The following is a 57,671-nucleotide window of genomic DNA, read 5'->3' on the forward strand; positions in this document are numbered from 1 at the left end:
GCCAATTTAAAAACAATTTGAACAGTATTTTTGGGGTGTCGCCAAGCGGTAAGGCTCTGGTTTCTGATACCAGCATTCCGGGGTTCGAATCCCTGCACCCCAGCCAAATTGAACAATAAAGCCCGCTTCTGCGGGCTTTATTGTTTTCTGCGTTCAGTCGTTAAGAGCGCCTGACGACGCTCCCAAAAATCTTATAATCCCAAAGCGTACTTCAGTACCTTACGTTTCAGCGCTCCGGCATTCTCCGCCGCGATCAATCCCAGATTACGTGCAAAACGTAACGGCGAAAGCTTATTACTGAATGCAAAGTAGAACAGATCCATTCCCCCCTGCATCAGCAAGTTATCCTTATAACGCTGGCGATGATAACGCTGGAGTACCGCACCCGATGACCACAGCTGTGCTTCACTGCGCGCCTCAACCAGCGTTGAGATCAATGCATCCACATCACGGTACCCCAAGTTTACGCCCTGCCCCGCGAGGGGATTAATGGTATGCGCCGCGTCGCCCACTAGCGCCAGCCCCGGCATCACATAGCGCGTAGCATGACGTCGCACCAGAGGAAACGATGCGGCTTGCTTCACATGAAAGCGTCCGACACGCGCTGGAAAATGTGCATGGATCTCTTTCTCCAACTGCGGCAGCGGCAAATTCTGCAGCTGGCGAATACGCGCTGGAGCGTCATACCACACCAACGAAGCGTGACGTTCGAATAAGGGCAAGAAGGCACGAGGACCTTCTGGGGTGAATTGTTGCCAGGTTGAATCGCCAGCATCATGCTCACATTCCACGCTAATCAGCATACAAGACTGCGCATAATTCCAGCCACGGACGCCAATGCCAGCCAGTTGGCGTACGCGCGAGTTGGCACCATCGGCACCCACGACAAGGCGTGCATCCAGCTGGGTACCATTATCCAGTTGTACATGCCAGCCACCGCTATGTTGCTGAAGGTTCTGCAAGCTGGCGGGACAGATCAGTGTAATGCCCTCTTCCTGCATTTTCTCCCACAGTGCGCGCTGTAACACACTGTTCTCCACCATATACCCCAACTCAGGCAAGCCCAGTGAAGCGGCATCGAACGTCACGTGCGCGCTCTGCCACTCCCAGGTTTCCAGCTTGCGGTAGGGGGCACAGCGCATCGCCTCAACACGTGACCAAACATTCAATTGTCGAAGTAGCGCCACTGACGAGGCGCCGATGGCTGAAATACGCACATCAGGCGGGCTCGCAGCATCAAAACGGGCGGGTTCAGCGCGTTCTATCACCGCCACGCGAAACTGCTGCTGTGCCAGCCCACAGGCCAATGCGGCACCGACCATGCCACCGCCCACTATCACCACATCAAAATGTGAATCCTGCATTGACTCTAATCCTTCTGCTTGCCGTAATGCCTCACAGCATCACGCTGATAGATAAAGTTTACCGGAAATTGGCCGTACAATCTCAAGGCCTGCTGCTCTGGTCACAACAGCAGCAAAGCATTACACTACGCGCCCTGCACTTCGCTCTGATCAATGGCTAGTTCGATGACCAAAAAACTGCATATCAAAACCTGGGGCTGTCAGATGAATGAGTATGATTCATCTAAGATGGCCGACCTGCTGAACAGCACACACGGTTATACCCTGACCGATGAAGCCGAAGAGGCAGATGTCCTGCTGCTCAATACCTGCTCCATTCGTGAGAAGGCGCAGGAGAAGGTTTTCGCCCTGTTAGGACGCTGGAAGAAGCTGAAGGCGGATAATCCTGACGTGATCATTGGTGTCGGCGGTTGTGTTGCTTCACAAGAAGGTGAACGCCTGCGCGAACGTGCGAATTGTGTTGATATCGTGTTTGGTCCACAAACCCTGCATCGTCTGCCTGAGATGCTCAATCAAGTGCGTGGCACCAAAAGCCCAGTGATTGATATCAGTTTCCCAGAAATCGAAAAGTTTGACCGCTTACCGGAACCGCGCGCTGAAGGCCCAACCGCCTTCGTGTCCATTATGGAAGGCTGCAACAAGTATTGTACTTTCTGTGTTGTGCCTTATACGCGCGGTGAGGAAGTGAGCCGTCCTTGCGACGATATTCTGCTGGAAATCGCGCAGCTTGCCGCGCAGGGCGTGCGAGAAGTGAATTTACTGGGTCAAAACGTCAACGCCTATCGCGGCACGACCTTTGATGACCAGATCTGCAGCTTCGCGGAACTATTGCGTCTGGTGGCAGCCATTGATGGCATTGACCGCATTCGCTTTACCACCAGCCATCCGATTGAATTCACCGATGACATTATCGATGTCTATCGCGATACGCCAGAACTGGCGAGCTTCCTGCATTTACCAGTGCAGAGCGGTGCCGATCGTATCCTGACGCTGATGAAACGCGCGCACACCGCACTGGAATACAAAGCGATTGTCCGCAAGTTGCAGAAAGCGCGTCCTGATATTCAGATGAGCTCAGATTTTATCATCGGTTTCCCTGGTGAAACACAACAGGACTTCGAGCAAACCATGAAGTTAGTGGGTGAGGTCAATTTTGACGTCAGCTTTAGCTTTATCTACTCAGCACGTCCAGGTACCCCTGCCGCTGATTTGCCTGACGATGTGTCGGAAGAAGAGAAAAAGCAGCGTCTGTATATCCTGCAGGATCGCCTCAATCAGCAGGCAATGGCATGGAGCCGCCGTATGCTCGGCACCACGCAACGTGTGCTGGTGGAAGGCATATCGCGTAAGAATGTCATGGAGTTAATGGGACGTACTGATAATAACCGTGTGGTTAATTTCGAAGCTCCTGTCGAAATGATCGGTAAATTTGTTGATGTTGAAATCGTCGATATTCATGCTAACTCACTGCGCGGTAAGCTGGTGCGTACCGAAGATGAAATGGCCCTGCGCTTGAATCAAAGTCCAGCAGCCGTCATTGCCCGCACACGTCGTGAAAATGACATCGGCGTCGGTATTCACCAGCCTTGATCTCACGATTTTTGAGCGACAGTGCACACCGCGCTGTCGCGATTTTCAGTCGGTTACGCTTGCATTCCTTAAGCGGCGCCCAAATATCTCCTTTGCAACTTGCACCTGGGCGTGACCCCATAAATAATTCCGTAATGATGCTCATGTCGTTAATCAGAGCATCTGATACCCTTTTCAACTGGCCCTGAGCGACCCAAAGGATTCATTTGAATATCGAAACTCGTGAAATCGCCCTTGAACCGGCAGATAACCGTCGGCTGTTGAGCCTGTGCGGTCCGTTTGATGACAATGTGAAGCAACTTGAACGACGTCTGGGTATCGAAATCAACCGTCGTGACAACCAATTTAAACTGGTGGGCCGATCGCTGAGTGTGAACGCTGCGGTTAACATCCTGCGTGACTTGTATGTGGATACCGCGCCAGTCCGTGGTTTGATCCCTGACATAGAGCCGGACCAAATCCATCTGGCGATCAAAGAGAGCCGCGTGCTGGAGCAAACCGCGGAGAGCGTGCCGGAGTTTGGTAAAGCCATAAACATCAAAACCAAACGCGGTGTAATTAAACCGCGTACGCCTAATCAGGCTCAGTATGTGGCGAACATTCTCGACCATGACATTACCTTTGGCGTGGGCCCAGCCGGTACCGGTAAGACCTATCTGGCCGTTGCCGCAGCAGTAGATGCACTGGAGCGGCAGGAGATTCGTCGCATTCTGTTGACGCGTCCGGCCGTTGAGGCCGGTGAAAAACTCGGCTTCCTGCCGGGTGATCTCAGCCAGAAAGTCGATCCTTACTTGCGTCCACTTTATGATGCCCTGTTCGAGATGCTGGGTTTTGAACGCGTAGAAAAGCTGATGGAGCGCAATGTGATTGAGGTGGCACCGTTGGCATACATGCGCGGTCGTACCCTCAATGACGCCTTTGTGATCCTTGATGAGAGCCAGAACACCACCATCGAACAGATGAAGATGTTCCTGACGCGAATCGGCTTCAATTCAAAAGCGGTGATTACCGGTGACGTGACGCAGATTGACCTGCCACGCAGCACCAAGTCAGGCCTGCGCCACGCCATCGAGGTGTTAGCGGAAGTCGATGAAATTAGCTTTAACTTTTTCCACAGCGAAGACGTGGTGCGTCATCCGGTTGTCGCACGCATCGTGAATGCTTATGAAGCGTGGGAAGAAGCTGACCAAAAACGCCGAGACAAACTGGCTGAAGACCGCAAGCGTGAAGCGCTGGCAGCTCAGCTAGCGACCCAACCCAGCCCGCAGGAGCCTTCATGAGCGCGGTGATTTTAGATTTACAGTTGGCCTGTGCCGATGAAAATGGCCTGCCAGCCGAAACCGCCTTTCAACGCTGGTTGGAAGCGGCAGTCACGCCTTTCCAGCCTGAAAGTGAAGTGACCATTCGTTTGGTCGATGAAGCGGAAAGTCATGAGCTTAATCTGACTTATCGTGGCAAAGACAAACCTACAAACGTGCTCTCTTTCCCTTTTGAAGCACCACCGGGAATTGAATTACCGCTGCTGGGCGATCTGATTATCTGTCGTCAGGTGGTTGAGCAAGAAGCGGAAGAACAAGGCAAAACCGTTGAAGCCCATTGGGCGCATATGGTGGTACACGGCACGCTGCATCTGCTGGGTTACGATCATATTGAAGACGATGAAGCCGAAGAAATGGAGGCGCTGGAGACCGAGATAATGCTTGCTCTTGGATATCCTGACCCGTACATTTCGGAGAAAGAAGACGCCTGAAACTCCGTTTCAGGTTATTGCGCTGCTGGCGAGGATGCCAGCAGTTCCTTTCCCTCATTAGAGAGAACGAAATAAAAACGCCATGAGCGACGACCATTCTCAAAACAGCGACGCACCCAGTAGTAAAAAGGGGTTTTTCTCCCTGTTAATCAACCAACTGTTTCACGGTGAACCTAAAAACCGTGACGAACTGCTGGGGCTAATCCGCGATTCTGAGCAGAAAGAGCTGATCGACCAAGACACCCGCGACATGCTTGAAGGGGTGTTAGATATCGCCGAACAGCGTGTGCGTGACATCATGATCCCGCGCTCCCAAATGATTACCCTCAAACGTAATCAAAGCCTTGAAGAGTGTCTGGCGGTCATCATTGATTCTGCCCACTCACGTTTTCCTGTGATTAGTGAAGACAAAGATCACGTCGAAGGCATTTTAATGGCCAAAGACTTGCTGCCGTTTATGAGCAGCGCGTCTGAGCCGTTCAGCATCGAAAAAGTGCTGCGTACTGCGGTAGTGGTACCCGAAAGTAAGCGTGTCGACCGCATGCTGAAAGAGTTTCGTTCCCAGCGATATCATATGGCCATTGTCATTGATGAGTTCGGCGGCGTTTCTGGGCTGGTTACCATCGAAGACATTCTCGAATTGATTGTCGGCGAAATTGAAGATGAATATGACGATGAAGAAGATCGTGATATCCGTCAGCTCAATCGCCACACCTATACCGTGCGTGCGCTGGCCCCCATCGAAGATTTTAATGAGATTTTTGGTACCAGCTTCAGCGATGACGAAGTAGACACCATCGGCGGTCTGGTGATGCAGGCGTTCGGCCACCTTCCCGCACGCGGTGAAAGCATTGACATTGATGGTTACCAATTCAAAGTCGTTATGGCTGACAGCCGCCGTATCATCCAGGTGCATGTGAAAATTCCGGAAGATTCTCCACAACCGCAACTGGAAGACGAATAATTCTATGGCTCTAGCTTCACTTTACTCGCAGCAGCGGGTTCGCTTGCTGCTGGCGTTAATTACGGGTGCCGTTGGCACCCTTTCATTTTCTCCCTACGATTTCTGGCCTGCGGCATTAATTTCACTGGTCGGCCTGCAACTGCTATTGCTGGATCGTCGTAGCCCTCAGGCTGCAGCGATAGGTTTCGTTTGGGGCTTTGGTCTCTTCGGCAGCGGTATTAACTGGGTTTACGTCAGCATCGCCACCTTTGGCGGCATGCCTGGCCCGGTGAACGTTTTCCTCGTCATTCTGCTCGCGGCGTACCTCGCTATCTACCCGATGCTGTTCGCGGCGGTACTGAATCGCCTGTGGCCACGCGCCACCTTGTGGCGTCTGGCGTTAGCGGCTCCCGCGTTGTGGCAGATCAGCGAATTCCTGCGCGGCTGGATCCTCACCGGGTTCCCGTGGTTGCAGTTCGGTTATAGCCAGATTGATGGCCCACTGAAAGGCATTGCCCCCCTGGCTGGTGTCGAAACCATCACCTTCCTGCTAATGGTGATTGCGGGTTTAGGGGTACATGCGCTTTATCACCGCAGCGCAAAAAGCCTGGTCGCCGCCGCAGCCCTGCTATTACTGCCGTGGCCACTGCGCATGGTGCAGTGGTATCAACCCCTGCCAGAACGCAGCGTTGATGTGGCAATGGTGCAAGGCAATATCCCGCAGTCAATGAAGTGGGACCCGCAAGAGTTACTGAATACGCTGCGTGTTTATACCTCTTACAGCCAACCTTACATGGGTAAAGCGCCCATTATTATCTGGCCGGAGTCTGCGATTACCGATCTGGAAAGTCGTCAGCAACCGTTCCTGAAGGCGCTGGATGAAGAATTACGTGCACGTGGCAGTTCACTGATAACCGGTATTGTCGATTCGCGTGTCGAAGGTGACAACCGCTATCACGATTACAACTCGGTGATTGTGTTGGGCGGTGAACAGCCTTACAGCTATCAAAGCCAGAACCGTTACCAGAAAAACCATCTGGTCCCCTTTGGCGAATTTGTGCCGTTGGAAGACTTGCTGCGTCCACTGGCGCCGTTCTTCGACCTGCCGATGTCATCGTTCAGTCGAGGCGCCTATGTGCAGCCGCAGTTGAAAGTGTCGGGCTATAACCTGACCAGCGCCATCTGCTATGAAATCGTCTTGGGTGAACAGGTGCGGGCAAACTTCCATTCGGATACCAACTTCCTGCTGACAGTCTCCAATGATGCCTGGTTTGGTCATTCCATTGGTCCCTGGCAGCACTTCCAGATGGCACGTATGCGTGCTCTGGAGTTGGGCCGACCGTTACTGCGATCCACCAACAACGGTGTCACTGCAGTAGTCAATGCCGATGGTGAAGTGGAAAAAGAGATCCCACAATTTACACGTGAAGTACTGGAAGCCAAAGTGACCCCCACAACGGGTGAGACACCTTACGCGAAAGCAGGTATCTGGCCGGTGTGGATCCTGACGCTAATCGGTATCGTGCTGGCGATAATTCGTCGTCGTAACTGACACCTTGCTCACACTCTGACAGGCGAAGTGCTCACTTCGCCTTTTTTTGCGCTGTTTTTCGCTCCCATCGGCTACGCTTTACCAGATTCTCTGCTGGCTTTTTTCCACTTTTCCTCGTGCTGGCACGATCATTGCTATTTATTTCAGTGGTTTTATTAACATCAGCGTTCTGTCAGCGTAATGCCATCTTTATGCACTACTATCTGGCACTGATTCGCACCTTCATAGCGCAAAGGCATTTCTTTGCCTCTTATTGGTGCGGAGCGGCTCGCAAAAAAGGAACTTTTTTGTTTCATTGCGTTAACAATTCGCTATGTTAATCACTATCCTGCGCGCAGTTGCGCTAAGGGATAATAAGAAAAGCAGCAGGAAATACACACAACATCACAATCTGCGCAGTTTATGTTCTGCGCGACATTCATTCGAAGGAGTAGGAACATGCAGACACGCAAAGTGGCATTATCTCTTCTGCTGTTGGGAGCAGCAGCGGGAGCGGCCCAGGCGGAAGATCTCACCGGCACCCTGAAAAAAATTAATGATAACGGCGTTATCGTCGTTGGGCATCGTGAGTCATCAGTTCCCTTTTCTTACTACGACAACCAACAAAAAGTGGTTGGCTATTCTCAGGACTATTCCAACGCGATCGTAGCGGCTATCAAAGCCAAGCTGAATAAGCCGGATCTGCAGGTCAAAATGCTGCCGATCACTTCACAAAACCGTATCCCGCTGTTGCAGAACGGCACCTACGATTTTGAGTGTGGTTCTACCACCAACAACCTGGAACGCCAGAAGCAGGCCGCTTTCTCTGATACCGTGTTTATTATCGGCACCCGTTTGCTGGTTAAAAAAGGCGGCGACATCAAAGATTTCGCAGACCTGAAAGGTAAAACTGTTGTTGTCACTTCAGGGACCACTTCTGAAGTACTGCTGCACAAGCTTAACGATGAGAAGAAAATGGACATGCGCATCATCAGCGCTAAAGACCATGGCGATTCTTTCCGTACGCTGGAAACCGGTCGTGCTGTGGCCTTTATGATGGATGACGCGCTGCTGGCGGGCGAACGTGCTAAAGCGAAGCAACCTGACAACTGGGAAATCATCGGCACGCCACAATCGAAAGAAGCTTACGGTTGCATGCTGCGTAACGAAGATCCTCAGTTCAAGCAGCTAATGGATGAAACCATTGCTAAAGCGCAGACCTCGGGTGAAGCGTCTAAGTGGTTTGAAACTTGGTTTAAACAGCCAATCCCACCGAAGAATCTGAACATGAACTTCGAGCTGTCACCTGACATGCAGGCGCTGTTCAAAGCACCAAACGACAAAGCACTCTGAATTAACAACGAAAACAAGGGCAGTTAGGCTGCCCTCTCGATTGCTGAACACGCGGTGCGGACAGACAGACTGCAACAGGCCGTTCCCCTGAAGCAGGATACAAGACACCGCTCAACAATCTTATGGGTAGCCTCGCTACCCTTTTTTTACCGGAGCTCGTTATGGGTATCGATTGGAACTGGGGCATCTTTTTACAACAGGCCCCGTTCGGCAATACGACTTACCTCGGCTGGCTGTGGTCCGGATTTCAGGTTACCGTTGCGGTGTCCTGCTGTGCCTGGATTATCGCCTTCCTGGTAGGTTCCTTCTTTGGCATTCTGCGTACCGCGCCCAACCGTCTACTGGCGGCCATAGGCACCTGCTACGTGGAATTGTTCCGTAACATCCCGCTGATCGTGCAGTTCTTCTTCTGGTATCTGGTCGCACCAGAACTGGTAGGAGAAAAACTGGGCATGTGGTTTAAGGCTGAATTGGATCCTAATGTTCAATTCTTTGTCTCTTCGACCATTTGTCTGGGGCTGTTCACCGCGGCCCGTGTTTGTGAGCAGGTTCGCGCGGCCATTCAGTCGCTGCCACGTGGACAAAAAAATGCAGGCTTGGCCGTCGGTCTGACGCTGCCACAAACCTACCGCTACGTATTGTTACCCAATGCGTATCGCGTCATTGTGCCGCCGATGACCTCTGAAATGCTGAACCTGGTGAAAAACTCCGCTATCGCCTCCACCATTGGTCTGGTCGATATGGCGGCTCAGGCGGGCAAATTGCTCGACTACTCAGCACATGCTTACGAGTCGTTCACTGCCATCACCTTGGCTTACGTCGGTATTAACCTGGTGATCATGCTGATTATGAGTCTGGTAGAACGCAAAATTCGCCTGCCTGGCAACTTGGGAGGCAAATAATGTACGAGTTTGACTGGAGTTCGATTCCACCCAGCCTGCCCTATTTATGGAATGGCTTGATCATCACCTTCAAAATCACTGCCGTTGCCGTGGTATTCGGTATCGTTTGGGGCACGATTCTGGCGGTGATGCGCCTGTCTCCGTTTGCCCCGATTCGCTGGTTTGCCAAGCTGTACGTCAACTTGTTCCGCTCCGTGCCTTTGGTCATGGTGCTGTTGTGGTTCTATCTGGTAGTGCCTGCGTTCCTGCAACAGGTGCTGGGGCTTTCCCCCAAAGCCGATATTCGCCTGATTTCCGCCATGGTGGCCTTTGCGCTATTTGAAGCGGCCTATTATTCGGAAATTATTCGCGCCGGTATCCAAAGTATTTCACGTGGGCAATCTCATGCTGCGCTGGCATTGGGTATGACGCACTGGCAATCGATGCAGCTGATCATCCTGCCACAGGCGTTCCGCGCCATGGTGCCGCTGCTGCTGACACAGGGCATCGTGCTGTTTCAGGATACGTCGTTGGTGTATGTCTTAAGCCTGGCTGACTTCTTCCGTACCGCCTCAACCATTGGTGAGCGTGACGGTACCCAAGTCGAGATGGTTCTGTTTGCCGGTCTGGTCTACTTCGTGATCAGCCTGAGCGCTTCGCTGTTGGTTAGCTATCTGAAAAGAAAAAGGACGGTTTAAATGATTAGCCTGAAAAATGTTTCTAAGTGGTATGGTCACTTTCAGGTGCTGACCGACTGCTCCACCGAAGTGAAAAAAGGTGAAGTGGTGGTGGTCTGCGGACCGTCCGGTTCGGGAAAATCAACGCTGATTAAGACGGTTAACGGTCTGGAGCCGGTACAGCAAGGCAGCATTCAGGTCAACGGTACCGAAGTGAACAACAAGAAAACCAACCTCGCGCAGCTGCGCAGCAAGGTGGGCATGGTGTTCCAGCACTTCGAACTGTTCCCGCATCTCAGCATTATCGATAACCTGGTATTGGCGCAGGTTAAGGTATTGAAGCGTGACAAAGCCGCTTCACGTGAGAAAGCGTCGAAACTGCTGACGCGCGTAGGTCTGGCTGCACACGCTGAGAAATTCCCAGGGCAGCTTTCGGGTGGTCAACAACAGCGCGTGGCGATTGCCCGTGCATTGTGCATGGACCCGATTGCCATGCTGTTCGATGAGCCTACTTCCGCACTCGATCCCGAAATGATCAATGAAGTGCTGGACGTGATGGTCGAGTTGGCGAATGAAGGCATGACGATGATGGTTGTGACGCATGAGATGGGCTTCGCACGTAAGGTGGCCAATCGCGTCATCTTTATGGATGAAGGAAAGATTGTCGAAGACACGAATAAAGATGACTTCTTCAACAATCCGCAGTCCGATCGTGCAAAAGACTTCCTCGCGAAAATCCTGCACTAATCAATGTCGCGCAATAAATTGCACCGCTACCGAAATGTGCAGGTGATGAGTTCCTCACTCATTCACCGCATAAATCGGTAGCGGCGCGGTTTATCGCGTTATTTTGCTCTCAAAGTAATTTACGGCTCAAACGGCTGGCGTTGGAAATGATCGTGTCCGCACTCCGGGCAGCGCGTTAAGCTTTCTGGGGTATATATGGCTCGCGTAAAACCACATTGTTCACACACCAGATTCCCCAATCCGACCACTTCTCCACTTTGATAAACCCCGTGGTGGCGCAAATCCTGAAAGACCTCACGCCACTCCAGCTGGCTCTTATCAGTAATATCGGCCAACTCCTTCCACAGACTTTCGCGAATAACCCGCATAAACACCGAGTCACCTAAGACATCTGAAGACTCTTGGTAGCTGAGGGCAAACTCATGTATGTCACGCCGTACGGCCCGCATCACCTCATTGACCTCAGAAGGGGACAATGTTTTTTTTGCCAGTAAATCCTGCCGCGCTTCGGCAACCAACGCATCAACATCACGCTCGCCACCCTCCAGCCGCTGGGTTAATACCGCAATCGTTGCACGATACTCCTGCGCCACGTTATTCATTTTGTTCTCCTTTCCGCCGGTATAGCTGCTTTTAAGTTTAGCTGTTCTGTCATATTTGCGGTGCAGTGAGCCGAGTAAATCGTAAAAGGGTGAAAGCGGCGGCGCATTACGCAGAAATCCGGCCAGCAGGGGCGTGAAATGTTGTTGAGGGAGAGCCTTATGGGTATGCTATGCGGATCTAAAAGTATGCAAAACGATTTTCACAAAGGACCACAGGCAGCCATGCAAGAGCAATACCGCCCGGAAGAGATAGAATCCCGCGTCCAACAGCACTGGGACGAAAACGAAACTTTTAAAGTGACTGAGCAGGAAGGTAAAGAGAAATACTATTGCCTCTCCATGCTGCCCTATCCTTCTGGCCGCCTACACATGGGCCACGTGCGTAACTACACCATTGGCGATGTGATTGCACGCTACCAGCGTATGCTCGGTAAAAACGTACTGCAGCCGATTGGCTGGGATGCGTTCGGCCTGCCGGCTGAAGGTGCCGCGGTGAAAAACAATACCGCACCAGCACCATGGACCTACGACAACATCGAATACATGAAGAACCAGCTCAAACTGCTGGGCTTTGGCTATGACTGGAGCCGCGAGTTAGCGACCTGTCAGCCCGAGTACTATCGCTGGGAACAGTGGTTCTTCACCAAGCTGTATGAAAAAGGCATGGTCTATAAAAAGACCTCTGCGGTGAACTGGTGCCCTCATGACCAAACCGTATTGGCTAATGAACAGGTTATCGACGGCTGCTGCTGGCGTTGCGACACTAAAGTTGAACGCAAAGAGATTCCGCAGTGGTTCGTTAAAATCACTGCCTACGCAGAAGAGTTGCTGAACGATCTCGATAAGCTGGAAGATTGGCCTGAGCAGGTCAAAACCATGCAGCGTAACTGGATTGGCCGTTCTGAAGGCGTGGAAATCACCTTTGATGTGGCTTACAGCGAAGAGAAGCTGACCGTTTACACCACCCGTCCTGATACCTTCATGGGCGCCACCTATGTTGCCGTGGCTGCGGGTCATCCTTTGGCACGCCAAGCTGCCGCCAGCAACCCAGCATTGTCAGACTTCATCGCCGAATGCAGCACCACCAAAGTGGCTGAAGCAGACATGGCGACGATGGAGAAGAAAGGCATGGCCACCGGCCTGTTTGCTATCCATCCGCTGACCGGTGAAGAGATTCCAGTTTGGGTGGCTAACTTCGTATTGATGGAGTACGGCACCGGTGCGTGATGGCCGTTCCGGGCCATGACCAGCGCGACTGGGAATTTGCCACCAAGTACAACCTGAACATCAAGCCTGTGATCCTGAATCTTGACGGTTCAGAGCCCGACCTGAGCGAAGCCGCGATGACCGATAAAGGCGCGCTGTTCAACTCGGGTGAGTTCAACGGTCTGGATCATCAGGCTGGTTTCAACGCTATCGCTGAAGCGCTGGCAACAAAAGGCGTGGGCGTGCGTAAAGTTAACTACCGCCTGCGCGACTGGGGTGTTTCCCGCCAGCGTTACTGGGGCGCGCCAATTCCAATGGTGACATTGGAAGATGGTACGGTGATGCCAACGCCAGAAGACCAACTGCCGGTTATCCTGCCGGAAGATGTGGTGATGGACGGAATCACCAGCCCAATCAAAGCCGATCCTGAGTGGGCGAAGACCACCGTTAACGGCCAGCCTGCCCTGCGTGAAACCGACACCTTTGACACCTTCATGGAGTCATCCTGGTACTATGCACGTTACACCTGTGCAGACTACAACGAAGGCATGCTGGATCCCGCTGCGGCTAACTACTGGTTGCCGGTCGATCAGTATGTCGGTGGTATCGAACACGCCATCATGCACCTGATGTATTTCCGCTTCTATCACAAGCTGCTGCGTGATGCGGGTCTGGTGAACTCTGATGAGCCGGCAAAACGCCTGCTGTGTCAGGGGATGGTACTGGCCGACGCGTTCTATTACACCGGTACTAGCGGTGAGCGTAACTGGGTTTCACCTGTGGATGTCACGGTTGATCGCGACGATAAAGGCCGTATCGTTAAGGCTATCGACAACGAAGGCCGCGAAGTGGTTTACGCTGGCATGAGCAAAATGTCGAAGTCAAAAAACAACGGCATCGACCCGCAGCTGATGGTAGAACGTTACGGTGCAGATACCGTACGTCTGTTCATGATGTTTGCTTCACCAGCAGAAATGACGCTGGAGTGGCAGGAATCTGGCGTTGAAGGGGCTAACCGTTTCCTGAAACGTGTCTGGAAGCTGGCTTACGATCACGTTGAGAAAGGTGCCACCGTGGCACTGGACGTTAACGCGCTGAATGACGATCAGAAAGCGCTGCGTCGCGATCTGCATAAAACCATCGCCAAAGTGGCCGATGACATTGGCCGTCGCCAGACGTTCAACACCGCTATCGCTGCTATCATGGAGCTGATGAACAAGCTGACGCGTGCGCCGCAAGAGAGCGATCAAGATCGCGCCCTGCTGCAGGAAGCGTTGGTCGCTGTTGTTCGCCTGCTCTATCCGTTCACCCCACACGCCAGCTATGTTCTGTGGCAGGCGCTGGGCGGTGAAGGTAACGTGGATGAGGCAAGCTGGCCGGTTGCTGATGAAGCCGCAATGGTGGAAGATTCACTGTTGGTGGTAGTACAGGTTAATGGCAAAGTGCGCGGCAAGATTACCGTTGCGCATGATGCCACGCAGGAGCAGGTTCAGGCGCGTGCTGCGCAGGAGCATCTGGTGGCGAAATATCTGGATGGCGTCACCCTTCGTAAAGTGATTTATGTCCCTGGCAAACTGCTTAACCTGGTCGTAGGTTAAGTTCAGGAGGAACTGTGCGACAACTGATTATCAGGCTGTTTGTCCTACTGGCGGTGTTGATCACCGCCGGCTGTGGTTTTCACCCGCGCGGCACCACACTGGTGCCGACCGAGATGAAAACGCTGATCGTCCAGAGTGGTGACCCCTACGGTCCACTGGCTCGTACCGTGCGTCAGCAGCTGCGTATCAATGATGTGACTATTGTTGATGACAGCAAAATGGCCAGTACGAAATACCCGACTCTGCGCTTAGGTGCTGAGATGCAGGGCCGAGATACCGCATCGGTGTTTATTAGTGGCACCACTGCGGAGTATTCACTGGTCATGACGGTCACCGCACAGGTTCTGATTCCGGGCAAAGGTATCTATCCGATCAGCACCACCGTGTATCGTTCTTTCTTCGACAACCCGAATGCCGCGCTGGCGAAGGATGCCGAGCAAGACATGATTGTGCAGGAGATGCGTCAACGTGCCGCCGAGCAGTTGGTACGTAAACTGCTGGTAGTGCATGCTGCACAGGAAGCCAATAAAGTATCACTGCCGCAACCGGAGACGATTGCACCGGGTCAGAACTCACCGGAAGTGTCGTCTTCGTCAGCTACCAGTCTGCAATGATCAGGATTTATCCTGAACAACTGAGCGCGCAGCTTCGAGAGGGGCTGCGCGCCTGTTATTTTCTCACCGGTAATGAGCCCCTGCTGATTCAGGAGAGTGCGGATGCCATCCGTGCGATCTCGAGCGGGCAAGGTTTCGAAGAACACTTCAGCGTAACCCTTGATGCGCAAACCGATTGGGATGCCATCTTTGCCAGTTGTCAGGCGCTCAGCCTGTTTACCCAGCGCCAAACCTTGACCTTACAGTTGCCGGATAACGGTCCCAATGCTGCTATGGCGGAGCAACTGGTTAAATTGGCCAGCCTGCTCCACAGCGATATCCTGCTGGTGTTACGCATGGCAAAGCTGACCAAGGCCCAGGAAAACAGCGCCTGGTTTAAAGCGTTGAGTACCCATGCAGTGCTGGTTCCTTGCCAAACACCGGAACAGGCTCAACTGCCGCGTTGGGTTGCGACCCGCGCGAAAGCCATGAAACTGAGTGTCGATGACGCCGCCATCCAACTGCTTTGTTACTGTTACGAAGGCAACTTATTAGCCTTAGGACAAGCGCTGGAACGCCTTTCACTGCTCTGGCCGGATGGCAAATTAACCCTGCCACGCGTAGAAGCCGCAGTGAATGATGCCGCTCACTTTACGCCGTTCCACTGGGTTGATGCGCTGCTGGCGGGAAAAAGTAAACGCGCCCTGCACATTCTGCATCAACTGGAAAAAGAAGATGCCGAAGTGGTGATCCTGCTGCGCTCGCTACAGCGTGATTTGCTCACCCTGTTGCATTTGCAGCGTAATCAGGCGAAACAGGCATTACGCACCTTGATGGATCAGCAACGTATTTGGCAAAATCGTCGTGCGCTGTTCACCGAGGCATTGCAGCGTCTTGATGCGCGCCGTTTACAACGTGCAGTCCATCTACTGGCTGAGTTGGAGCTGACCATGAAGCAAGATTATGGTCAAAATCTCTGGCCGCAGTTAGAAACGCTGTCACTGCTCATCTGTCACCGCGATTTTCCCTTGAGTTTTACCGATGTCTAAACTCCATGCGCTGTTTGGCGGCACCTTCGATCCTATCCATTACGGCCATTTACGCCCGGTAGAAGCGCTGGCGCAGCAGGTTGGCTTGAAAAAAGTGACGCTACTACCCAACAATGTGCCACCGCACCGCCCACAGCCCGAAGCGAGCGCGCAGCAGCGTGTCGCCATGCTGCGTTGTGCCATTGGGGATCGTCCTTTATTCGATATCGATACGCGTGAGTTGGAGCGTGAAACGCCTTCGTGGACCGTTGCCACACTCGAAGCATTGCGTGCGGAACGCGGCGCAGAACAGCCCCTTGGGTTTATCATCGGCCAGGATTCTCTGCTAACGTTAGCCAAATGGCATCGCTGGCAAGATTTGCTGTCCCTGTGTCATTTACTGGTCTGTCAGCGACCGGGTTATGCCACGCAGATGGAAACCGATGAAATGCAGCAGTGGCTGGACGCGCATCGAGCTCATACTCCGCAGCAGCTGCATCACTCACCGGCAGGTCACATCTGGTTGGCTGACACCCCACTGTTTGACATCTCCGCCACGGAAATTCGTCAGCGCCGCCACAGCGGGCGCTCATGCGCCGATCTCTTGCCGGACGCTGTTATCGACTATATCGATCGCGCTGGCTTATATCGCGGTTGATCGTTGCGTGCTATACTGCGCCGCTTCATTTTCAGCTACGTTTTCCGGGCATTCCGCCTGCTCGTAATCACCTGTTTTTAAGGGGAACCTTTTGCAAGGTAAAGCACTCCAAGATTTCGTTATTGATAAGATTGATGATCTTAAAGGCCAGGACATCATTGCCGTCGATGTTCAGGGCAAATCTAGCATCACCGATTGCATGATTATCTGCACCGGTACATCGACGCGCCATGTCGTGTCTATTGCCGACCATGTCGTCCAAGAATCACGCCTCGCTGGCCTCAAACCGCTAGGTGTTGATGGTAAAGCTGCCGCAGATTGGGTGGTGGTTGACCTCGGTGAAGTGATTGTCCATGTGATGCAGGAAGAGAGCCGCCAGCTGTATGAGCTGGAAAAGCTCTGGAGCTAAGCGTTGAAACTTCAGCTTGTGGCCGTTGGCACCAAAATGCCCGACTGGGTTCAGACCGGCTTCATGGAGTATCTGCGCCGTTTCCCTAAGGATATGCCGTTTGAACTGACCGAAGTCACGGCCGGTAAACGTGGTAAGAACGCGGATATCAAACGCATCCTGGAAAAAGAGGGCGAAGCGATGCTGGCTGCCGTGGGTAAAGGCAATCGTATCGTGACGCTTGATATTCCGGGGCAGCCATGGGAAACGCCTCAGTTGGCACAGCAGTTGGAACGCTGGAAGTTGGATGGCAGAGATGTCAGCTTGCTTATCGGTGGTCCAGAAGGACTGGCTCCGGCGTGTAAAGCCGCCGCTGAGCAAAGCTGGTCGCTGTCTGCGTTAACCTTGCCGCACCCTTTAGTGCGCGTGTTAGTGGCAGAAAGCCTGTATCGTGCCTGGAGCATCACCACGAATCATCCTTATCACCGTGAATAAACGCCTGACAACCTCCAGACAATAAACGCAGCGGATGAAATTACAGAGCAACGCCTTTCGCGACTACAGTGCTGAACAGAAACTCTTTGTCCGCCGGGCTCTGGTAGCTTTTGTTGGCATTTTTTTGCTCTCCAGCGTATTGGTGGTCAATCTCTACCACCTCCAAATCCTGCGTTTCGACGATTACAGTACCCGTTCGAATGAAAACCGCATCAAGCTGGTGCCCGTCGCCCCCAGCCGCGGCATCATCTTTGACCGTAACGGCGTACCACTGGCACTGAACCGCACCATCTATCAGGCCGAACTGGTCCCCGAAAAAGTCGATGATCTAAAACAGACATTGCAGGACCTGCGACCGATACTGGATCTCACTGACGACGATATCGACGCCTTTGAAAAAGAGCGCAAGCGTTCACGCCGCTTTACTTCTATTCCGGTGAAGACTGCCCTCAACGATGTTCAGGTGGCAAGATTTGCGGTGAATCAGTACCGCTTCCCGGGCGTGGAAGTCAAAGGCTATCAGCGCCGTTACTACCCCTATGGTCAGACGTTGACGCATGTCGTGGGTTACGTTTCAAAAATCAATGACCGTGACGTCAAACGACTCGATGAAGAAGGCAAATGGCCAAACTATGCGGCCACGCATGACATTGGCAAACTCGGCATCGAAAACTTTTACGAAGACGTGCTGCACGGTAAGACCGGCTACGAAGAAGTTGAAGTGAACAACCGCGGTCGTGTCATTCGTCAATTGCACGAGCAATCACCTCAGGCCGGACGCGACATCTATCTGACTGTCGATCTCAAACTGCAGCAGTATATTGAAACCTTACTGACCGGCAGCCGTGCTGCTGTGGTAGTGAGCGATCCGCGCACCGGTGAGATTCTGGCGCTGGTTTCAACCCCCAGCTATGACCCCAATTTATTTGTGGATGGCATCTCCAGCAAAGATTACAAAGCCTTGCTGAGCGATGAAAACCGTCCACTGTATAACCGTGCGTTGCAGGCATCTTACCCGCCAGCATCAACGGTTAAACCCTATGTTGCCGTCTCCGCGCTGAGTGCAGGGGTGATTAACCGCAATACCAGCCTGTTTGATCCCGGCTGGTGGCAGTTACCGGGTTCTGAAAAACGCTATCGCGACTGGAAAAAGTGGGGACATGGTCGCCTGAACGTGACCAAATCACTGGAAGAGTCAGCCGATACCTTCTTCTATCAAGTGGCCTATGACATGGGGATCGATCGCCTGTCCGAATGGATGACCAAGTTTGGTTATGGCCATCGCACTGGCATCGATCTGCCGCAAGAAAGTCCGGGTAATATGCCGACGCGTGAATGGAAACTGAAGCGCTTCAAGAAGCCGTGGTATCAGGGTGATACCATTCCGGTAGGCATTGGCCAGGGTTACTGGACAGCCACACCCGTGCAGATGAACAAAGCCATGATGATTCTGATTAATGACGGTGTGATTAAGGTCCCACATCTGATGCGCGCAACTCGTGAAGGCCAGACGATGGTGCCGTATCGCCAGCCCCCTGATACCCCTATTGGCGATATTCACTCGGGATACTGGGAAATTGCCAAAGATGGCATGTATGGCGTGGCGAACCGTGCTAATGGTACGGCACACAAAAGCTTTGCCGATGCGCCTTATAAAATCGCCGCGAAGTCAGGTACGGCACAGGTATTTGGCCTGAAAGAGAACGAAACCTACAACGCACACAAGATTGCAGAGCGGCTGCGTGACCACAAATTAATGACCGCTTTCGCGCCGTATGACAAACCGCGTGTGGCCGTCACGATGATTCTGGAAAACGGCGGAGCGGGCCCAGCGGTTGGCACCGTGATGCGCCAAATTCTCGACCATATTATGTTAGGCGACAACAACACGGTGCTGCCTGAAGCTGCACCGACGCCGCCTGGCTATGAAGGTGAATAAAGATGTCCATGAACGATAGCCCGCAGAAAAGATCGATCTGGACCCGAATCCATATCGATCCCCTGTTTATGTTGATTATCCTGGCGCTGTTAGCCTACAGCGCCATCGTGATTTGGAGCGCCAGCGGTCAGGATCCTGGCATGATGGAGCGTAAACTCGGCCAGATTGCGATGGGCATTATCATCATGTTGGTGATGGCACAGGTGCCGCCGCGTGTCTATGAAAGCTGGGCGCCCTATCTCTATATTGTCTGCGTGATACTGCTGATAGCGGTAGATGCCTTTGGTCATATCAGTAAAGGGGCGCAACGTTGGCTTGATCTGGGCTTTGTGCGTTTCCAGCCCTCGGAGATTGCCAAAATTGCGGTGCCGTTAATGGTCGCGCGCTTTATCAACCGCGATGTCTGCCCTCCCACTCTGAAGAACACCGGTATCGCGTTGGTATTGATTTTCATGCCGACGCTGTTAGTAGCCGCACAGCCTGACCTCGGCACCTCGATTTTGATCGCCGCATCCGGCCTGTTTGTGCTGTTCCTGTCGGGCATGAGCTGGAAGCTGATTGCTGTGGCGGTCCTACTGGTCGCGGCGTTTATTCCGGTTCTGTGGTTCTTCCTGATGCACGACTATCAGCGCGACCGCGTCATGATGCTGCTTGACCCCGAAAGCGACCCACTCGGCGCGGGGTATCACATCATTCAGTCAAAAATTGCGATCGGTTCCGGAGGGCTGCGCGGAAAAGGCTGGCTGCATGGCACCCAGTCACAGCTGGAATTCCTGCCTGAACGCCATACTGACTTTATCTTCGCGGTGTTAGCAGAGGAACTCGGCCTGGTCGGCGTATTACTGCTGCTGGTACTCTATTTGCTGCTGATTTTGCGTGGTCTAATCGTAGCCGCGCGAGCGCAAACTACCTTTGGACGCGTGATGGCCGGTGGTTTGATGCTGATTTTATTCGTTTATGTTTTCGTTAACATAGGCATGGTAAGTGGTATCTTACCGGTGGTTGGCGTACCGCTCCCGCTGGTGAGCTACGGCGGGTCGGCATTGATTGTGTTAATGGCCGGATTTGGCATCGTGATGTCGATCCATACTCATCGAAAAATGTTATCTAAAAGCGTTTAAGAGGCTGCACATGCGTAAGGATTGGCTTGGGGTTGCACTGGCATCACTGGTACTGGCTGCCTGTTCTACACCAGAACAGCAGACTAACACGGCACCGCCACAACCGGCTTATAACGGCCCGGTGGTTGAAATTCCAGGCGTGGAGCCGCGCTATGAACCGATCAATCCTTCGACCAGTCAGGATTACAGCGTTAATGGTAAAAATTATCGCGTCATTAAAGACCCATCGAATTACAGCGAAGTGGGTCTGGCAACCTGGTATGGTGCTGAAGCGCAAGGCAATCGCACCGCCATTGGTGAAGCCTACGATCCCGATGCGATGACCGCCGCCCATCCTACGTTGCCGCTGCCAAGCTATGTGCGCGTCACCAACCTCGCGAATGGTCGTCAGATTGTGGTGCGTGTGAACGATCGCGGCCCCTACACGCCAGGACGTATTATCGATCTGTCTCGTGCCGCGGGTGACCGTTTGAATATCTCCAATAACTCGCGCGTTCGCGTGGATTACATCAAAGTTGCGCCCGATGGGTCCGTATCTGGCCCAGGCACCATTGGCACCACCGTGGCCAAACAGAGCTATGCCCTGCCCTCCCGTCCTGACTTAGGCGGCGGCATGGTGATGATGGGCGGCAGCAGCGCCAATACCACACCAGAACCCGCACCACAGGATGTCCGCGCCGTAGACAACAGCACGCTGCAAAGCAATGGTAACTTGGGCGCACCGGTTCAGAGTGGCGGTTTCCTCGGTGCACCACAGCCGTTAGCCAATGGCGTGCTGGAAGGCAGTCAGCCTACGCCAGCTCCTACAGCAACCCCGGTTAACGCGCCCGTCACAGCGCCTGTTGCTGCCGTTGCTGCGGCGCCAGTCAGCCAGACCGCCCATGCTGGCAGTGGCTATGTGGTTCAGGTTGGCGCGGTGAATGATGCTGCGCGTGCTCGCCAGTTGGCGAGCAGCCTTGGCAAACGCTTTGGCGTGCCTGGTAATGTTGAAGCGAACGGCAACGTTTACCGCATCCAACTCGGTGGTTTTAGTAGCCGTGCCGAAGCCGCCGCGCTGCAGCAGCGCCTGACGACAGAAGCTCAAATGAGTTCATTTATTACGACTGCCCGCCCGTAATATCACGGGCAGTGACCTTTACCGCTGAAACTGATTTGCAAAGCAAGATGTCGCCTGATGGGGCGTTTGCTATAGTAAGGCACTTTTTTCACTCTTAGCCCACGGATGTTGTAGTCCTTAACATGAATACGCTGAAACCTTCTCGTTTTCTGAAACGCCTGACAGTGGGATCACTGGTCGCCCTTTCTCTCAGCCATGCCGCATTTGCGGACGATGTTAATCTTAAGACGATGATCCCGGGCGTCCCGGAAATCGATGCTGAAGCTTATGTGCTGATCGATGCCAACTCCGGCAAAGTACTGGCCGAAAAGAACGCCGATGCGCGCCGCGATCCCGCAAGCCTGACCAAAATGATGACCAGCTACGTGATTGGTCAGGCGGTCAAAGCGGGCAAAATCCATAACGACGATATCGTTACCGTAGGTAAAGATGCCTGGGCAACCGGTAACCCGGTGTTCAAAGGCTCTTCACTGATGTTCCTGAAGCCAGGCGATCGCGTACCCGTTTCTCAGCTGACGCGCGGTATCGTGTTGCAGTCAGGTAACGATGCCTGTGTGGCCATGGCCGATTACGTTGCCGGCAGCCAAGATGCGTTTGTTAGCCTGATGAACAACTACGTGGGTGCGTTAGGCCTGAAAAACACCCACTTCCAGACCGTGCACGGCCTGGATGCTGAAGGCCAATACAGCTCTGCGCGTGATATGGCGCTGATCGGCCAGGCGCTGATTCGTGACGTACCGGACGAATATTCGGTCTACCGTGAAAAAGAGTTCACCTTCAACAATATCAAACAGATGAACCGTAACGGCCTGCTGTGGGATACCAGCCTGAATGTTGACGGTATCAAAACCGGTCACACCGATGCGGCGGGTTACAACCTGGTGGCTTCTGCGACTGAAGGCCAGATGCGTCTGATCTCAGCGGTCATGGGTGGCCACACCTACAAAGGTCGTGAAACTGAGAGCAAGAAACTCCTGACCTGGGGCTTCCGCTTCTTTGAAACCGTCGCACCACTGAAAGCCGGTAAAGAGTTTGCTTCTGAGCCGGTATGGTTTGGTAACAGCGATCGCGTACAGTTAGGTGTCGAAAAAGATGCTTATCTGACCATTCCACGTGGCCGTATGAAAGATTTGAAAGCCAGCTACGTGCTGAACAACACCGAACTGCATGCACCACTGCAGAAAAATCAGGTGGTGGGCAGCATCAACTTCCAGCTGGATGGCAAAACCGTGGAACAGCGTCCACTGGTAGTGCTGAACGAAGTACAAGAAGGTGGCTTCTTCAGCCGCATCATCGATTACATTAAACTGATGTTCCACCACTGGTTCGGCTAAGGCGCGCTTGAAAAAACGCCACATGGCCCCCAAATAAGCTACTATATTTGCTCCCGCCTCGGCGGGAGCCTGTTTTTAAGCACCGGAGTGAAAAATGAAAACCAAATTGAATGAACTGCTCGAATTCCCTACCTCCTTCACTTACAAAGTGATGGGTCTGGCGCAACCGGAGCTGGTTGATCAAGTGGTTGAAGTGGTGCAGCGCCACGCGCCGGGCGACTACAAACCTGACGTGAAGCCAAGCAGCAAAGGCAACTACCATTCAGTGTCGATTACCATCATCGCCACCCATATCGAACAAGTGGAGACCCTGTACGAAGAGTTGGGCAACATCGATATCGTGCGCATGGTTCTGTAATACCCGCGCTGGCAAAGGCGGCTTTGCCAGCGTTATACTCAAGCCTCCACTCTTTACCGGATCTTCGCTTTGTCAGCTAACACGCTACTTGTTCGTCAACTGGGACTGCGCGACTGGCAGCCCGTCTCCGATGCCATGCATCAGTTCACCGATCAACGTGACAGCCACACCGCCGATGAAATCTGGCTGGTGGAACATCAACCCGTTTTTACCCAAGGTCAAGCAGGTAAAGCAGAGCATCTGCTCATGCCTGGTGATATCCCCGTGGTGCAAAGCGATCGCGGTGGTCAGGTGACTTATCATGGGCCTGGGCAGCAAATCATGTATGTGCTAATTGACGTTAAGCGCCGTAAAATGGGCGTCCGCGAATTGGTCACAGCGCTGGAAGAAACGGTAATCAGTACACTCGCTGACTATGGTATTGTTGCGCGCGCGCGCGCCGATGCACCTGGCGTTTATGTGGGTGATGACAAAATCTGTTCGCTTGGGTTGCGCATTCGTAAAGGGTGCTCCTTTCACGGCTTAGCCTTGAATATCGCCATGGACCTCACGCCCTTCTTGCGAATTAACCCCTGCGGCTATGCAGGCATGCAAATGACGCAGCTCAGCACATTACATGCTGGCGTCACGCCAGCGGATGTCAGGCCGCGCCTGGTGCAACATTTCGCCCGATTGACCGGTTTTACCCAACTGGAATGGCAAAATGAGGCAAGGGTCTGACCTTGACTGTCTGTGCGCATTTACAAAATTGTAACTTTCGTATGGGCTTATCGGCTGCTTATGGGCAGAGAGATGATATAATTTTTGCCATATTTTCAAAAAAAGTTGAAAGCCTGGTTCTCAGTTTGAGTGAGGAAGCTTTCAAATCGCAATCCCGACCGGAACCTGCAGATTTATGAGTAAACCAATTCAGATGGAACGTGGCGTCAAGTATCGCGATGCCGACAAAATGGCGCTGATTCCGGTGAAAACCGTGATGGTCGAGCGTGAAGAGATCCTGCGTAAGCCGGAGTGGATGAAGATTAAACTGCCTGCGGACTCTAGCCGCATTCAGGGTATCAAAGCCGCGATGCGCAAAAACGGCCTGCACTCGGTCTGTGAAGAGGCCTCCTGCCCTAACCTCGCTGAATGTTTCAACCACGGTACCGCCACCTTTATGATCCTCGGCGCGATTTGTACCCGTCGTTGCCCGTTCTGCGATGTCGCCCATGGCCGTCCGAATATGCCTGATGCCAACGAACCGCTGAAACTGGCACAAACCATTGCCGATATGGCGCTGCGTTATGTGGTCATTACCTCAGTGGACCGCGACGATCTGCGCGACGGCGGGGCTCAGCACTTTGCGGATTGCATCACTGCCATCCGTGAAAAAAGCCCAACCATCAAAATTGAAACTCTGGTGCCTGATTTCCGTGGTCGTATGGACCGCGCGCTGGAAATTCTCACCGCGACGCCGCCGGATGTGTTCAACCACAACATGGAAAACGTGCCGCGCGTGTACCGCCAGGTTCGTCCAGGTGCTAACTATGACTGGTCACTGAAGCTGCTGGAGCGCTTTAAAGAAGCGCACCCAGATGTGCCGACCAAGTCTGGCCTGATGGTCGGTCTGGGTGAAACCAATGCTGAGATTGTCGAAGTGATGCGCGATTTGCGTCGCCACGGCGTCACCATGTTAACGCTCGGTCAGTACCTGCAGCCAAGCCGTCATCACCTGCCCGTCCAGCGCTATGTCAGCCCAGCCGAGTTTGACGAGATGAAAGAAGAAGCGATGGCGATGGGCTTTACGCACGCCGCTTGCGGCCCATTTGTGCGTTCTTCTTACCATGCCGATATGCAGGCGAAAGGGTTGGAAGTGAAATAATCGGCTTAATTGGCTGCTTGATGTGCGGCAGCCAAATTTATCGGAAGCCAGAAAAACAAAAACCAGACTGGAAGCAGTCTGGTTTTTTTATCGACGTCATAAATTTTTACATTTATTGACGTGAAGCGGTGATATTACTCTTTGTGACTCACGCGTTCAGCAGGCGCTTCTTCAGCGGTGCTTTTGGCTGCGGTGGATTCATCGTCTTTCATGGCTTTCTTGAAGCCTTTGATTGCGGAACCCAGATCGCCACCCAGTGAACGTAACTTGTTGGTACCAAACAGCAGCACAATCAGTGCACCGATGATCAGCAGTTTGGCAATGCTGAAACCTTCCATACTTTACCTTTCAACCTTAATGAAAAACGAACATGACTATTAACGCGCAGTTTATCACCTGTCACAAGTGGAATCTGTAACAGATTACGATCAACATCCGCTTAACATTAAATGAAGCGACTGAGAAACGCCTGCGTGCGCGGATGTTGTGGATTGCCAATCACCTGCTCTGGACTGCCCTGCTCCACTACCACTCCGCCATCCATAAACACCACCCGATCGGCAGCCTCACGTGCAAAACCTATTTCATGCGTCACCACAATCATGGTTAATCCGCGGTCCGCCAGCGTACGCATCGTTGCCAACACTTCCCCCACCAACTCAGGGTCAAGTGCCGATGTCGGCTCATCGAACAGCATCAACGCAGGTTTGATTGCCAGCGCACGCGCAATCGCTACGCGCTGCTGTTGCCCGCCAGAAAGATGTCGCGGCCACGCATCGGCTTTATCACTCAATCCCACCGTTGAAAGCAGTTCTCGGGCATGTTGTAGCACCTCCTGGCGCGGGAACTTATGCACGCCAATTGGCGCTTCAATAATGTTCTGCAACACGGTCATGTGCGGATAAAGATTAAACTGCTGAAACACCATGCCGATTTTCTGGCGCTGATGGGCAATTTTGCGCGCCGATAAGCGATGCAAAATGCCACGTTTCAGTTCATAGCCCACTTGGTCATCCCCGACCATAATCGAGCCGGCATTCATATCTTCTAAATGGTTAATACAACGTAGAAAAGTGGATTTCCCCGATCCCGAAGGACCTAAAATCACCACCACTTCTCCCGGAAACACATCCAGATCAATACCTTTCAGAACCTGATTATCGCCGTAACTTTTCTGGACATTACGGGCGCGTACTAGCGGCTGAACCTCACTCATACATCCTCCTTCAAACGCGGGGTACTCGTCAGGTTCTGTTCTTCGCTGCCCGCTCGGCGCTTATTCACCACCGTACGTTTGGTGCCACGCGCGTAGTAACGTTCAATCGCGGATTGCCCAACATTAAGGATCGAGGTGATGAACAGATACCAGATAACCGCCACCATCAGCATCGGGATGATTTCAAACGTACGGTTGTAGACTGCCTGCACTGAGTAGAGCAGATCACCCATCGCAATCACACTCACCAGCGATGTCGCCTTGATCATGCTGATCAACTGATTACCCGTGGGGGGAATAATCGAGCGCATCGCTTGTGGAATAATGATGCGACGCAGCGCACGACTGCGACTCATACCAAAAGCCTGAGTGGTTTCCACCTGGCCATGATCCACCGATAACAATCCCGCACGGATGATCTCCGCCATATAGGCCGCTTCATTCAGCGCCAGACCGGCAATGGCTGCCGTTAACGGTGTGATCAGATCGTTGGTGTTCCAGCTGGCAAAGGTGATATCCGTCCAGGGCACGGTGATCGAAATGGCCGGGAACAGCGTTGACATGTTGTACCAAAAGATCAGCTGGACCAGCAGTGGCGTGCCACGGAAAAACCAGATGTAGAGCGACGAGAGCCCACTCAATAATTTATTCTCTGATAAGCGCCACACCGCCAGAAGCAGGCCCAGTAGCGTACCGAGAATCATGGATACCACCGTCAGCCCTAGCGTGACCTGCAGTCCTTTCATCACCGAGCCTTCAGTGAACCACTGCAGTACCACTTTCCACTCAAAATTTGGGTTCGTCGCCACTAACCAAAGAAAATTCGCCCCGATCACCAGTACCACAATCCATGAGATCCAGCGACCATAGGTAGGCGCACTGCGGGCGAAAGCCACATCGCGCTGTTGCACGTCGGCCTTATCCCTGGCTCGCGTATTGTGGGTTACCGGATTCATTTTGCTGTCCCCTGCGCCAGATTGCGCCCCGGTTGCTGCAACATGTTGCCGTCAAGTTTCCACTTTTTCATGATGGCCGCGTAAGTGCCATTGGCGAATAGCTCTTTGTAGGCATCCAACACCACGTTACCCAGTTCTGAGCCTTTAGGAACACGGTGCCTTGGAAAATATCACCAAAGCCGTTTTTCTGTCCCTTGCCTGACAACTCCAACTGACCATTCGCCTGATCGATGAAATAGGTCAGCGGTGCTTGTGATGAGAAGAAGGCATCAGAACGTTTGGATCGCACGGCCAGAATAGAGGAAGGTTGATCGGTAAAGGATTGTACCTGCACCGCCGGTTTGCCTGCGGCAACACAAGCATCGGACTGCTTGCGAATCACCTGCTCGGCCGATCCTGCTGCCATCACGGCAATGCGTTTGCCACAGGTATCATCCAGACCATTAATCTTCGAGGGATTGCCCTTCTGCACACCAAACACCACGAACTCTTGTACGAAGTCGATAAAATCAACCTTCTGCTGACGATCGGGATAATCACCAATCGGGCCGATAGCCATTTGGTAGCGTCCCGAATTGATACCGGCTAATACGCCAGACAATCCACTGACCGTGGCATGTTCGATCTTAACGCCCAGTAGCTGCGCCAGTGCCGTGGTCAAATCCGCAGAAGCGCCATCCATTGAGTGCGGGCCGCCCACAATCTCATAAGGAGGAAATGATCCGTTATTCACTGAGATCATTTTTCCCGCCGTTTTTATGTCGGTTGGCAGACGATCGTGCAAAGCCTGATCGACTTTTTGTACTGGGATGGCATCCGCTGCCTGAACAACGCTGACGGTCAGGCCCAGAGCCAGTGCGATAGCGGTTGCAAGTGTTTTCATTGGCCAGTTTCCCCAAAATCTATCAAAGTGGTTTTAATTCAGGACGTGCAAAACGGCGGTTTTCCAGCACCGGTAAAACGCTACGCGCATAAGCAATACGTTGTGGATCGAGATCCGCGAACACCAGTGCAGCTGATTCCGGCGCCTTAGCAATCGCCACCCCCAGCGGGTCGACCACCAAGCTGTTGCCGATGTTACGTGGCCCGCACTCCCCGACCGCCACCATGTAGCAAGTGTTTTCCAATGCACGCGCACTGCACAACAGCTCCCAATGCATCTCTTTCAGCGGACCTTTAACCCATGCAGCAGGCAGCACCAGTACATCCGCACCGTCTAACACCAGGCGGCGCGCCAGCTCTGGGAAACGGACGTCGTAACAGGTCATCAGGCCCACTTTCATCCCCGCGACATCCACCAGCGCAGGGACGTCATTCCCTGGGTTAACGCGCTGCGACTCTTGCATGGCAAAGGCATCATAGAGGTGCAGTTTTTCGTAGGCCGCGATAATCTCGCCATTCCGAATGGCAATCAGCACATTGAGCGCTTTGTTACCTTCAGTAGGCACGTGCACACTCATCATGGTGGTTAAATCGTTGCCCTTACTCACTGCCAGCAGCTGCGTGACAAACGGACCATCCAGGGGTTGTGCGGCTTTCAACACTAAATCAGGGTCGGCAATATCACGCGCCAGCACGCCTTCCGGCAGCACCAGCAGATCCGCACCTCCCGCCAGCGACTTGTTCATCAAATCGATGCAGATATCGGTGTTCTCTTGCCATTCACGGCTGACAGCAAATTGACCCATTGCAACTTTCATCATCATTCCCCTTGTACCGCAGCCGGGAAAATCGCTTCCGGCGTCAGTAATGTTTTGGTTAAACCCTGCTGGAACAGCTCGTTGGCAAAATCGGCAATCATCTTTTTGTTAGCGGAGAATCCGTTCTGATTCCAGTCGGCCGGTAATTCCTGCGCGGTACGTCGCAAATCATCGAGCAACCATGGGGTCGTGTCGGCATACTTCTCGCGTTTCTGCATCCAGACCTGGTACGACCTATCGATAATTTCACTCAACGCCTGAGGTAACCATGGGTGCGCTTCCGCTAATGCAGGTTTCATCGCTAACAGATGGATGCCCGGCACATAGCCCACGCGGTTGAAGTAGTCACGCTCCGCGCTGACAAAGTCAGCCTGCAACTGACGTAAGCCAGAGTCTTTCAGGAAGAAGCCTTCTGGCATAAAGGGGGTGAACACGGCATCGAGTTCGCCGGTCTTGAGTAATTCAATCAGCGGGCGCTCACCCGGTGCGGTTTCAATGCGTCCCGGACGTCCAAAGCCGGCCAGGCGGTCCACAATTGGATGTTCTTCCGTCAGACGGCCCGCAAACCAGTAGGCATCGTCAATTTCCACACCCGCTTCGCGCAGCACGGTACGTGTCCAGGTGTTGCCCGAATCCTGCCAACCCGTTACACCAATTTTTTTGCCTTTCAGCTGTGCTGGCGTGGTAATGGGGCTGTCAGCGGTGGTGATAATGCAGCGCTGGCGAAAACCGCGCATCAGGAAGTGTGGCAGCCCCAACAGCCCGTTATCGCCTCTGGCACACGCCTGTGCATAACGGCTGAAAGAAACCTCGCCTGCATCGTATTTATCGCTGGTAGCGAGGTTATCCACCAGGGTGCCCACGCGATCAATTTCAAGCGTAAAGCCTTCCGGTTTAATGTCGCCGAGTGCCAGCGGGGTGAAATAATCCCAGTCACGCACCGCCAGTCTGATGGTTACCATAATTGTACTTTCCCCGTTTGTTCAGCCCGCCGATTGGGCTACGTCTATTTTTTCAGCAAATAGTGCTTGAATTTGAGTCTAAAACGCGAATACTAATCTGAACAATAAATTCTTTGTTACTGAACAAATGATTTTCTTATGACGCAAAATGTAGACGTAGAGTGGCTTAGCCAACAAATTGAGGATGCTTCGGTAAAAGGCATCGCCCACACCGCATCCAACCTGATTCATGACGGACATATCGCTGTCGGCATGCAGATGCCTGCGGTGCGTGAGCTGGCGGAACGGCTGGGTGTGAGTCCGGCGACGGTATCGGCGGCTTGGGCACAGTTAAAAAAGCAGAAAGTCCTGGCGGGTAAAGGACGAAGCGGCGTCTGGGTCTGTGGTAACAGCGTGTTGCCCCGCCCGATTCGCTTCGAAAAGATTGGTAACTATGGCGAGAACATCAAAGCGGCGCTGGCGATGGCTTCTCCCGATCCCGCGCTGCTGCCCGATCTCAAGCAGGCGATGCTGGCAGGTATCACTTCGCCAGATTTGAACAGCTATCAGCGTGAGGCGATTTCGCCACAGTTAGAAGCCGCCATCAAACTGCGTTGGCCCTATCCTGCGCAGGCCTGGCTAGCCACCGATGGCGGTTTTGATGCCATGAATTTGATTGTGCAAACCTTGCTTTCACCAGGTGACCGGGTGGTTATCGAAGATCCCACCGCCACCCGCCTGTTAGACATGCTCGACAATATTGGGGCTGAAATTCTGCCTCTCCCTTGTGATGAGCAAGGACCTTTGCCAGGGGTACTGGCAACGCACCTGCAAAGATCGCCGGCCATGTTCATCTATCAACCACGTACGCATTCGGCAACGGGACACAGCGTTAGCCAGCGCCGTAGCGCAGAACTGGCTCGGGTGTTGGCAAATAGCCAAACCATGATTGTTGAGGACGACGGCATTGGCGATCTGTCGCGTTGGCCTGTGTGGAGCCTCGGATACCACTTCCCGGATCGCGTCGTGCATGTCCACTCGTTCTCAAAAGCCTATGGTCCCGACCTGCGTTTGGCCGTGCTGTCCGGTACTGCGGAGATGGTAAAGCGCTTACAGTCCTGGCGTAACTTTGGCGTAAGCTGGACCAGCCGTATCCTGCAAGATGCGGTGGCATGGATGCTGAAAGATGACACCACGCAGCAGTGTATTCAGCATGCGAAAACAGAGTACGCACACCGTCGTCAACGACTGCTCTCTGCACTGGCTCAACGCGGTTTGGTTCTGGAAGAGCGGGATGGATTGAGTGTCCTGATACCGGTGGAGTCAGAGCAATACGCCATGATCACTCTGGCCGCACGCGGCATAGCCGTGCTACCAGGCGAACGTTGCAGTATTAACAGCATCCAGTTTATTCGCGTCAGCGCGGCCTTACTGCCTTTTGAGCAGCTCGACAGCATTGCTGACGCGATTGTCATTGCATCAGGGCGAGAGCTGAATGTCAGCCCAGATCTTTAATGTGATAACGCGGTGATTCCACATACCCTTCGCGCGAATAAAACTGGTTAGCTTTCAGGCGCGAAGAGTGACAATGCACTTCCATACGATCGCAACCTCGTTTTCTCGCCAACTGCTCAGCATGGCTAAGCAGTTGTTGCCCGCTGCCTTTACTGCGCTCACCTTCCGCGATGCAAAAATAGCTGATACGCGCAAAATCGCCAGCAAGCGCCAGTTGCGGAATAAAGTGTAAAGAGAGAAACCCCAACACCTGGCTGCCGTGTTCAGCCACCAATAATACTTCATCGGGATGACTGCTCAATTGCGCCAGACGCGCGTCTATAAATGTTTCTGTATCGCTGTAACCCAGTTCGGTTAACAGCGCACTCAAAGCAAAACTGTCTGTTGCGTGTGCCTGACGAATATTCATCCTGCCTCCTTAAGAGTCCTCGCCAGCATTTATATAGCGTTGCGCAGTAAAAAGCTGCAAGTAAGGATTGTTATGAGGATGTTACTGAAGTTATCTGTGAGATACGCCGCAGAATGCGCGTTGTCATGGGAATGTCATCACAGCTTAAGGTTGGCTTAACCTGGCTTTGCCATGCTGGCAGAAACGAACCGGTGAGGCCCATGACATGAAAAATTTAGTCCCGCGTACCTTCAATGAACTGCTCGCGGTGAGCGTTGCCATCGTGGCGGTAGTCGGCTATGCCCACACTTGGTGGCAGCTGTAAAAAGGATAAAAAAAACCCGCCAGTAGGCGGGTTTTCAGAATTCTAACTGTTAACTTACAGAGCGATAACGTTAGCAGCAGATGGGCCTTTAGCACCGTCAGTGATTTCGAACTCTACGCGCTGACCTTCAGCCAGAGTTTTGAAGCCATTGCTCATGATTGCAGAGAAGTGTACGAATACATCTTTGCTGCCATCTTCTGGAGTAATGAAACCGAAGCCTTTCGACTCATTAAACCACTTAACGTTACCTTTGATCTTGGACATCTATATTACCTTTACATGAAAAATGGACACTAAACTGTGTCGACGTCTAGTACAGCAATTGCGGTGACATTTGTCCAGTGCGAATTGATGAAAAAGTGATAAATATTGGTTTTTTCCATCTTCTTCACACTTTCTGGGTGTAATGATTGGTTCAAAACAATCTCCCGCCTCCACTTCAGCTGTACTGAAATGATGCTAAGCCACTGGAAAATCAGTGGTTGCAAAATATTCAGACCGCATCTGCTTGATCCCATAACGAATTTCGCCGTAAGGGGTCATTCACGTCATGTTGAACGCTTCGCTCCCCCTTCAAATATCATCGACACCGCGTCCAAAATCGAGAACCTGAGTACGAGGGAGGCGAATTTTTCTCGGTGGATCACGGGTAGTTATTGCCTAACATTCAGCGGGTTAAGTCAAATCATTTACTGTGTAAACAAATTAAATAAATTTATGAATTGAACTTGATCGTCGAATGAGATAAATCTCACTATTCCAGGATGGAGAGAGGGAGAGCGTTGAGATGACCATTCAATGTAGCACCTGTGGTAGCGCCAAATTTTTCTTTACGCTGCCAAAGCGAGATAAGAGCATCAAGCATTGCCATCATGGGGCGTATTGTGCCCGCTGTGGCAAGCCACTCAATTTACAAGACCTTAATCCTCCTGTGGTCACACCGAACCTTTTCGCGACTCTCGATGCTGAATAACTGAAGCAGGCACCCTAAGGTGCCTGTTCTTGTCAGAAAATCAGCTTAAACACGCCAGTAATAGTCAGCAATCCCACGATAAAGATAATGGCGATGATCCACAGGATTATTTTCATTGTTCGCTCCTTCAGGTATGAAAAATAACGCGTCTCTTAGTCAGTATAGATGATCATTCTGTGTTCGCTGGGTAGTGCGAGCGCTGTCACGCATCATGATGGTTGTTACTTGCAGTTCAAGCTTATTTCTGCGAGACGGGTCGCAGGCCGTGATTTTCCTTAATGTCACATGCCCAAGGAGGAGCTTGGCATTGTCTAAACTTATACCGCCTCCAGGAGGCCTCAATGGTTATCAATGCCTACGTAACAAGGAGATTTCTATGAGCACGATTAATACCAGCATGGGTCGTTACAGCCTTAAGGCAAAGGATTATGGCAACCACATCAGTGGCAGCATTGCCATTAACGATGAGGGTGGCACGCAGCTCACCATGCAAGAGTTTGAAGAGCACTATCTTGACGATGTCGTCAACAATGTCATTTACCCGGTCACGGGTGGGAACCGTGAAATTACCCGCGCATTGCGTGAACAAATGGTCAAAGCGGGCTTCGAGCAGCCGCACTGAGTTTTTGGGCCACGATTTGTGGCCCATTCCTTCCTAAACACTGACTTGCGGTTATTAATACTTTCGGCGCAGGATGGCTGCTTCAACATGATATGGAGATTGACCGCGTGAGTGCTTTTTATCGTATCCCCCCTTCACACCTGCATCAGTTTGTTCAGGCTATCTGGCTTCATGCTGGCAGCAGCGCTGAGGAGTCACGACTGGTCGCCGATCATCTGGTGGCGGCTAATCTGGCTGGTCACGATTCACATGGTGTGGGCATGATTCCCAGTTACATGAACTCACTGGATCAGGGCTTCCTGCAATTGAACCAGCACCCTACCCTGGTGAAAGATGCCGGTGCCGTGATAACGCTGCATGGTCACAACGGCTTTGGTCAGGTTGCAGCTCATGAAGCCATGCAACAGGGTATTGAACGCGCCGCCAAGCTTGGCATCGCCGCGGTAGGTTTACACCACTCACACCACATTGGCCGTATCGGACACTGGGCAGAGCAGTGTGCGGCAGCCGGGTTTGTCTCTTTCCACTTCGTCAATGTGATGGGTGACCCGATGGTGGCCCCGTTTAATGGCAGTGACCGCCGCTTTGGCACCAATCCGTTCTGTGCGATTTTCCCACGTCGTGATGCCAAACCCCTGTTACTCGATTTCGCCACCAGCGGCATTGCCTTTGGTAAGACGCGTGTCGCCTGGAATAAAGGCCAGCAAGTCGCTCCCGGTTATTTAATTGATCATCAGGGACAACCCACCACCGAACCCGGCGTGATGCATCAAGCGCCTTATGGCTCGCTGATGCCGTTCGGCTTGCATAAAGGCTATGCGCTGGCAACCATGTGCGAAATCCTCGGCGGCGCACTGTCGGGCGGCCGTACCACGCACGATGCCACGCTGGTCAGCAGCCATGATGCTATTTTCAATTGCATGACCACGATTATTGTCAATCCCGAGGCGTTTGATGCACCCGCCATGCAGGAGGAAGCCGAAGCCTTCCTTGAATGGGTGAAACGTTCGCCGCAAAGCGGTGATGCCCCTATCCAAGTGCCGGGCGAGTGGGAAGAGCAAAATCGACTGGAGCGTGACCGAGAGGGGATCCCACTCGACAGTAATAGCTGGGAGCAAATCTGTGCAGCTGCACGCAAAGCGGGCATGCCTGAAGAGGAGCTGGCGGCCTTCCGTGCACTGGCACAGTAGACCGCAGCTGAGAGGCTGAGGCGTAGTGCCTCAGCCAGACTTAGATCACGTTAGCAAGCAGCAGACAACCCACCAGGCCACACACCGAAATAATGGTTTCCAGTGCGGACCATGAGCGAATGGTTTCGCCAATGGTCAGATTGAAGTACTCCTTGAACAGCCAGAAACCGGGATCGTTAACGTGCGAGAAAATTACGCTCCCCGATCCGACCGCAATCACCATCAGCTCCGGGCTGGCACCGCTGGTCGCAATCAGAGGAGCCACAATGCCACCGGCAGTAATCGCCGCCACTGTAGCGGAACCCAATGCGATACGCAGTACAGCAGCGATTGACCACGCCATGAAGATAGGTGAGACATTGGTCTCATGCATCATGCTCGCGATATATTTGTCGACGCCGCTGTCAACCAACACCTGTTTAAAGGCCCCGCCACCGCCGATGATCAACAGCATCATCGCAATGATTTTGATGGAGTCCGTGATGGTGCCCATCACTTCATCCATGCTGCGGCCCCGGTTCAGACCAAAAGTGAAGATGGCGATCAGTACCGCAATCAGTGTTGCCATGATCGGGTCACCAAAGAACTCTGCATACGGTAGTAACAGATGCCCTTTCGGCAACACCATTTCCGCTACCGCACGCAGTGCCATCAGGATCACCGGCACCAACGCCGTTCCCACGCTGACACCAAAGCCAGGCATTTCCGCATCAGTAAAGGTTTTTGGGTTCCATAATCCTTCAGGAATCGGCTTGTCGATGCCTTTCAGGAAACGTGCATAGACCGGGCCCGCCAGAATAACCGTTGGGATACCCAACAGCGTGCCATATAGCAGCGTTTTGCCCATATCGGCATTAAACAAGGTCGCAATCGCGGTTGGGCCAGGATGCGGCGGCAGGAAACCGTGCGTCACAGACAAGGCTGCCGCCATCGGCACCCCGACAAACAGCAAAGGTACTCGTGCCGAGGCCGCGACACTGAACACCAATGGCAGCATCAAGACAAAGCCCACTTCATAGAACAGCGCGAAGCCGACGGTGAAACCCGTCAGGACTAACGCCCATTGAATATGTTTTTGGCCGAATTTAGCGATAAGCGTGGTGGCAATACGCTGTGCGCCCCCGCAATCTGCCAGCAGTTTGCCCAGCATGGCACCGAAGCCCATGATCAGCGCCAGACTACCTAGTGTGCCGCCAACGCCGGTTTTGATCGATCCGATCACTTTATTGACGGGCATGCCCTGCATCATTCCTACCGCCAGTGCTACAAGAATCAGTGCAATAAATCCGTTCAGTTTGAAACGAATCATCAGCAGCAGCAGTAAGGCTACGCCAATCGCCACATAGAGTAATGGCATAATTTTTCTCCACTTTTGCGTACGACAGTAGTCGGCAGCGGTTTATTTTTTGGTTTCCCAGAGGAATGGGGTTCAGCCACATATGCAGAGGGGACACGCCTCCTCAAGCAATGTTACGGGTATCATGTTAAGGGTAACATTGCGCACAAAGCATCAGGCACGCCCGGTGAATTTCTGTTTTGCGAAGGTGATCAACTTTTTGCCTGTGGGTTATCAGAATGTTTGCCGCGGGAGCGTCATGGCTTTTGGTTACACTAAGGGCTTAACGTCATTCAAAAAGGACATGCAGGTGAGTGAAAATCTGATCGAGTTGTACAGTAATCAACAAACCCTGTTTGGTCGCGGCAGCATTGATCGCCTTCTGCCGTTGCTGGCCGCGAACCCCCAACCTACGCTGCTGTTTTGCGGACGCTCATTCCTCAATGGTCCGGCCTTGCAACGACTGGGCAGCGCACTGAACGACCAGATTCTGGGATATGAGATTGTCAGCCATGAGGCATCACCCGATGAAATTGATGCGTGGGTGAATCGCTGGCGCGGACATGTTGATCGCGTGGTAGCGATTGGCGGGGGCAGCGTGCTGGATGCCGCAAAAGCGTTCAGTGCAATGATGCAGCATCCGTTGAATACCGCACGCTATCTGGAAAAAGTCGGAGATACGCCGGTTCAGGCTGTCACCCTGCCGTTGATTGCCATTCCGACGACGGCGGGTACCGGCAGTGAGGCCACACAAAACGCCGTCGTAACCGATCAGCAGCATATTCATGTCAAAGCCTCGCTGCGTCATGCGGTGTTTGTCCCCCAAGTGGCAATTCTCGATCCGGATCTGCTTAAAGGTGCGCCCGATAGCGTACTGGCTACCTGCGCGATTGATGCGTTTACCCATCTGTTCGAAGCCTATCTGTCGCGCAAAGGGAATTTATTTACCCAACAAACCGCGCTGAATGGCCTGCAGTTATTCTTCAAAGCCTGGCCGAACCTGAACCGAGACGATCAGCTTGGAGACGAAGCGCGAGAAGCGATGATGATGGCCTCCTGGCTTGGCGGCGTTTGTCTGAGCAGTGCGGGATTGGGCGTGATTCATGGGATTGCGGGTGAACTCGGGGCGATTAAACCCTTCCATCATGGTGAGGTGTGTGGTCGCCTGCTGTTCCCGTTCCTGGAAGTCCTGGCAGAAAGTGAACAGGCCGATCAACAGCGTCTGATGGCACAACTCGGTCAACGGTTGCTACCCGAGGACCCTGCCCCTCCAGCATTAGCACTCAAGGCCTGGATACAGCAGCACGCCATTGCGCCATTCTGGCAGGATGGACCGACGCTGAACGCCACCGACATTGACTGGATTGTGGCACGCGCCAACAGCAAAAATGGTTGGGTGAATTATGATGCCGCGACGATGACCGAAATGATCACCGCCGCGTGGCGAGTTGCCTGACACGGCAAAGGAGGGCGTGCTCGCGCCGCCCTCAACCCAGGTTCTCTCTTAACCGGCAAAAGGCGGCTTGCCCGCCAGCATCTGTTCAATCACCTGCAGTACGCCCTCTTCATTGTTGCCTGGCGCTTCGAAGCGAGCAGCCTCTTTGACCTTTTGCGGTGCATTGGCCATCGCAAAGCTGAAGCCGGATTGCTGCAACATCTCCAGATCGTTACCGCCATCGCCGAACACCAGAATTTCACTGCGATCAATGCCCCAGCGCTTGCCGAGCAGGTCGAGTCCATGCCCCTTATGATTGCCGGGCACGATCAAGTCCACCGAGCCATGACCGCTTGAGGTCGCCGCCGCTGAACCTTTGTGCAGGCGTTCAATATCCGCCATTAATGGTTCGACATATTCATCAGACAGGTTCAGTGCGAACTTGAACAGCTTGTCATCGGCAACCTCATCCAGACTGCGAATGGATTTCAGACGATGGCAATAGTGACGCATCTTCACCAGCCAGCGCTCGTCGAGGCCTTCAAAGTAGTAGGCGCTTTCGCGGCCGCACAAAATGTAGCGCAGCTCAGGGTAGTGTCCGTTGTGCAGGGTATCGAGCACCGCATCAATGTCTTCACGCGAGAAGGCGCCGCAAAACAGCTCTTCATCACGATCGATGATCCATGCACCGTTTTCGGCAACGAAGGCAATTTCACTGGAAATGTCAGGGAAGAAGGATTTGAGTTGGTAATACTGGTTGCCGCTCGCCACGACAAATTTGATGCCGCGCCGTTTCATTTCCTCATAACAAGCCTGAAAACGTGCCCGGTTGTACTGTTTTTGATCATCAAGAAAGGTGCCGTCTTTATCCACCGCCACCATTTTTACCACGGTCATCATGACTCCTTAGCGCATCAATAGAACAACGTGTCGCGTAAAGAATAACCTGGTGAGCAAAGAAAGCAGAGAGAAACACGGATGGCGATTGCCATCCGTGGAGGGAGATTAGTTGAAGGCGCCGTTTAGCAGCAGTGAGGTGATAACGCCTGTCGCCGCAGCAATCAGCACATAGTTACCGTCGACGTAAGACCAGTACTCGCCACGTGGAGGTTCTGGTAAGCGACGTTCACGCCAGTCATCTACGCGATAGTGCGGACCGCGGAATTCGGGTGGCATTGGGTGTCCACGACGGAAATCGTGGCCGTTCCAGGCGAAGTGATCACCCTCACGTTGCCCATCCGACATGCGATGATCGGCATAGCCGCCGTGATTATCGTGACCATGGTTGTCTGGACCGCGATTAGGACCACGATCGCCTCCGTGATCAGGCCCATGACCATGGTCCTGATGTTGGTCGCCGCCACGCGGCTGCCAGTGTTGATCGCCCGGACCATCGGCCCAGGAAGCGGCTGAAAACAGTGTGCTGCATGCAATAAGTGACGCAATAAGACTCAATGTTGTTTTTTTCATGATGTTACCTCCAATGATAACGGCAGTTATTGCACCGTCGAATATCACTATCGATGAAAAGGAGGCAAAAAAGCATTTCCAAAACTCTTAAAAACCGCTGACTTACAATAAATTACTCCGCATTATCGATTTCTTAACGGTTGTGTCTTTTCTGACATTATATGGTCTTAAAACAGACAAAGTGAGTTGAGGAAAGAGAAGGGAAAGAAACCCGATCGCGAGGATCGGGTGGATAATGCTAATTCCATAAATTGCATAAAGCGGGTAAACCCTGCAAAGGTGAGGGTAAAACTGAAGCACACAACGCCACATCACTAGCATTGCCCGTTAACAATACCATCTTAAAATGCAAAATTCTTTTAAAAAAACCTGCTTTTCAGAAAAAACCGTAAAAATTAAAGGGCATAAGAAAATAATATTTTTTGGCAGGTTACTACCCTCTGAAATAAGGTCTGTGCTCTGACCAGAGCGCAAGAAAGATAAACTTGTAGTTTATCTTAAGAGCATTTTTTTGTGACACAAGGGAGGGCCCGGCAGTAAAATCATCATAAAAACATTACAAATCAATGCCTTTAATTCAAAAAAACATTATAAGGTTATTTTTTGAGACTAAACTTCAAGCTAATTCATCATTTCCCTACACGCTAATCAGATAAAATACATATACAGCACCATTAATACACATCTGTGATTAATATCGCGCTTAATATTAATACCTATACGCAGTGCCGTTTTTGCTTAATTTCTGCTGAGCCTCTCCATTAACAGGTTCATTTTTAATCCCCACTGTGCACGACAATAGAAGATTGTCCTTCAGGTTAGAATATTTTCAGGAAGAAGATGAGATGGAGAATATATTAGTAAGTGCATGCCTGATGGGTTTTGCCGTCCGCTACAATGGCAGCGACAAGTTACTCATCTCCCGTACTCTGGCGCGCTGGCGCGAAGAGAAGCGCCTGGTGATACATTGTCCTGAACTGGCCGCGGGCCTGCACACACCGCGTTTACCTGCTGAAATCCACGGCGGCAGTGCTGAACAAGTGCTGTCCGGCAACGCACAGATTCTGGAATCAGATGGCCGTGACGTCACGCAACACTATGTGCTGGCCGCTTGGCTGGCTTTGCGCGCTGCACAGGCAGGAAAGTGCCGCTTTGCCCTGCTCACCGATGGCAGCCCCACTTGCGGCAGCCAGAAAATCTATGACGGCAGCTTTAGCGGACAACAAACCTTTGGCAAGGGTGTCGCCGCCGCGCTGTTGCGTCAGCACGGTATTGCCGTTTTTGCCGAGGCTCAGTTACACGAGCTGATTCAGCGGGTAGACGCTGCCGACAAATGCCGTGTGGTGGACGCGGGGTGACGGGCTAAGGCTGCGGCCGGTCTGATGGGGCGACGCACTAATTCCCCACTACAATTCGGACAGCGATGATCGAGTCGGGTTTCCACACACTCGACACAAAAAGTGCACTCAAATGAACATATGCGCGCGTCGGATGAATCCGGTGGCAGGTCTTTATCACAACATTCACAGTTGGGGCGAAGTTCCAGCATGGCAATCTCCTTTTAGGTTGAACCTATCATCATCCTGTTCTTAGCATTGCGCCAGCCTGCTGACAGACATCATTCGGACAGATCGAGACACACAATTTTCTGCACGTTTCGCTAAAAAAATTACATTCCCGTTTTCACGTTCTATAGTTCAATCGCCACATTTACTCTCGAGGCTTTTAAATGAGAATCAAAGGACTTAACTTCGGTTTCTTTATTGTGATTTTGGCGATTGTAACTTTCGCCTTTTTTGATGTGCTGACACCATACTTCTCTGCCATCTTCTGGGCTGCGATTCTGGCGGTAATCTTCCATCCGTTAAAATCACTGCTGCGCCGCAAAATGGGGGATCGCAACGGTCTGGCCGCATTCGCTACCCTGGCGATCATCTGCCTGATCGTCTTCACGCCCTTGGCAATCATCACCTCGTCGATGGTGGTGGAAGTCAACACGGTTTATACCAAGCTACAGAACAACTCCTCGCAGTTCCCCACGGTGTTTGCCGATTTGATCCAGCATCTGCCGGGTTGGGCGCAAAGTTATCTTAACGACCATAACCTGAACAATGCCGGGCAACTTCAGCAGAAGCTGTCTGAATTTGCCTTAAAGGGTGGCCAGTACATGGCGGGCAGCGTGTTCCTGATAGGCAAAGGCACCTTCACTTTTACCGTGGGCTTTGGCGTCATGCTGTATCTGCTGTTCTTCTTGTTGAAGGATGGCGCATGGTTAGTGAACTTAATACTGGAAGCCCTGCCGCTCTCCACCTATGTTAAACATCATCTGATGGTGAAATTTGCGGCGGTTTCTCGCGCCACGGTGAAAGGCACGGTGGTGGTCGCGGTGGTACAGGGGATCTTGGGCGGTATCGCCTTCTGGATCACCGGCATAGACGGCAGCCTGCTGTGGGGTGCACTGATGGCCTTCCTGTCGCTGATCCCAGCGGTAGGTTCCGCCATTGTTTGGGTGCCTGCGGCGATCTTCTTCTTCGCCACCAGCGCCTTGTGGAAAGGGTTGTTCCTTGTCGGTTTCTTCGTGGTGGTGGTCGGCCTGGTGGACAATATTTTGCGTCCCCTGCTGGTGGGTAAAGACACAAAAATGCCAGACTATTTGATCCTGATCGCCACGCTCGGCGGCATGGAAGTTTACGGTATCAACGGTTTTGTTATCGGTCCGCTGATTGCTGCACTGTTTATTGCCTGCTGGAACCTGCTCTCCGGCCGCGATAACCGTGAAAATGCCGAAGAGATCGATGAAGAGTTTATCGAAGAGGGTAAATCGCGCGAGTAAGTGGTTTCCCATCCGGCGGTTGCTGCGCGGTAGCAACCGTCCGTTTACCGGAGAAGGCACCGATGTACCAGGGTTGGTTAAAATCACTTTCCCCACTGGCGCAAGCGCTGTTACTGCTCGCGAGCCTCACCCTTGTTTTACTGGGGCTGCGGCTCGCCGCGCCGTTGATTAACCAGGTGCTGTTAGCCATCTTTCTCGCTGTCATGCTCGACCCGCTGATTAGCCGTCTGGCACAGCATCGCATACCACGCGTGCTCTCCTCTTTACTGGTGATTGTGATTTTACTGACGCTCATCGTCATTACCATCATGTCGCTCAGTGCCTCAGCGCCCGACCTCATCAAATTGAGTCGCCAGGCCCCTAATCTCGTGGCTGCCAAGCTGCAATATCTCACGCAATCACTGAGCCAGATGGGAATCGTGCTCACCGCCGATGAGATGCTGAACTTTGTCGATGCCGGTGCAGTGGTGCGCTTCGTGACGACACAGCTCTCGATGATTCCGGGGTTGCTGTCATGGTGGCTTATGGTGTTTCTGATGCTGTTGTTTATGCTGGTTGAACTGCCACTGCTTAAGCGGGTGCTTCGCGCTAGCGAGCAGCACGCCAAATTATTCAATGCGCTGGAGGAAGGGATTCAGAGTGTGATTGTCTATGCGCGGGTCAAGACGTTAACGGGCCTGTTGGGCGGCGTGATTGTCTGGTCAGTGGCACACATGATTGGGCTGAAGTTCGCTTTTCTATGGGGCGTGCTGATGTTTATCTTCAACTACATCCCGGTGCTGGGCTCGTTTCTGGCAGCGATTCCGCCCGTGATCCAGACCTTCATCCTGTTTGATATCAAAACCAGCCTGATGATGGTGGGATTTTTTGTCGCGCTCAATCTGATGTTAAGTTCGGTGCTCGAACCGCTAATGCTGGGAAAACGCCTGAACATGACGCTGACGGTTCAATTACTGGCCTTTTTGTTCTGGCAGGCTCTACTCGGCATGACCGGGGCCATTCTGGCGATCCCCCTCACCTTTCTGCTGAAAAAAGTCTGGCTGGCCTTACGCCAGCCCGCTTGATCCATCGGGTGACGCGCCAGCTTTTTTCAATTCGCACCAGCATATCCCTTACACCGCGCTTCGATGAGAAGAATGCGCTAACTATCCCCATGCTGTCCTTCTCAAACAGGGGCAACGACGGTGATGATGATTTTTGCGCTGAAGCGGCACTCCGCACCTTAATAACAATCCTTCATCTTAACCCCGAAATATCATTAAAAAACAAATCATGGAAAATATCATCGTGAATTAACGTTAATATATCTTATTTTAGATTAAGTTAAGTCAGGAGTAGATAATAATATTGTAAGGATCACCTTACCAAATTATTATTTGCACATGAAAAACTTTAACCATAAAATCCTTCAAAAATAAAACAACCGCGCATAAATACCCTACTCGATTACGCACAGGAATAATATATGAAGGACGTTCTTATTATTGATGATCATCCGGTGGTTCGGATGGCTTTAAAGCTGCTGCTTGAAACGGACAATATGACCGTTGTAGCGGAGACAGATGACGGATATGAAGCCCTTAATCTCACCAAAAAACTCTCACCGGATTTAATTATCGTGGATATCGATATGCCCTCTTACAACGGCATCGATTTGGTCCAGCGGTTACGCAACAACGGCTTTGCAGGCGGCATCCTGGTGTTGACCGGTAAAGACGTTGACCATTACATCAAGCGGAGTGCCAACGCAGGTGCAGATGGGTTTATTAGCAAACGCAATAATATGACGGAATTACATGACGCAATTCGCGCGATTAATGCGGGATACGGTTTTTTCCCACTGAACCGTAAACGTCATGGCATGCCAGAAGATGAACAGGAAGATAAAGTTAAAATTGCCACACTCTCCAGTAAGGAATTACAAGTACTGGTATTTTTAACCAAAGGAATGAAAGTGGTGGAGATGGCACAAAAAATGAAAATCAGTGATAAGACCGTCAGCACTTATAAACGCCGTCTGATGGAGAAACTCGATATTGATAATATGGTAGGGCTGTACGAGTTCGCTAAACGTAATAATATTTCCTGATATGATGATGTTAAGAATTCTCTGTCTGGCAGGCCTATTATTCGGTCTGCTAATCCTTCCCGCCAAGGCTGAAGAGCCGCGTTCGATGCAGCTTTTTAGCCGCGAACAACCTGCCTCCTTGACGTTTTTCTTACCTGATAGTGACTGGCGCTGGTTGGGTAAAAAACGTGAAATCAACGTGGGATTTTATGCACCCGAAAATCCCCCTTTTGATCGCATCATCGATTCAAACACCCTCGAAGGTCTGTCACCCGATTATACGCTGCTGGTGTTGCACTCGTTAGGTCTGCGCATTTCCGCTGGCTACTTCTCCAGCCGCAGCGCTGCCTTAGAAGCGCTGCAACAGGGCAGGATCGATATGCTGGTAGATGGCGCAGGTAGCCCGGAACCCCCGCCGGGCTTACTGGTCAGCCAATCGTTTATTGATGATTACCCTGTGATGGTATCGCGAGAAAACACGCTCTCTGTGATGCAGGATCCCCCTGCACTGCTGCATATTGCTATGCCGCGTGGCTATCTCAGTGATGCGTGGGTAGAGAGCCGCTATCCCGAGGCCAAAATCACCCGCTATCCTTCCGCCCTCAGTGCGCTGGCTTCGGTGGCATTTGGTGAAAATGATGTGTTTATTGGCAACCTAACCTCAGCCAGCGATTTAATTGAGCGCAATTACGCGTCCACACTCTCAGTGGTTCGTATTTTTGAGCCAACGGACTCTGGCCCTCGATTTGTCTTTCCAGGCACACATGCTCCGCTGCACCGTAGCGTCAATACCGTACTCGGTGCGATCCCCCAGCAGTTGCATACCGCCCTATTTTACCCGTGGGGACAAAGCCAGCCCGCCTCGCTGGCCGCCAAACCGCTCCTGCTCAACGAACATGAACAGCGCTGGCTTCAGCAACATAAAACGTTGCGCGTCGCGATCAACCCCCTGGATGCTCCCTTTACCCTCAAGAACCGACAAGGGGCCTTTCACGGGATGACAGCAGACTTGTTACGCTTAATTCATCTGCGCACCGGGCTTGCGTTCGAAATCGTCGAAGCTTCGTCGGTCAGTGACATGCTCGACAAGCTGAGTAACCGCCAGGCGGAGTTGGTGGGTTCACTGACGTTTAGCCCACAGCGAGAAGCGCGGGCGCTGTTTTCCCGCCCCTACGTGTTACCGCCCTATGTGTTAGTGAGTAAGAATGCGCTGGGGGCACCCAACGCACTGAATGAGATCACAACGCTGGCGATCACTCCGCACCATGAACTCACCTCTTGGCTGGCAGAGAACTATCCACATATCAAATTGATCAACGTTGAGAACGCCAGCATCGCCCTGCAGATGGTCAATGATGGAGAAGTGGACAGTGCCGTCAATAATTTGATCGCAGCACGCTACCTGATCGATCGCTACTTCAGTCATTCGCTGCAAATTTCTGCACGTTTAGGGGAAAATCCCGCTCGTATTGCTTTTGCTGTTGGGCGCGACAATCCAGAACTCCAGAGCATATTGAATAAAGCGCTGGCGGCACTGCCTCCGCGCGATATTTCACTGCTGGCGATGAAATGGCAGGGAACGCCGGATGTCAAACTCGATACCTGGCTTGCCTATCGCCAGGAGTTCTACTTGCTGGTGGGGATCTTTGGGCTATTGGTGATCACCTCGCTGTTCTGGAACTACCATTTGCATCGCGCAGTGCGCCAACGCAAAGAGGCCCAGGCCCGGCTTCAGGAGCAAGCCACCTTCCAGAACACCCTTTTTAACAGCACCCCAGTGCCGATATATGTCGTTAACAGCATGGGCGTGATGACCAACAAAAATCCGGCATGGAGCCAATTTTTTGACGATGAGCACATTCCCGTCAGCCAACTGCCGCTCAGCGACACCGCCCATCCCTTGCATGCTATCTGTCAGGCACAAATGGCCTTACTCGCTGATCAAACATCCTTGGTGATGATGCCGCAGCGTGGCCAACTCCATAACGGTCGCGAAATGCGCGAGGTGATCCATCAGGCTGAAGCTTTCCGCGATAATCAGGGCAACATCGCGGGGATCATCTGTAGCTGGCAAGATGTCACCGATCATGAAAGGCTGACCACCGACCTCTCTCTGGCACGAGAGCGTGCCGAACAGGCTAACCGCACCAAAAGCACCTTTCTCGCCACCATGAGTCATGAGATCCGCACCCCGATCAGCGCCATTATTGGCTTGCTGGAGCTGGCCGTCACCGACCGTCAGCAGCAGCCCTGTGATAAGGAGTCAGTGCGCGTTGCCTATGAATCCGCACAGTCACTGATGGGGTTGATCGGCGATATTCTGGATATGGCCAAGATTGAGTCCGGCAAACTGGAATTCTCGGCAGAATGGGTGCGTTTCGAGACCCTCGCAGAACCTGTGGTGCGGGTCTTCGCCGGGCTGGCCCGACAGAAAGGATTATTGCTGCACTATCACGTTGATGTACTCCACCCGGACGAAATCCTGATTGATCCTATGCGCATGCGGCAGATTCTCTCCAACCTGATCAGCAATGCGATCAAGTTCACTCAACGGGGCTCAGTTGAGGTTCAGGTACGCAGCAAGCCCGCTGAAGGTGACCAAATACAGCTGGAACTGATCGTACAGGACACCGGTATTGGCATCAGTGAGGCTGAACAGCAATTGATTTTCAATCCCTACGAACAATCCGCTTCCGGTAAAAAACAGAGCGGGACAGGCCTAGGATTAGCCATCTGTGAGCAGATGGTCGCGATGATGTCCGGCACGATTGAACTACACAGCCATCCAGGGCGTGGCACCCGTATTTGCGTGCGCCTTCCTGTCTCCAGTCGCGAATCCGTGGAAGCCGCCGTCGAGAGTGTTCCCCAACAGGAGCGCTGTGATTTACCCCTGACGATCTTGACGGTTGATGACCACCCCGCCAACCGTTTGTTACTCAAACGCCAGCTAAGCCGACTGGGCCACAACGTAATTGAGGCCGAAAATGGCGAGCAAGCGCTGTGGCTGTGGCAGGAAAACGCGATTGATTTGGTGATCACCGATTGCAGTATGCCGGTAATGGATGGCTTTGCGTTGACCCGGCAACTGCGTAAGAAACAGCGCGGTCCGTTGATGATTATGGGACTGACCGCCAACGCACAACCGGAAGAGCGTTCACGCTGCCTGGAAGCGGGCATGGATGATTGCCTGTTTAAGCCGTTGCGCCTGCCACAACTGGACGCGCTACTACATAAAATTCCGCGTTCAGCCACCATCAGCAGCTTCAATTCAAAGCTGCACCAACTGCTTGATCTCAATGCGCTACAAGAACTGGCTCAGCATGACGCAGAGATGTTGCAGCGTTTACTCAGCGCCACCTATGAAGAAAACCTGCGCGATATGCAGGTGGCCTGCTCCAGTTATGACAAACGCGATTGGCCAGCGCTGGAACGCAGCCTGCACCGGCTCACCGGATCGGTGCAGATTATTGGTGCGCTGGACGTCGCAGAGCAATGCCGTTCGCTGGAAGCGGCTTGTGGCTTACCGGTCGATGAAACCCAAATCAAACAACGGCTTGATGAGACGCTGGCTTGCGTGCAAACCCTGAATCAGGCCATTCAGGGATTTCTGCAGGACCCTGTTGGCGCTTAAAGGGGCTCATTATTTGCGAGGGGGATTTTCCGCCTCGCTTATAGCCTGTTAATCCAGATTATGCCGCTGAGTGAAGTCGTAGAGATCAATCATATTTTTGAGTTCTAACTTCTCCATCATGCGGCATTTGTAGGTGCTGATGGTTTTATCGCTGACTTTCATGGCTTTGGCGATTTCGACAATCTTTAATCCTTGCGCCAGATAGCGCATGACATCGATTTCTCTGGCCGAGAGCGTGGCTATTTTATCCTGAACGCTGTTGTGCGCATCGGCCATCATCAGCCGACGTGAACGTGATGCAGGAAAGTAACCGTAACCCCGACGCAGCGCCGTTAACGCATCCGCCAGCGCAGTCAAATCTTTGCGCTTGCTGATAAATCCATCGGCCCCGGCAGCGGCACAGCGCCTGACATAATGCTCACTGTCTTTGCCGGAGAGAATAAGAATGGCAATGTGAAAACCTTGATGCCGGATACGCTGAACAACATCAATGCCATTTAAGGAAGGGATGTCGATATCAATGATCAGGAGATCGGGTTGCAGATTCTTGACCAATACCAATGCCCTCAGGCCGTCATTATCCTCGGCAATAACCGACATATTCTGCTTTTCGACCAACAGCTTGATAGCAAACCGCATCACGGGGTGATCATCCACAATCAGTACATTTTTCATTCTTCACCTCGAGCAGAATACTGATCTCTTCATGTCATCGAGATACCCGCATTCGCTGGCTATCTCTCACCTCTGCATCGTTTCTCGTGGCAGCCACGTTGTTATTGGTTCTTGTAAAGGTTGTATCGGCATTAGAGCCGGACTTCCTAAAAAAACCTGAGATGAGATGATTGATAGCCAACGGAATCCTACAAGAAATTCAGGAATTCCTTGGCTGGAGATTTTACGGCATTCATGAGAGACTCCCCGCCCATCTGAAGCAAAGGGAAACTGCTCCGTGCCGCATCCACAGGACATCTGCCTCTTCAATGAAGGCCACGTCAACCTACCGCCGGGATATCAGGATCGTACCGTTAATATCTTTACGGCACCCAACGCTCAAGCACCCGCTTTTAATATTTCTCGCGATACGCTGCAGGAAAATGAAACGCTTAGCGCCTATATCGATCGCCAGTTAGCCTTGATGAAACAGCATCTTAAAGGCTGGCAGCAGAGCACTCGTGAACATGCGGCACTGGGCGATAACCTGCTGGAGGGTGAAATCGTTCACGCGAGCTACCTGCGCGACAACAAGCGCGTCTGGCAGCAGCAGGCCGTCTTTACGCCCAGCGATCGTGACGTGTTGGTTTTCACCATGACGTCAAATACCACCCTCACTCCTGCTGATGGAACAGCACTCCAGACTCTTCTCAGGAGCTTCCACCCTCACGCTTAACAATAAGGATTGTTGTTATGTTTGAAGCCGCACGCGTCGGTGACGATATCGGACATTCGCATGCCCTGATGGGCATGATTGCTGGCACCCTGGTGGGCGGCCTGATTGCAGCCGTAGGAGGCATTGCCGCTGGTGCACTGATGCTAGCTGGGCTTGGCGCTGCCTGCCTTGGCGTTGGCGTTTTGTTGATGGGTGCCAGTTTTGCAGTGGGATACCTGACTGGCGAGTTAGCCACCGCAGCCAGAGACAGCATTGCTGATGCCGGTGCTGCCAGCATGACCAAAAAAGGCACCATCACCACCGGCTCCTGGAATGTTTTTATCAACGGCAAACCTGCCGCCATTGCCACGGAGAGCAGAGTGGCCTGCTCCGACGATGGCTCGCAGCAAATGGCCGAAGGCTCCTCACGCGTATTTATCAACGGCCTACCCGCCGCCCGTATTGGTGATCAAACCACCTGCGGTGCAAAGGTAATGAGTGGTTCGGGGAACGTGATAATTGGCGGCGCGCCACAGCAAACCCTCCCTATTCAGTCCGAAGTGCCTGAATGGGTCTATAAGGCTTCTGACCTCACGCTGTTGTTTGCTGGCCTGTTTGGTGGATTCGGTGGTGCGGCCGGTAAAGCCGGAGCTATCGGTAAACTGCTGAGCAAAATTCCAGGCATCAATAAACTCGCCCGCATCGCCTGCCGTGCCGGGGCGCTCATAACCGGTGCAGTCGCCGTTGGCATCGTTGCCCGTCCGGTGGATATTGTCAGTGGTCAGAAATTCCTTAGCGGTGACGATGAGCTCGACTTTGTGCTGCCCTCACGGCTACCCGTACGCTGGCAACGCTACTGGCGCAGCGGTAATCCTGGCGATAGCGTGCTGGGACGCGGCTGGAACCTGTTCTGGGAAACCCGGTTAGAACCTTATCAAGATGGTTTGGTATGGCGCGCGCCTTCAGGTGATTACGTCTCGTTTCCACAAGTACCCAAGGGACAACGAACCTACTGCGAGGCAGAAAAATACTGGCTGGAACACCATCTTGACGATAGCTGGTCAGTGTATGACATCAGCGGTGAACGCTGGCAGTTCAGTCCACAAAGTGCTGACGCCCCCTCCCTGCCACAACGCCTAAGTGAACCTTGTGGCAACGACATTCTGTTTGAATGGAATCCTGACCACAACCTGCACGCGCTGACCGACAGCGCGGGCCAACGCGTGGTCTGTCGTTATGCAAACAACCGCCTGATCGGTGCATGGCTGGATGACGAGATTTGTCTGGTCCATTACGCTTACGACGACGCGGGGCAACTGATCACAGTGACGAGCCGGGGCGGCAGCGTGCGCCGCCGCTTCCAGTGGCGTGATGGCCTGATGTCGGCCCACGAGGACAGCAACGGCTTGCTGAGTGAATACCTCTGGCAAGAGATTGACGGTCTGCCGCGTGTGGTTGCCTTTCGCCACAGTGCAGGCGAGCAGCTTAACTTCAGCTATGACTTCGAGAACGGCACCCGTCTCGCCACGCGCGATGACGGTGCGCAAGCGCACTGGCTGATAGACGATGACGATAACGTTGCCCGCTTTACTGATTTCGATGGCAGCCAGACCGCGTTTGTCTATCGTGATAATGAGCTGTGCGACGTTATTTTGCCCGGCGGTGCGATGCGCAGCAGCAATTGGGATCGCTATGGTCGTATGCTGCAGGAGACCGATCCGGCAGGACGTCGCACCCGCTACCACTGGTTCCGCCTCACCGACCGTATCACTCGCATCGACTATCCTGATCTCAGCGCAACGCGCAGTGCGTACGACCTGCATGGACGCCTGGCGTCAGAAACGGATGCCCTGAACAACATCACCCACTATCACTACCCGGATGCGGAAGAAACGCTGCCTGACAGCATCACCGATGCCCTTGGCGGCACCGTCACGCTTCAATGGAACCGTCAGGGGCTGCTGACGCAGCACACCGACTGCTCCGGCAACGTCAGCCAATACCGTTATGATCGTTTTGGCAATCTGATAAGCAGCGAAAATGCCGAAGGCAACATCACTCAGCGCGAGTGGAACGCCGCCGGGCAACTGTGCGCAGTCACTTATCCCAACGGCGATCGCGAAACCTTACAGTGGAATAGCCAAGGGCAGCTTAGCGCCTGGCGTGACTCACTGGAAAGTGAGGTGCGCTGGCATTACAACGCGCTGGGATTACCGGTCAGCCAGATCGACCGCATCGGCCGCACTCGCCGTTTGCATTACGACCCGCGTGGAAACTTGCTGCGCCTGGAAAACGGCAACGGCGGTGAATATCGTTTCAGCTACGATCCGGTCAACAGACCACTGAGTGAGATCCGGCCCGACGACACTTCGCGCCTGATGCAATGGGATGAACGCGGTTTCCTCAGCGGGCTGCAGGAAAATGGCCGCCCCGACGCCGATGGCGGCACAGCGCGCCGCTGGCAGCAGTTCAGTTATGACGCCAGCGGTATCATCACTGGCCGCACTTCCCGTCACGCAGTCTATAACTATGAGCGTAACCACGGTGGCGAGCTTGTTCGTTTGCAGCGCACGCCAACGGCAGAAGGCGTGGCGCTGGGGATTGCAGAAAATGACGTCACCTTCACCCGAGACGCCGCTGGGCAGCTGCTTAACGAATCTGGCAGCAACGGCACGCTGGAATATGAATACGATGCACTGGGCAACCTCACCGCGCTGACGTTGCCTGATGAGCAACAGCTGGCATGGCTGCACTATGGTTCTGGGCATGTCAGCGCTATCCGCTTCGGTCAGCAACTGGTCAGTGAATTCACTCGCGATCGCCTGCACCGCGAAGTTCAGCGCAGCCAGGGCGCTCGAGAACAACATCGTCAATACGACAACTTGGGCAGGCGCACGCTGCAGCGCAGTAAACGCAGCAGCCGCATGACACCGCCTGAACAGCAGATTCTGGAGCGCGCATTCCGATACACAGCGCGCAGTGAACTGGAGGGCGTCAGCGATACCCTGCGCGGCGACATTATCTACGGCTATGACGATGAAGGCCGACTGCTGAAGCACTACGAGGCGCGTCAGGGCCACCGCACGTCTCAGTTTGGCTACGATGCGGCGGATAATCTCAACGCCACAGATCATGATCTGCCCACGTCACCCATCACGGATAACCGGCTCGGTCAGTGGCAAAACTTGTTTATGAAGTATGACTGGTGGGGAAACCTTGTCAGCCGCCGAAACGGGTTTAGCGAGCAGCATTACACCTATGATGCGGAAAACAGACTGGTTGCCGCAGAAGGCACCGGACCGCAGGGACGTTTCACCGCCCGTTATCATTATGATGCCCTGGGCAGACGCATCCGCAAAAGCGTCACCACCCAACAGGGCACGACAGAAACCCGTTTTCTGTGGCAGGGTTATCGCCTATTACAGGAGCAGCAGGAAACCGGCGGCTGCCAGACCTATGTCTACGACCCAGTTGAAATCTGGAGTCCGCTGGCGCGCATTGACCATCATGTCGGAGACAAGCAGGGAGAAATCCTGTGGTTCAACACCGACCTGAACGGCGCCCCGCTGGAGGTCACTGATGCAAGCGGCGCATTGCGCTGGAGTGGTCAGTACGGTAGTTTTGGCGAGGTCAGCAGGCAAACGGAAGGCTTCAGCCGCTTAGGGCAGCACCCTGCCCTGCATCATCAGCCACTGCGCTATGCCGGACAATACGCCGACAGCGAGACGGGCCTGCACTATAATTTGTTCCGATATTATGATCCGCAGGTCGGAAGATTTACGGTGCAGGATCCTGTGGGGATCGCGGGTGGGATCAATCTTTATCAGTATGCGGTAAATCCGTTGGGGTGGATTGATCCCCTAGGTTTAACAGCTGAAAATTGTGCAAACACTGTTCAAGTTAAAAATAGAAAGGCTGCCATAAGAGCAGCCAAAGAGCATGCTCAGGTGCCACGAGTTTCTCGGGGTGGTGAGCCTATTGATATTGATAAACTTCGCCCTAACAGTAGAGGCGAGACATGGGCAAATATGAAATCTGAAGGAGGGAAAAAGCTAGGGATGGAGAATCCAAAAGGAAAAAATGAATGGTTTGAACACCCTGATGGCCACCCTGATGCTGGTCAGCCCGGAATCCCTGCACATCACAGCAGCGGGCATATCCATGCTATAAGTCCAAAAGGCATAAAGAAAGTTTTCACATGGTGACTTAATATGATTAAAAATAACAATATCGCTATTTTCCCTTATCCCGACTGGTCTAATCTGACCGATAGCGATTTAGCATTATTAAAAAAACCATATTGCATTTCTTGGTATGAAATTAGTGAGGATGGGGACATCCACTATGGTTTTAAAACTGAAGATGCAAAAAAATTCTTGAAGGAAATGTTTTTTGAGGTGATGTTCGTTGACGAAATGGATTACAAAACGCAATCACCAGTAGGATTAGAGCGAGGAGTTTTATTTTTTTATGATAATAAATCCACCTACAGCACGCTTAAAGATACCACAAAAAAATATTTCTTAAGCAAAAAGAAAGAAAGTATTTTTTTAAGAAAGGGGATAACCAACTTTGTTAAAGCTACAAAGCCGAAATTTATATCAAGTCAGAAAAAAAACTCATTATCCACCTCATTAATCAATGAACACCTAACTGATGAGTTACCAATAATATCAGCAACTTACTTTACACCCGAAGCTGGAGAAACTATTATTCTCTTCGACGAAAACCTAAAGGTAAAAGCTAAGGGAGTTTGCTTGTCAATGGGAATAAAAATTCATAATTTCAATAGCATCGATCAACTCCCCAATCCAGGCTAATTCAATAAAGTGCTATACATTTCAATCATCCATACATTATTACACCATAATGAAAATAGGTGTAATAATTGCATAGAAAAACGGCTTATCTGAAGTGGAATTCAATTGGGCGTGTATAAGTGAGCACTACTGCCTCAATCCACAAAAATACTAGCCCAACATTTAACAATTTAAACTCACACATGCCGAATCATAAATGCCGCCGCAGCCTCTAACGCATGCCGTGTGGCATCCAACTGAACATCGCGCTGGAATACATGATGCATGCCCTCATAAATATCCAGTTGCACCACACCTCCCCTCTCCTCAACTTTAGTTGCATAGCGCGTTGCGTCACTCAACAACAGCTCCTCACTGCCGACCTGAATCAGCAAGGGTGGCAACGTATTCGTTTCAGCAAACAGCGGTGAAGCACGTTGATCTTTAGGATCAGCTCCCTGTAGATAGGCGCGAGCGGCATCCTGCAAAATCGCGGGCTGGAAAATGGGATCGCGCATGTTGGGATCGTTAAACGACTCGCCACTAAAGGTGAGATCGGTCCAGGGAGAAAACACCACCACTGAACGAATATGTGCTGCCAGCTGTGGATATTGCAGCGCCATCAGCGACAGCGCCCCACCTGCCGAATCACCTATCAGAGCGATGTCCGTAATGCCGTCTTCGATCAGCGCACTCAACACCTGAACAACTCTATCCGGCGCGGCAGGGAACGGATGCTCCGGTGCCAGCGGATAGTCCAGCACGAAGGTTGAATACCCGGTGCGCACTGCCAATTGGCTGGCGAATCCTCGGTACGCCTTTGCGCTGCCGAGCATATAGGCACCACCGTGAATAAACACAATGACGCGTTCGCTGCGAGTCGCTTGCGGGTGCAGCCACCAACCCGAGGCATCGATTTGCTCTGCACGCACACCTTGCACCAGCGGTGTTTGTTCGGTCATCGCGTCATAGTATTCACGCATCGAGCCGTTGAAACTGCTGCGATGTGCCTGTTGTTCGGCCAGTGATTGTGCAACCTGCTCACGGTCATGCAGAGTTAAGGGATGTCGAGTTGGGTTCATGATGTTCTCCAGAGGTTATGGGGGTGGAGCAACGTTAAGCCATTCCAATCCCTGCAACTAGCTGGCTTAATGGAATACCATCTATTCCTAATTGGACTATCTATGGATCGTCTTGATGCCATCCGACTGTTTCTGCGCGTAGTGGAGTGCGGCAGTTTTTCAGCTACCGCCAAAGAAGCGGGCGTCGGGCAATCTGCCGTCAGCAAACAGATCGCCGCTCTTGAGAGCCAGTTCAACCACCAACTCCTCAAGCGATCGTCACGCGGCATCGCCTTAACCGAGGCGGGCAAAGCTTTCTATGACGGAGCACAGCGGCTTCGCGACGAGTTCGAACAGCTGGAAACCCGCGTGAAATACGGCACAGATGAAGCCTCTGGAACGCTGCGCATCTCCGTCGCGCCGGTGTTTGGTCGCTTCTATATCATCCCCCGCTTGCCTGCCCTGCTGGAGCGGCATCCCGCATTGAATATCGAACTGCGGGTTTCCGAGCGGCATGTGGATTTAATTGGAGAGAATATTGATGTCGCGATCCGCCATGGCGAACTGCAGGACTCCGCACTCACCCAACGCAAGCTCGCCGACAGCCCACTGATTACCGTAGCCAGCCCCGCGTATATTGCGAGATGCGGTGAACCCACCTCGCCTGCCGAGTTGAGTGAACATCAGTGCATTGCATTCAACGGAGGACGCGGTGTGCATCCGTGGCATTTTATTGATGGGCAAGGTAAGGCGCTCACTCTTATGCCGCAAGGACGTTTCCAGAGTAATGACGGTGAACAACAACGCGCCGCTGCGCTGGCGGGATTGGGAATTACGCAGATTCCGGCGTGGATCGCAGGAACGGATTTGGCGTCTGGGGCATTGGTGCCGGTGTTACGTGAGTTCGCAACGGGAACAGTGCCGGTAAGTGCGGTGTTTGCGACAAAGCAGATGGCGAATAGTAAGGTGAGAGTGTTTGTGGAGTATCTGATGGGGACGCTGCGGGAGGATTTGCCGCTGGTGGATGGGGGATTGAAGATGGAGGGTGGAGAATGAATCGGGAGATGAGCGTGGAGCCCACATTGCAGCAGGTGATCGACTTTGTGCGTGAGTTTTCAGGGGATGTGAAGTCAGTGATTACCGAGGAGACTCGGCTGGAAGCGGATTTGGGGATTACTGGTGATGATGGGATTGAGTTGCTGGAGCAAGCGGAGAAGCGGTTTGGGGTTTCGTTTTTTGGGTTACAGCGTTTTTCAGAGCGACTTATTGCGACATGTATGTGAGATTCCAAGACTCGCTTACTTACTCGAAAACGTAACATACCAATCTAACATCATGATTTATAGTGAATATCCATTTATGTAAATTGAGAGTCATTACGCAAAAAATTACGTAATAAAAGCTATAAATCTCGACTTTAGTTACGTAAAATATCACGTAACCGAACTAACGTGATTTATGGGATTTCAAGCATGGCTAATGTAGACGCAGATTACTGCTATTCGTTTCCAGCTATACGGGGCATACAGGCTGGCCGCCCTTTCTATATTGCAACCTGCCCAATGCGTATCATTCCCAAAATTTTTAGTTTTGATGGGAATGACGTCCCACCAGAACTACGTGCGCAGCGGACGTTGAATAAATCGCGCATTCCGGAAATGGTTAGATATTTACTTGAAAATCCTAAAGATTACATATTTTCAGCATTAACGGCTTCTATAGCTGTTGATGTCCAATTTGATGAGTTTCCAGGTTCAAATAACCTGGGGACTTTAAGTGTTCCAATGGATGCACAGATCCTCATAAATGATGGACAGCACCGTCGCAAGGCGATCGAAGATGCTCTAGATGCCCGTCCAGAATTGGGACAGGACAACATCCCTGTGCTGTTTTTTGTTGATGAAGGTCTGAAACGCAGTCAACAAATGTTTGCTGACTTGAACAAATATGCTATCCGCCCTAGCCCATCACTGTCATCGCTTTACGATCACCGTGACATCAGTTCAAACTTGGCACGTTACTTGGCCATGTCTGTGGAACCATTTTTGGGAATGACTGAGTTAGAAAAATCTGGAATTAGTCAACGCTCAAACAAGCTGTTTACATTGAGCAGTATTAAACAGGCAACTCGTGCTCTATTAGGTAAAGAGCCAAAAGAGGACAATTTTGAAGAGTGTTCTCAAATTGCCACACGTTACTGGCAGGCTGTCTTTAACGCGATGCCGGACTGGCAGTTAGCTGCTAAGAAAGAAGTTTCTCCGGTCCAGTTAAGACAAGACTATGTTCACGCACATGGCATTGGTTTGCAGGCTCTAGGGCAGCTAGGATATACACTTCTGACGGATTACCCTGATCAGTGGCAGGAGAAAATTACTGATCTGAAAACATTTAACTGGCGAAGAAATAATCCAGATTTGATTAAACGTGCAATGCAGCACGGTAAGCTGAGTAAAACCAGCACAGCTATCCAGTTAACTAGTAATGCTCTTAAAAATGCATTATCCCTTCCTCTCTCTCCTGAAGAACAGGAGCTCGAAGCTCAAATGGTTGCATCATGAGTAAACTAGTTCAGGCCTTTGATTTGGCTGAATACGAAGATTTTATTAATAACGAGCAATTTGCTGGACGCCCCTTATCTGAATATGTTTCTGAAGTTCAGAGAATTTACTGCGCTGATAGACGCCCTTGGGTAATTGGCTATAGTGGTGG

Annotated in this window: 53 protein-coding genes, 1 tRNA gene and 2 pseudogenes (1 of these 56 running past the window's edge); 39 read left to right on the forward strand and 17 right to left on the reverse strand. The window is 52.4% G+C overall.

Annotation, left to right across the window (positions count from 1 at the left end):
• Positions 1-31: 31 nt before the first annotated feature.
• Positions 32-106 (forward strand) — tRNA-Gln (locus HA51_RS14800).
• Between the two features lie 85 nt (positions 107-191).
• Here the strand turns inward: HA51_RS14800 and ubiF are convergent.
• Positions 192-1,364, reverse strand: coding sequence for a 3-demethoxyubiquinol 3-hydroxylase (gene ubiF, locus HA51_RS14805; RefSeq protein WP_084935397.1), 1,173 nt, complete (start codon positions 1,362-1,364; stop codon positions 192-194).
• A 165-nt stretch (positions 1,365-1,529) separates the two neighbouring features.
• Here ubiF and miaB point away from each other — a divergent pair, with 165 nt between their 5' ends.
• The 9 genes from miaB to HA51_RS14850 all read left to right on the forward strand — a co-directional run bounded on the left by miaB (position 1,530) and on the right by HA51_RS14850 (position 10,836).
• Positions 1,530-2,954 carry a tRNA (N6-isopentenyl adenosine(37)-C2)-methylthiotransferase MiaB gene (miaB, locus tag HA51_RS14810; protein WP_084935398.1) on the forward strand — a complete coding sequence of 475 codons (1,425 nt, stop codon included), beginning with the start codon at positions 1,530-1,532 and terminating at the stop codon, positions 2,952-2,954.
• 206 nt (positions 2,955-3,160) lie between these two features.
• Positions 3,161-4,234 carry a PhoH family protein gene (locus HA51_RS14815; RefSeq protein WP_084935399.1) on the forward strand — a complete coding sequence of 358 codons (1,074 nt, stop codon included), beginning with the start codon at positions 3,161-3,163 and terminating at the stop codon, positions 4,232-4,234.
• Positions 4,231-4,704, forward strand: a complete 474-nt coding sequence (ybeY, locus tag HA51_RS14820; RefSeq protein WP_084935400.1) for an rRNA maturation RNase YbeY — start codon at positions 4,231-4,233, stop codon at positions 4,702-4,704. Before HA51_RS14815 ends, ybeY begins: the two co-directional genes overlap by 4 nt.
• A gap of 82 nt (positions 4,705-4,786) precedes the next feature.
• Positions 4,787-5,668, forward strand: a complete 882-nt coding sequence (gene corC / locus HA51_RS14825) for a CNNM family magnesium/cobalt transport protein CorC (RefSeq protein WP_084935401.1) — start codon at positions 4,787-4,789, stop codon at positions 5,666-5,668.
• Positions 5,669-5,672: 4 nt separating this feature from the next.
• The gene (lnt, locus tag HA51_RS14830) at positions 5,673-7,199 is read left to right on the forward strand and encodes an apolipoprotein N-acyltransferase (RefSeq protein ID WP_084935402.1); all 1,527 of its coding nucleotides are present in this window, start codon (positions 5,673-5,675) and stop codon (positions 7,197-7,199) included.
• Between the two features lie 438 nt (positions 7,200-7,637).
• Positions 7,638-8,531, forward strand: coding sequence for a glutamate/aspartate ABC transporter substrate-binding protein (locus HA51_RS14835; protein WP_084935403.1), 894 nt, complete (start codon positions 7,638-7,640; stop codon positions 8,529-8,531).
• Between the two features lie 161 nt (positions 8,532-8,692).
• Positions 8,693-9,433 carry an amino acid ABC transporter permease gene (locus HA51_RS14840; protein WP_084935404.1) on the forward strand — a complete coding sequence of 247 codons (741 nt, stop codon included), beginning with the start codon at positions 8,693-8,695 and terminating at the stop codon, positions 9,431-9,433.
• Positions 9,433-10,110 carry a glutamate/aspartate ABC transporter permease GltK gene (gltK, locus tag HA51_RS14845; protein ID WP_084935405.1) on the forward strand — a complete coding sequence of 226 codons (678 nt, stop codon included), beginning with the start codon at positions 9,433-9,435 and terminating at the stop codon, positions 10,108-10,110. The genes HA51_RS14840 and gltK overlap by 1 nt, the downstream gene beginning before the upstream one ends.
• Complete coding sequence (locus HA51_RS14850) at positions 10,111-10,836, forward strand: amino acid ABC transporter ATP-binding protein (RefSeq protein ID WP_084935406.1); 726 nt, start codon at positions 10,111-10,113, stop codon at positions 10,834-10,836.
• 119 nt (positions 10,837-10,955) lie between these two features.
• Here HA51_RS14850 and HA51_RS14855 read toward each other — a convergent pair whose 3' ends face one another.
• The gene (locus tag HA51_RS14855; protein ID WP_084935407.1) at positions 10,956-11,438 is read right to left on the reverse strand and encodes a zinc ribbon-containing protein; all 483 of its coding nucleotides are present in this window, start codon (positions 11,436-11,438) and stop codon (positions 10,956-10,958) included.
• A gap of 222 nt (positions 11,439-11,660) precedes the next feature.
• Between HA51_RS14855 and leuS the strand changes: the two are divergent.
• The 13 genes and pseudogenes from leuS to lipA all read left to right on the forward strand — a co-directional run bounded on the left by leuS (position 11,661) and on the right by lipA (position 25,134).
• Positions 11,661-14,242: pseudogene (leuS, locus tag HA51_RS14860) on the forward strand (leucine--tRNA ligase).
• 14 nt (positions 14,243-14,256) lie between these two features.
• Positions 14,257-14,856: an LPS assembly lipoprotein LptE gene (gene lptE, locus HA51_RS14865; protein WP_084935408.1), complete on the forward strand. Its 600-nt coding sequence runs from the start codon at positions 14,257-14,259 to the stop codon at positions 14,854-14,856.
• Entirely contained in the window at positions 14,853-15,884 is a 1,032-nt protein-coding gene (gene holA / locus HA51_RS14870; protein ID WP_084935409.1) for a DNA polymerase III subunit delta, read from the forward strand. Before lptE ends, holA begins: the two co-directional genes overlap by 4 nt.
• Positions 15,877-16,521 (forward strand): nicotinate-nucleotide adenylyltransferase, encoded by a 645-nt coding sequence (gene nadD, locus HA51_RS14875; RefSeq protein ID WP_084935410.1) that lies wholly within the window; start codon positions 15,877-15,879, stop codon positions 16,519-16,521. The genes holA and nadD overlap by 8 nt, the downstream gene beginning before the upstream one ends.
• 91 nt (positions 16,522-16,612) lie before the next feature.
• A complete protein-coding gene (gene rsfS, locus HA51_RS14880) occupies positions 16,613-16,930 on the forward strand; it encodes a ribosome silencing factor (protein WP_084935411.1) in 318 nt (105 codons plus the stop codon).
• Between the two features lie 3 nt (positions 16,931-16,933).
• Positions 16,934-17,404: a 23S rRNA (pseudouridine(1915)-N(3))-methyltransferase RlmH gene (rlmH, locus tag HA51_RS14885; RefSeq protein ID WP_013357098.1), complete on the forward strand. Its 471-nt coding sequence runs from the start codon at positions 16,934-16,936 to the stop codon at positions 17,402-17,404.
• 34 nt (positions 17,405-17,438) lie between these two features.
• Positions 17,439-19,343 (forward strand): peptidoglycan DD-transpeptidase MrdA, encoded by a 1,905-nt coding sequence (gene mrdA / locus HA51_RS14890; protein ID WP_084935412.1) that lies wholly within the window; start codon positions 17,439-17,441, stop codon positions 19,341-19,343.
• A gap of 8 nt (positions 19,344-19,351) precedes the next feature.
• On the forward strand, positions 19,352-20,464 hold the full coding sequence (gene mrdB / locus HA51_RS14895; RefSeq protein ID WP_084935494.1) for a peptidoglycan glycosyltransferase MrdB: 1,113 nt from the start codon (positions 19,352-19,354) through the stop codon (positions 20,462-20,464).
• A 10-nt stretch (positions 20,465-20,474) separates the two neighbouring features.
• Positions 20,475-21,581 carry an endolytic peptidoglycan transglycosylase RlpA gene (rlpA, locus tag HA51_RS14900; protein ID WP_084935413.1) on the forward strand — a complete coding sequence of 369 codons (1,107 nt, stop codon included), beginning with the start codon at positions 20,475-20,477 and terminating at the stop codon, positions 21,579-21,581.
• 122 nt (positions 21,582-21,703) lie between these two features.
• Entirely contained in the window at positions 21,704-22,915 is a 1,212-nt protein-coding gene (gene dacA / locus HA51_RS14905) for a D-alanyl-D-alanine carboxypeptidase DacA (protein WP_084935414.1), read from the forward strand.
• A 94-nt stretch (positions 22,916-23,009) separates the two neighbouring features.
• Positions 23,010-23,273: a DUF493 family protein YbeD gene (gene ybeD, locus HA51_RS14910; protein WP_084935415.1), complete on the forward strand. Its 264-nt coding sequence runs from the start codon at positions 23,010-23,012 to the stop codon at positions 23,271-23,273.
• A gap of 69 nt (positions 23,274-23,342) precedes the next feature.
• Positions 23,343-23,993, forward strand: coding sequence for a lipoyl(octanoyl) transferase LipB (gene lipB, locus HA51_RS14915; protein WP_084935416.1), 651 nt, complete (start codon positions 23,343-23,345; stop codon positions 23,991-23,993).
• A 175-nt stretch (positions 23,994-24,168) separates the two neighbouring features.
• Positions 24,169-25,134 (forward strand): lipoyl synthase, encoded by a 966-nt coding sequence (gene lipA, locus HA51_RS14920; RefSeq protein WP_038648336.1) that lies wholly within the window; start codon positions 24,169-24,171, stop codon positions 25,132-25,134.
• A gap of 134 nt (positions 25,135-25,268) precedes the next feature.
• Here lipA and tatE read toward each other — a convergent pair whose 3' ends face one another.
• The 6 genes and pseudogenes from tatE to HA51_RS14950 form a co-directional block, all read right to left on the reverse strand.
• Positions 25,269-25,472 carry a twin-arginine translocase subunit TatE gene (gene tatE, locus HA51_RS14925; RefSeq protein ID WP_084935417.1) on the reverse strand — a complete coding sequence of 68 codons (204 nt, stop codon included), beginning with the start codon at positions 25,470-25,472 and terminating at the stop codon, positions 25,269-25,271.
• Between the two features lie 107 nt (positions 25,473-25,579).
• On the reverse strand, positions 25,580-26,350 hold the full coding sequence (locus HA51_RS14930) for an amino acid ABC transporter ATP-binding protein (protein ID WP_084935418.1): 771 nt from the start codon (positions 26,348-26,350) through the stop codon (positions 25,580-25,582).
• Complete coding sequence (locus HA51_RS14935; RefSeq protein ID WP_084935419.1) at positions 26,347-27,306, reverse strand: amino acid ABC transporter permease; 960 nt, start codon at positions 27,304-27,306, stop codon at positions 26,347-26,349. The genes HA51_RS14930 and HA51_RS14935 overlap by 4 nt, the downstream gene beginning before the upstream one ends.
• Positions 27,303-28,189: pseudogene (locus tag HA51_RS14940) on the reverse strand (ABC transporter substrate-binding protein). The gene HA51_RS14935 and the pseudogene HA51_RS14940 overlap by 4 nt, the downstream one beginning before the upstream one ends.
• A 22-nt stretch (positions 28,190-28,211) precedes the next feature.
• A complete protein-coding gene (locus HA51_RS14945; protein WP_084935420.1) occupies positions 28,212-29,006 on the reverse strand; it encodes a deaminated glutathione amidase in 795 nt (264 codons plus the stop codon).
• Positions 29,007-29,008: 2 nt separating this feature from the next.
• Positions 29,009-29,968: an ABC transporter substrate-binding protein gene (locus HA51_RS14950; protein ID WP_084935421.1), complete on the reverse strand. Its 960-nt coding sequence runs from the start codon at positions 29,966-29,968 to the stop codon at positions 29,009-29,011.
• 138 nt (positions 29,969-30,106) lie between these two features.
• Between HA51_RS14950 and HA51_RS14955 the strand changes: the two genes are divergently transcribed.
• Positions 30,107-31,462, forward strand: a complete 1,356-nt coding sequence (locus HA51_RS14955) for an aminotransferase-like domain-containing protein (RefSeq protein WP_084935422.1) — start codon at positions 30,107-30,109, stop codon at positions 31,460-31,462.
• Here the strand turns inward: HA51_RS14955 and HA51_RS14960 are convergent.
• From HA51_RS14960 to HA51_RS27840, 3 genes are all read right to left on the reverse strand, one after another.
• Positions 31,446-31,871: a GNAT family N-acetyltransferase gene (locus HA51_RS14960; protein WP_084935423.1), complete on the reverse strand. Its 426-nt coding sequence runs from the start codon at positions 31,869-31,871 to the stop codon at positions 31,446-31,448. The two genes, HA51_RS14955 and HA51_RS14960, sit on opposite strands and share 17 nt — an antisense overlap.
• A gap of 358 nt (positions 31,872-32,229) precedes the next feature.
• Positions 32,230-32,439, reverse strand: coding sequence for a transcription antiterminator/RNA stability regulator CspE (cspE, locus tag HA51_RS14965; RefSeq protein WP_034829024.1), 210 nt, complete (start codon positions 32,437-32,439; stop codon positions 32,230-32,232).
• Between the two features lie 741 nt (positions 32,440-33,180).
• Positions 33,181-33,264 carry a small membrane protein YohP gene (locus HA51_RS27840; protein ID WP_017346848.1) on the reverse strand — a complete coding sequence of 28 codons (84 nt, stop codon included), beginning with the start codon at positions 33,262-33,264 and terminating at the stop codon, positions 33,181-33,183.
• A gap of 260 nt (positions 33,265-33,524) precedes the next feature.
• Between HA51_RS27840 and HA51_RS14980 the strand changes: the two genes are divergently transcribed.
• Positions 33,525-33,770 (forward strand): hypothetical protein, encoded by a 246-nt coding sequence (locus tag HA51_RS14980; protein WP_039330540.1) that lies wholly within the window; start codon positions 33,525-33,527, stop codon positions 33,768-33,770.
• 92 nt (positions 33,771-33,862) lie between these two features.
• On the forward strand, positions 33,863-34,960 hold the full coding sequence (locus HA51_RS14985) for a malate/lactate/ureidoglycolate dehydrogenase (protein WP_139810693.1): 1,098 nt from the start codon (positions 33,863-33,865) through the stop codon (positions 34,958-34,960).
• A 40-nt stretch (positions 34,961-35,000) separates the two neighbouring features.
• Here the strand turns inward: HA51_RS14985 and gntT are convergent, their stop codons facing one another.
• The gene (gntT, locus tag HA51_RS14990; protein WP_084935426.1) at positions 35,001-36,317 is read right to left on the reverse strand and encodes a gluconate transporter; all 1,317 of its coding nucleotides are present in this window, start codon (positions 36,315-36,317) and stop codon (positions 35,001-35,003) included.
• A 289-nt stretch (positions 36,318-36,606) separates the two neighbouring features.
• Between gntT and HA51_RS14995 the strand changes: the two genes are divergently transcribed.
• On the forward strand, positions 36,607-37,752 hold the full coding sequence (locus tag HA51_RS14995; protein ID WP_084935496.1) for an iron-containing alcohol dehydrogenase: 1,146 nt from the start codon (positions 36,607-36,609) through the stop codon (positions 37,750-37,752).
• Positions 37,753-37,800: 48 nt separating this feature from the next.
• Here HA51_RS14995 and HA51_RS15000 read toward each other — a convergent pair whose 3' ends face one another.
• Together HA51_RS15000 and HA51_RS15005 are read right to left on the reverse strand one after the other, a co-directional pair.
• Entirely contained in the window at positions 37,801-38,628 is an 828-nt protein-coding gene (locus tag HA51_RS15000; RefSeq protein WP_084935427.1) for a Cof-type HAD-IIB family hydrolase, read from the reverse strand.
• 108 nt (positions 38,629-38,736) lie between these two features.
• Complete coding sequence (locus HA51_RS15005; RefSeq protein ID WP_084935428.1) at positions 38,737-39,201, reverse strand: RcnB family protein; 465 nt, start codon at positions 39,199-39,201, stop codon at positions 38,737-38,739.
• A gap of 845 nt (positions 39,202-40,046) precedes the next feature.
• On the opposite strand from HA51_RS15005, the gene HA51_RS15010 reads away from it, so the two are divergent.
• A complete protein-coding gene (locus tag HA51_RS15010) occupies positions 40,047-40,559 on the forward strand; it encodes a 2-thiouracil desulfurase family protein (protein ID WP_084935429.1) in 513 nt (170 codons plus the stop codon).
• Here HA51_RS15010 and HA51_RS15015 read toward each other — a convergent pair.
• The gene (locus HA51_RS15015) at positions 40,511-40,750 is read right to left on the reverse strand and encodes a DUF1272 domain-containing protein (RefSeq protein WP_084935430.1); all 240 of its coding nucleotides are present in this window, start codon (positions 40,748-40,750) and stop codon (positions 40,511-40,513) included. The two genes, HA51_RS15010 and HA51_RS15015, sit on opposite strands and share 49 nt — an antisense overlap.
• A gap of 180 nt (positions 40,751-40,930) precedes the next feature.
• Between HA51_RS15015 and HA51_RS15020 the strand changes: the two genes are divergently transcribed.
• The 4 genes from HA51_RS15020 (at position 40,931) to HA51_RS15035 (ending at position 47,733) form a co-directional block, all read left to right on the forward strand.
• Positions 40,931-42,034 carry an AI-2E family transporter gene (locus HA51_RS15020; protein ID WP_084935431.1) on the forward strand — a complete coding sequence of 368 codons (1,104 nt, stop codon included), beginning with the start codon at positions 40,931-40,933 and terminating at the stop codon, positions 42,032-42,034.
• A 62-nt stretch (positions 42,035-42,096) separates the two neighbouring features.
• Entirely contained in the window at positions 42,097-43,098 is a 1,002-nt protein-coding gene (locus tag HA51_RS15025; protein ID WP_084935432.1) for an AI-2E family transporter, read from the forward strand.
• Positions 43,099-43,499: 401 nt separating this feature from the next.
• Positions 43,500-44,123 (forward strand): response regulator, encoded by a 624-nt coding sequence (locus HA51_RS15030; RefSeq protein WP_084935433.1) that lies wholly within the window; start codon positions 43,500-43,502, stop codon positions 44,121-44,123.
• An 85-nt stretch (positions 44,124-44,208) separates the two neighbouring features.
• Positions 44,209-47,733: an ATP-binding protein gene (locus HA51_RS15035; protein ID WP_245840227.1), complete on the forward strand. Its 3,525-nt coding sequence runs from the start codon at positions 44,209-44,211 to the stop codon at positions 47,731-47,733.
• Between the two features lie 48 nt (positions 47,734-47,781).
• Here HA51_RS15035 and HA51_RS15040 read toward each other — a convergent pair whose 3' ends face one another.
• Positions 47,782-48,408, reverse strand: a complete 627-nt coding sequence (locus HA51_RS15040; protein ID WP_084935434.1) for a response regulator — start codon at positions 48,406-48,408, stop codon at positions 47,782-47,784.
• A gap of 277 nt (positions 48,409-48,685) precedes the next feature.
• On the opposite strand from HA51_RS15040, the gene HA51_RS15045 reads away from it, so the two are divergent.
• The 3 genes from HA51_RS15045 to HA51_RS15055 are packed head-to-tail and all read left to right on the forward strand — an operon-like array spanning position 48,686 to position 53,922.
• On the forward strand, positions 48,686-49,123 hold the full coding sequence (locus HA51_RS15045; protein ID WP_084935435.1) for a DcrB-related protein: 438 nt from the start codon (positions 48,686-48,688) through the stop codon (positions 49,121-49,123).
• A 17-nt stretch (positions 49,124-49,140) separates the two neighbouring features.
• Complete coding sequence (locus tag HA51_RS15050; RefSeq protein ID WP_084935436.1) at positions 49,141-53,307, forward strand: RHS repeat-associated core domain-containing protein; 4,167 nt, start codon at positions 49,141-49,143, stop codon at positions 53,305-53,307.
• A gap of 6 nt (positions 53,308-53,313) precedes the next feature.
• Positions 53,314-53,922: a hypothetical protein gene (locus HA51_RS15055; RefSeq protein ID WP_084935437.1), complete on the forward strand. Its 609-nt coding sequence runs from the start codon at positions 53,314-53,316 to the stop codon at positions 53,920-53,922.
• Between the two features lie 176 nt (positions 53,923-54,098).
• Here HA51_RS15055 and HA51_RS15060 read toward each other — a convergent pair whose 3' ends face one another.
• Positions 54,099-54,983 carry an alpha/beta hydrolase gene (locus HA51_RS15060; RefSeq protein WP_084935438.1) on the reverse strand — a complete coding sequence of 295 codons (885 nt, stop codon included), beginning with the start codon at positions 54,981-54,983 and terminating at the stop codon, positions 54,099-54,101.
• Between the two features lie 102 nt (positions 54,984-55,085).
• Here HA51_RS15060 and HA51_RS26970 point away from each other — a divergent pair, with 102 nt between their 5' ends.
• From HA51_RS26970 to dndC, 4 genes are all read left to right on the forward strand, one after another.
• Positions 55,086-56,018 (forward strand): LysR family transcriptional regulator, encoded by a 933-nt coding sequence (locus HA51_RS26970; protein WP_158087372.1) that lies wholly within the window; start codon positions 55,086-55,088, stop codon positions 56,016-56,018.
• Entirely contained in the window at positions 56,015-56,245 is a 231-nt protein-coding gene (locus HA51_RS15080; protein WP_084935441.1) for a DUF1493 family protein, read from the forward strand. The genes HA51_RS26970 and HA51_RS15080 overlap by 4 nt, the downstream gene beginning before the upstream one ends.
• A gap of 189 nt (positions 56,246-56,434) precedes the next feature.
• Entirely contained in the window at positions 56,435-57,520 is a 1,086-nt protein-coding gene (gene dndB, locus HA51_RS15085; RefSeq protein WP_084935442.1) for a DNA sulfur modification protein DndB, read from the forward strand.
• Positions 57,517-57,671, forward strand: the beginning of a protein-coding gene (gene dndC / locus HA51_RS15090; protein ID WP_084935443.1) for a DNA phosphorothioation system sulfurtransferase DndC. Its footprint extends 1,480 nt past the window's final position; the window shows 155 of its 1,635 coding nt (coding positions 1-155); it begins with the start codon at positions 57,517-57,519; its stop codon lies off the right edge, out of view. The genes dndB and dndC overlap by 4 nt, the downstream gene beginning before the upstream one ends.

Source organism: Pantoea rwandensis (genome assembly GCF_002095475.1).
GTDB lineage: Bacteria > Pseudomonadota > Gammaproteobacteria > Enterobacterales > Enterobacteriaceae > Pantoea > Pantoea rwandensis.

What these genes read in the sequence shown, in the direction of transcription:
- tatE (WP_084935417.1), bottom strand. Translation starts at nt 25,472, where the DNA reads ATGGAAGGTTTCAGCATTGCCAAACTGCTGATCATCGGTGCACTGATT.
- HA51_RS15040 (WP_084935434.1), bottom strand. Translation starts at nt 48,408, where the DNA reads ATGAAAAATGTACTGATTGTGGATGATCACCCCGTGATGCGGTTTGCT.
- HA51_RS14985 (WP_139810693.1), top strand. Translation starts at nt 33,863, where the DNA reads ATGGAGATTGACCGCGTGAGTGCTTTTTATCGTATCCCCCCTTCACAC.
- HA51_RS14930 (WP_084935418.1), bottom strand. Translation starts at nt 26,350, where the DNA reads ATGAGTGAGGTTCAGCCGCTAGTACGCGCCCGTAATGTCCAGAAAAGT.
- HA51_RS15030 (WP_084935433.1), top strand. Translation starts at nt 43,500, where the DNA reads ATGAAGGACGTTCTTATTATTGATGATCATCCGGTGGTTCGGATGGCT.
- HA51_RS14950 (WP_084935421.1), bottom strand. Translation starts at nt 29,968, where the DNA reads ATGGTAACCATCAGACTGGCGGTGCGTGACTGGGATTATTTCACCCCG.
- HA51_RS15020 (WP_084935431.1), top strand. Translation starts at nt 40,931, where the DNA reads ATGAGAATCAAAGGACTTAACTTCGGTTTCTTTATTGTGATTTTGGCG.
- ubiF (WP_084935397.1), bottom strand. Translation starts at nt 1,364, where the DNA reads ATGCAGGATTCACATTTTGATGTGGTGATAGTGGGCGGTGGCATGGTC.
- HA51_RS26970 (WP_158087372.1), top strand. Translation starts at nt 55,086, where the DNA reads ATGGATCGTCTTGATGCCATCCGACTGTTTCTGCGCGTAGTGGAGTGC.
- mrdA (WP_084935412.1), top strand. Translation starts at nt 17,439, where the DNA reads ATGAAATTACAGAGCAACGCCTTTCGCGACTACAGTGCTGAACAGAAA.
- lnt (WP_084935402.1), top strand. Translation starts at nt 5,673, where the DNA reads ATGGCTCTAGCTTCACTTTACTCGCAGCAGCGGGTTCGCTTGCTGCTG.
- HA51_RS15080 (WP_084935441.1), top strand. Translation starts at nt 56,015, where the DNA reads ATGAATCGGGAGATGAGCGTGGAGCCCACATTGCAGCAGGTGATCGAC.
- HA51_RS15025 (WP_084935432.1), top strand. Translation starts at nt 42,097, where the DNA reads ATGTACCAGGGTTGGTTAAAATCACTTTCCCCACTGGCGCAAGCGCTG.
- ybeY (WP_084935400.1), top strand. Translation starts at nt 4,231, where the DNA reads ATGAGCGCGGTGATTTTAGATTTACAGTTGGCCTGTGCCGATGAAAAT.
- HA51_RS15005 (WP_084935428.1), bottom strand. Translation starts at nt 39,201, where the DNA reads ATGAAAAAAACAACATTGAGTCTTATTGCGTCACTTATTGCATGCAGC.
- HA51_RS15000 (WP_084935427.1), bottom strand. Translation starts at nt 38,628, where the DNA reads ATGACCGTGGTAAAAATGGTGGCGGTGGATAAAGACGGCACCTTTCTT.
- mrdB (WP_084935494.1), top strand. Translation starts at nt 19,352, where the DNA reads ATGAACGATAGCCCGCAGAAAAGATCGATCTGGACCCGAATCCATATC.
- HA51_RS14855 (WP_084935407.1), bottom strand. Translation starts at nt 11,438, where the DNA reads ATGAATAACGTGGCGCAGGAGTATCGTGCAACGATTGCGGTATTAACC.
- HA51_RS14980 (WP_039330540.1), top strand. Translation starts at nt 33,525, where the DNA reads ATGAGCACGATTAATACCAGCATGGGTCGTTACAGCCTTAAGGCAAAG.
- gntT (WP_084935426.1), bottom strand. Translation starts at nt 36,317, where the DNA reads ATGCCATTACTCTATGTGGCGATTGGCGTAGCCTTACTGCTGCTGCTG.
- HA51_RS14850 (WP_084935406.1), top strand. Translation starts at nt 10,111, where the DNA reads ATGATTAGCCTGAAAAATGTTTCTAAGTGGTATGGTCACTTTCAGGTG.
- dndB (WP_084935442.1), top strand. Translation starts at nt 56,435, where the DNA reads ATGGCTAATGTAGACGCAGATTACTGCTATTCGTTTCCAGCTATACGG.
- corC (WP_084935401.1), top strand. Translation starts at nt 4,787, where the DNA reads ATGAGCGACGACCATTCTCAAAACAGCGACGCACCCAGTAGTAAAAAG.
- HA51_RS14960 (WP_084935423.1), bottom strand. Translation starts at nt 31,871, where the DNA reads ATGAATATTCGTCAGGCACACGCAACAGACAGTTTTGCTTTGAGTGCG.
- cspE (WP_034829024.1), bottom strand. Translation starts at nt 32,439, where the DNA reads ATGTCCAAGATCAAAGGTAACGTTAAGTGGTTTAATGAGTCGAAAGGC.
- HA51_RS14840 (WP_084935404.1), top strand. Translation starts at nt 8,693, where the DNA reads ATGGGTATCGATTGGAACTGGGGCATCTTTTTACAACAGGCCCCGTTC.
- HA51_RS14935 (WP_084935419.1), bottom strand. Translation starts at nt 27,306, where the DNA reads ATGAATCCGGTAACCCACAATACGCGAGCCAGGGATAAGGCCGACGTG.
- HA51_RS14955 (WP_084935422.1), top strand. Translation starts at nt 30,107, where the DNA reads ATGACGCAAAATGTAGACGTAGAGTGGCTTAGCCAACAAATTGAGGAT.
- gltK (WP_084935405.1), top strand. Translation starts at nt 9,433, where the DNA reads ATGTACGAGTTTGACTGGAGTTCGATTCCACCCAGCCTGCCCTATTTA.
- miaB (WP_084935398.1), top strand. Translation starts at nt 1,530, where the DNA reads ATGACCAAAAAACTGCATATCAAAACCTGGGGCTGTCAGATGAATGAG.
- HA51_RS15035 (WP_245840227.1), top strand. Translation starts at nt 44,209, where the DNA reads ATGCAGCTTTTTAGCCGCGAACAACCTGCCTCCTTGACGTTTTTCTTA.
- rlpA (WP_084935413.1), top strand. Translation starts at nt 20,475, where the DNA reads ATGCGTAAGGATTGGCTTGGGGTTGCACTGGCATCACTGGTACTGGCT.
- holA (WP_084935409.1), top strand. Translation starts at nt 14,853, where the DNA reads ATGATCAGGATTTATCCTGAACAACTGAGCGCGCAGCTTCGAGAGGGG.
- dacA (WP_084935414.1), top strand. Translation starts at nt 21,704, where the DNA reads ATGAATACGCTGAAACCTTCTCGTTTTCTGAAACGCCTGACAGTGGGA.
- nadD (WP_084935410.1), top strand. Translation starts at nt 15,877, where the DNA reads ATGTCTAAACTCCATGCGCTGTTTGGCGGCACCTTCGATCCTATCCAT.
- HA51_RS15015 (WP_084935430.1), bottom strand. Translation starts at nt 40,750, where the DNA reads ATGCTGGAACTTCGCCCCAACTGTGAATGTTGTGATAAAGACCTGCCA.
- HA51_RS14945 (WP_084935420.1), bottom strand. Translation starts at nt 29,006, where the DNA reads ATGAAAGTTGCAATGGGTCAATTTGCTGTCAGCCGTGAATGGCAAGAG.
- ybeD (WP_084935415.1), top strand. Translation starts at nt 23,010, where the DNA reads ATGAAAACCAAATTGAATGAACTGCTCGAATTCCCTACCTCCTTCACT.
- lipA (WP_038648336.1), top strand. Translation starts at nt 24,169, where the DNA reads ATGAGTAAACCAATTCAGATGGAACGTGGCGTCAAGTATCGCGATGCC.
- HA51_RS27840 (WP_017346848.1), bottom strand. Translation starts at nt 33,264, where the DNA reads ATGAAAATAATCCTGTGGATCATCGCCATTATCTTTATCGTGGGATTG.
- HA51_RS15055 (WP_084935437.1), top strand. Translation starts at nt 53,314, where the DNA reads ATGATTAAAAATAACAATATCGCTATTTTCCCTTATCCCGACTGGTCT.
- HA51_RS15010 (WP_084935429.1), top strand. Translation starts at nt 40,047, where the DNA reads ATGGAGAATATATTAGTAAGTGCATGCCTGATGGGTTTTGCCGTCCGC.
- HA51_RS15060 (WP_084935438.1), bottom strand. Translation starts at nt 54,983, where the DNA reads ATGAACCCAACTCGACATCCCTTAACTCTGCATGACCGTGAGCAGGTT.
- HA51_RS15050 (WP_084935436.1), top strand. Translation starts at nt 49,141, where the DNA reads ATGTTTGAAGCCGCACGCGTCGGTGACGATATCGGACATTCGCATGCC.
- HA51_RS14835 (WP_084935403.1), top strand. Translation starts at nt 7,638, where the DNA reads ATGCAGACACGCAAAGTGGCATTATCTCTTCTGCTGTTGGGAGCAGCA.